This is a genomic window from Nocardioides marmorisolisilvae (assembly GCF_031656915.1).
Taxonomy (GTDB): Bacteria; Actinomycetota; Actinomycetes; order Propionibacteriales; family Nocardioidaceae; genus Marmoricola; species Marmoricola terrisoli.
In genome coordinates, this window is sequence record NZ_CP134227.1 from 3974425 (window position 1) to 4031607 (window position 57183).

A 57183-nucleotide genomic window follows, 5' to 3' on the forward strand; every position below is an offset into this window, starting at 1 on the left:
GGGCCGACGGCTCGGCTGGGACCCCCTGCCGCTGTCGGTCCGGGACGCGCGCCGTGCCGCCCGCCACTCCGCCGAGGCGGCGCAGCTTTGCAAGGAGAACCCGCCGAGGCGGCGTGAATGTGCAGCAGGGGACGGCGCACCGAGCGTGCTCGCCGCGCGTGGCGTGCGGGTGAGGTACGGCGCTCGGGTGGCGGTCGCGGGGGTGGACGTCGACCTGACCGGCGGGACCGTGACGGCGCTGATGGGCCGCAACGGATCCGGCAAGTCATCGTTGTTGTGGGCGCTCCAGGGCAGCGGACGGCGGGACGGCGGCCGTGTGTTGGTGCAGGGCCGCGACACCGCCAAGGTGTCCGCGGCGACCCGCAACGGCCTGGTCGGGCTGGTCCCGCAGACCGCGGCCGACCTGCTCTACCTGGAGTCGGTCGCGCAGGAGTGTGCCGCTGCCGACCGCTCCGCGGGGGCGCCCGGCGCGTCCCGCAGGCTGCTGGAACGGCTGGCCCCGGGAGTCGATCCTGCGTCGCATCCGCGTGACCTCTCCGAGGGGCAGCGGCTCGCGCTGGTCCTCGCGATCGTCCTGGTCGGCGAGCCTGCGGTCGTCGCGCTCGACGAGCCCACCCGCGGGCTGGACTATCCCGGAAAGCGTGCGCTGGCCGAGATCCTGCGCCAGCTCGCCGGCGACGGTCGTGCCGTCGTCCTGGCCACCCACGACGTCGAGTTCGTCGCCGAGGTCGCCGACCGGGTGGTCGTGCTGGCCGATGGCGAGGTGGTCTCCTCGGGCCCGACCGAGCGGGTCGTGGCCGAGTCGCCGGCCTTCGCACCGCAGGTGCACAAGATCCTCGGCGACGGATGGCTGACGGTCGACCAGGTCGCCGCCGCTCAGGCATCGGCAGGCAGGTCCGTCGATCCGGACCCGGCTGGCGAGGGCGCGCGGTGAACGCCGTACCCCTGCGACCACGGTCCGCAGCCGTGCTGGGCGTCGCATCGCTGGCCGGGCTGATGATGTTCTGCTGGCCGCTGCTGCTGCACGTGCAGCACCCGCACGACGAGGTCCAGCCGCCGTTCCTGTTCCTGGCGCTGCTCCCGGTGCTGATCGTGGTGGTGCTCGCGGAGTTCAGCGAGGGCGGCATGGACGCGAAGGTGCTCGCCCTGCTCGGCGTGCTCACCGCGATCAATGCGGTGCTGCGCGGACTCTCCGCCGGCACCGGCGGGATCGAGCTGGTGTTCTTCCTGCTGATCCTCGGGGGGCGGGTCTTCGGCGCTGGCTTCGGCTTCGCCCTGGGGTGTACGTCGTTGTTCGCGTCCGCCCTGCTCACCGGCGGCGTGGGTCCGTGGCTGCCCTACCAGATGCTCGCCTCGGCCTGGGTCGGGATGGCCGCTGGGCTGCTGCCGCGACGTGCCTCCGGCAGGGTGGAGATCGCGGTCCTGGTGCTGTACGGCGTGCTCGCTGCGTTCGCCTACGGGCTGCTGCTCAACCTGTCGAGCTGGCCGTTCACCCTCGGCATCGACGTCCCCGGACACACCGGCTCGCTCTCGTTCGTGCCGGGTGCGCCGTTGTGGGACAACCTCCACCGCTTCGTGGTCTACACGTTGCTGACCTCGACCGGGAGTTTCGACGCCGGTCGGGCGGTCACCAACGCCGTGGCGATCGTGCTGCTGGGCCCTGCCGTGCTCACCACGCTGCGTCGGGCCGCGCGGCGCGCCACCGTGACGGTTTCGCCGGCGCCGGCGCGGGGCTGAGGTCGGCGCCGGGGGCGGCGAACCGCAGTGCGGTTCAGGGCTGCACCAGCAGGATCCGGTCGTCGCCGGGGCGCGGCGCTCCGCGCCCGTCCCGGTTGGACGTGGTCACCCAGAGCTTCCCGTCCGGGGCGGTCACCACCGTGCGCATCCGGCCGTAGGAGCCGACGAAGTAGTCCTTCGGGTCGCCGATCCTTGTGCCGCGAACGGGCACTCGCCACAGCCGTTCGCCATGCAGCGCACCGAGCCACAGCGAGCCGGCGTCGTAGGCGAGTCCGGACGGTGAGGCCTGGTCGGTGTGCCACACCGCGACCGGATTGCGGAAGCGGCTGAGCGTGCTCCGCCCCTCGACGGTCGGCCAGCCGTAGTTCGCGCCCCTGACGATCAGGTTCAGCTCGTCCCAGGTCTGATCGCCGAACTCCGAGGCCCACAGGTGTCCTCCGGGGCTCCACGCGAGACCCTGCACGTTGCGATGCCCGAGCGTCCACACGGATGATCCCGGGTGTGGGTCACCCGGTGCGGGCCGACCCGACTGGGTGATCCGCAGGATCTTCCCGCCGAGCGAGTGCGGGTCCTGGGCCAGGGCGCGGTCACCGGTCTCGCCGGTAGACGCGTAGAGGTAGCCGTCCGGGCCGAACGCGAGCCGTCCGCCGTCGTGGATCACGCCCCGGGGGATCCCGGTGAGGATGGCACGCGGGGGGCCGAGCCGTCCGCCGTCGTACGTCGCCCGCAGGATGCGGTTGTCATGGTCGCTGCTGACATAGAAGAACACTCGGTGATCACGGGAGTACGACGGCGACACGGCAACTCCGAGCAGTCCCGCCTCCCCGCCCGGTTGGTCGGACTCACCGATGTGGCCGACGGTGGCGCTCCGCCACCGGCCGTGGCGTTCGTCCGAGTGCGGCGGGCTGAGGTGCAGCACCCGGCCGCTGTCGCGCTCGGTCACCAGGGCGGAGCCGTCGGGCAGGAACGCGATGCCCCACGGCACGACGAGGCCGGTCGCGATCGTGCCGATGATGCGAGGCGGCCCTGCCCGGTCGACCGCGGTGGAGGCCGTGGTCGGTGATGACTGCGTGGGTTGGGGACTGGCCGTCCGCGGCGGCTCGGTGGATCCGGGGTGGGTGCTGCCGCCGCACCCGGTCAGCCCGACCACCAGGAATGCGACGGCGAGGACGGTCGGCGCGGACCTCATCGGTCCAGCGTAGGCGAGGTGGTCAGCCGACGCGGTCCAGCAGGTCGAGCAGCAGGTCGTGGACCTCCGCCGGTCGCTCCATCGCCACGAAGTGGGTGCCCTTGAGCTCGACGTACACCGCGCCCTCGATCCGGTCGGCGGCGGTGCGCATGTCGGCGGAGGACGCGAGCACGTCGTACCTCCCCGCGACGAACGTCGTCGGCACGCGGACGTTGCGCAGCGAGACCCGCACGTGCTTGGCGGTGGCGAGCGCCAGATGCATGTACCAGTCGATCGGCGTGGTGAGGAACTCCTTGACCGCACGCCGGGTCATCGCGAGGTCGGGGGTGGGCAGCATGAACCCCGAGTGGGTGATGACCTCGCCCGTGACGGGGCCGACCGGCAGGTTGCGGGCCACCACCGACAAGGGCTTGCCGGCCAGCTTCATCGCACGCGCGGCGTTCACCGTGATCAGCGGGCGCAGGGGACGGGGAACGAACATCGGGGCCAGCATCGACGAGAACGTGCCGCCGGGCACTCCGGCGACCGCGAACAGCCCGGTCACGCGTTCGGGGTGGAGGTAGGCAAGCTCGAAGGCGGTGTTCACCCCCATCGACCAGCCCATCAACGGGCAGGCGTCGATCCCAGCGTCGTCCATCACGGCGAGGGCGTCCTCGACGAAGGCGTCGATGCCGCAGCGAGCGGGATCCGCGGGGCAGTCCGAGCCGCCGACACCTCGGTGGTTCCAGGAGATCACGCGCACGCCGCACTGCGGATCCAGCAGCGCCGGCCAGGTGTAGGGGCTGGTGCCGAGCCCGTTGCACAGCAGCACCGTGGGCGTGGTGGGGGAGGCCGCCCTGGTGCCGTCGAGGTCGTTCGTCCACGCGCGCAGCCGGGTGCCGTCGGCGCTGGTGACGTCGTAGAAGCGGACGAGGTCATCGGGCGCTGGATCGGGTACGACGCTCAGGGCGGCTCGGGGCATGGGCGTCAGTGTGCCCGAAACCCCAGTCCTTGCGCGGGATTCGTGGCCGATGTCACCGGCCCGGCTCAGCGCCCCTCGCGGAGCCGGCTGATCGTCTCCGCGGTGATCCGGGCCTCGCTCTCGTAGTGCGCCAGCCCCCAGTCGGCGACGAGGGCAGGGTTGCGGAACGGCTCCCCGGGAGCGTCCCGACCGCCCAGCGAGTCCCGCACCGCCTGCAGCTGGGTACGCCGCTCGGCCAGCGCTACGGCGTACTCCTCGAGCATGGCGATGGTCTCGTCGATGTCGACGACGTGGCCCATCAGCAGCCGGAGCGCGACGGGGTGCTTGAGCACCGGGAACCGGGCGGGGGAGGTGCGCATCCATGTCTCGAGCCTCCGTCGTCCGGCCGCGGTGATCCGGTACCGCGTGGGCTCGCTGGACGACGCGCGCACCAGCCGCAGATCGGCCAGCCGGCCGAGCTCGGAGTACACCTGGCTCATCGCGGGCGACCGCCAGTAGAAGCGCAGCGTCGAGTCGGCCCGCTGCTTGAGCTCATAGCCGGTCAGCTCGTCGCCGAACGTGAGCAGCCCGAGCAGCGCGTAGGAGGTGACTGGAAGCTCTTGACCCATAGCCCCTCCAGCGTACTATTCCTTTTAGGAACAACGACTGGGGAGACCACCGTGGACACCATCTTGCTCGTCGGCACTCGCAAGGGACTGTGGATCGGTCGCTCGACCGACCGGCGCGACTGGGCCTGGACCGGCCCGCACTTCGACATGATGGAGGTCTACTCCGTGATGGTCGACAAGCGAGCCGGCCGCAAGCGGCTCCTGGTCGGTGCCTCCTCGCCCTGGACCGGACCGCAGGTGATGCGCTCCGACGACCTCGGCGCGAGCTGGCAGGAGACCAAGGGCGTGCACTTCCCGGCATCGGTCGATGCCTCCGTCGAACGGGTCTGGCAGCTCGCCCCGGGCACCGAGGACAACGTGGTGTACGCCGGCACGCAGCCCGGCGCGATCTTCCGGTCCGACGACGAGGGCGAGACCTACAGCCTGCTCGAGGGACTGTGGAACCACCCGCACCGCGAGCAGTGGGGAGCCGGCTTCGGCGGCCAGGCCTTCCACACCGTGCTGGCGCACCCGACCGACCCGCAGTCCATGGTGGTGGCGATCTCCTCGGGTGGCGCGTACCGGACCACGGACGGCGGCCAGACCTGGACTCCCTCCAACGTCGGGGTGCAGGCGGAGTTCATGCCGGAGGGTCAGCAGTACCCCGAGTTCGGCCAATGCGTGCACAAGATCGCCCGACACCCGTCGGCGCCGGACCGGCTCTTCCTGCAGAACCACGGTGGGGTCTACCGGTCCGACGACCACGCCGCGTCGTGGCAGCCGATCGAGGCCGGGCTTCCCGCCAGGTTCGGCTTCGCGATGGTGGTGCACCCCCATGAGCCGGACACGATCTTCACCTTCCCTCTGCAGGGCAGCGGGCAGCGCTATCCGGTCGACGCCACCGCGTCGGTCTGGCGCTCGCGCGATGCCGGTGCCAGCTGGGAGGCGCTGGCCAAGGGACTCCCCGACAACTTCTACGTCGGGGTGATGCGCGACGCGATGTCGGTCGACGACAACGACGTGGCCGGCCTGTACTTCGGCGGACGCAACGGCTCGGTGTGGGCGTCGGCCGACACCGGCGAGAGCTGGTCCCAGGCGATCGCGAACCTCCCCGACGTGATGGTGGTCCGCGCCGCGGCGATCTGACCCGGGAGTGCTCAGCCCGCACGCGGGGTGGCGATCTCGGTGGCCGTGGACCGTCCGCGGACCACGACGGGCGCCAAGCCCTCCCAGTGCGCCGCCTCGTCGGGTGCGGCCTCGAGCATCGTGGCATTGGCGAGCACCATGGCCGGGACGTCCTTGGCCAGGTCGGTGAGGCGTGCGGCCTCGTTCACGGGGTCACCGATCACGGTGTACTCGTAGCGCCGGGCCGCGCCGACGTTGCCGGCGACCGCGTCACCGGCGGAGACACCGATGCCGGCCCGGAGCTCCGGCACCGCCTCCTGCAGGCGTACGCCGAGCTCCCGCGCGGTGCGCAGCACGGCTGTCTCCATGTCCTCGATCGGCACCGGCGCACCCCACACCGCCAGCGCCGCGTCGCCCTCGAACTTGTTGATCCAGCCGCCGTTCCGATGGACGACCTCGATCACCACGTCGAAGAACCGGTTCAGCAGCGCGACCACCTCGTCGGGGGGTCGGTTGCCCGCCAGGCTGGTGGAGCCGACGATGTCGACGAACAGCACGCCCACCCGACGTACCTCGCCACCGAGCTGGACGCCGCTGGCCAGCGCGGACCGGGCGACGTCGTCCCCGACGTGCCGGCCGAACAGGTCGCGGATCGTCTCGCGCTCGCGCAGCCCGCGCAGCATGTCGTTGAAGCCGGCCTGGAGCACGCCGAGCTCGGTGGCGTCGTAGATCGGCACGTCCGCGTCGAAGTTCCCATCATTGACCTGAGTGATCGCCGCGCGCAGCGAGCGGACCGGGTCCGAGCCCGCCTTGGTGGCCAGCAGGATCGGGAGGCCGCCGGCGAGGAAGCCGGTCCCACCGAGGACGACCATGGTCAGGGCGAGCCGGGTTGTGGTGACGTCCCGGATCGTCAGCGACGTCAGCCCGGCCAGGCAGATGCCCAGGCTGATGATGCCCGACCCCAGGGCCCACGAGAGCAGGGTCCGCACCCCCCAGCGGATGCCGACCCGGGGCGGAACGCCGGAGGCCAGTGCCAGCCGCGCATAGGGCCGGAGCGCCCGCTCGGCGACCAGGTAGGCGACCGCCGAGTTCGCGAGGCCGGCGAGCAGCACGATCACCACGACCAGCAGTCCCAGGCGCACGGAGACGCGTGCATTGAAGGCGCCGAAGCCGGCCGCCCCCACGCACCAGAGTGCGGCCTGCATCACCGCAAGGCGTCCGGGCGCGCGCAGCACCGCACGTCGGTCGGCGTCGACGGGAGCACGGTCGGCGCGGAGCCAGCCGGTGGCGGAGCTCGTGATCATCGCGCCCCGCACCACCCCGATCACGATCGCGACGAGGACGTAGACCCCCGCCAGCACGAGGTTCTCCACGCGCAGACCGTCCTGGTGTGCGATCGCCGGCATCGGGACGACGAGCGCCGCCAGGCAGAAGACGATCACCGAGCCGCTGAGGTTCACCAGGATCAGCAGCACGGCGAGCAGCCCGCGCACCCACCAGAGGCTCGGCAGCCGCGGCATGCGCAGCCCGGCCGCGACGGTCGACCGCGCCGAGGGTCGGCCGCTCAACCACTGGGTCACGGCGGAACGGTACCGCCGCAGCAACTAACCTTCTGGACATGAGCGAACGTCCTGACATCAAGCCTCGCAGCCGCGAGGTCACCGACGGCCTCGAGAAGGCCGCGTCCCGCGGGATGCTGCGCGCGGTGGGCATGGACGACGACGACTTCACCAAGCCGCAGATCGGTGTCGCGTCGAGCTGGAACGAGATCACCCCCTGCAACCTGTCGCTGGACCGGCTGGCCAAGGCGGTCAAGAACGGCGTGCACGCGGCCGGCGGCTACCCGCTGGAGTTCGGCACCATCTCGGTGTCCGACGGCATCTCGATGGGCCATGACGGGATGCACTTCTCGCTGGTCTCGCGCGAGGTCATCGCCGACTCGGTCGAGACCGTGATGATGGCCGAGCGCCTGGACGGCTCGGTTCTGCTCGCGGGCTGCGACAAGTCGCTGCCCGGCATGTTGATGGCAGCCGCCCGGCTCGACCTCGCCTCGGTGTTCCTGTACGCCGGCTCCACGATGCCCGGCCAGGTCGACGGCAAAGACGTGACCATCATCGATGCCTTCGAGGCGGTCGGGGCCTGCCTGGCCGGGAAGATCACCCGCGCCGAGGTGGACCGGGTCGAGCGGGCGATCTGTCCGGGCGAGGGCGCCTGCGGCGGGATGTACACCGCGAACACGATGGCGTCGGTGGGCGAGGCGCTCGGGATGAGCCTGCCGGGCTCGGCGGCGCCGCCGGCGGTGGACCGGCGCCGGGACGGCTTCGCGCACCGCTCGGGCGAGGCCGTCGTGGAGATGCTGCGCCAGGGCATCACCGCCCGACAGATCATGACGCTGGACGCGTTCGAGAACGCCATCGCGGTCGTGATGGCGCTCGGCGGCTCGACCAACGCCGTGCTGCACCTGCTCGCGATCGCCCGCGAGGCCGAGGTCGACCTGACCATCGACGACTTCAACCGGATCGGCGACAAGGTCCCGCACCTGGCCGACATGAAGCCCTTCGGCCGCTACGTGATGACCGACGTCGACCGGATCGGTGGCATCCCGGTGGTGATGAAGGCACTGCTGGACGCGGGCCTGATGCACGGCGACGCGCTGACCGTGACCGGCAGGACGCTCGCGGAGAACCTCGAGGAGCTCGCGCCGCGCGCTGCCGACGGCAGTGTGATCCACTCCCTGTCCGAGCCGATCCACCGCACCGGCGGCCTGACCATCCTCAAGGGCACGCTGGCGCCCGAGGGCTCGGTGATCAAGAGCGCCGGCTTCGACGCCGAGGTGGTCACCGCCACCGCGCGGGTCTACGACCGCGAACGGGCCGCCCTGGACGCACTGGCGGCCGGTGAGATCAAGGCCGGCGACGCAGTGATCATCCGCTATGAGGGCCCGGCAGGCGGACCCGGGATGCGAGAGATGCTGGCGATCACCGGCGCGATCAAGGGTGCCGGGCTGGGCAAGGACGTCCTGCTGATCACCGACGGCCGCTTCTCCGGCGGCACAACGGGGCCGTGCATCGGCCACGTGGCGCCCGAGGCGACCGTGGGCGGGCCGATCGCCTTCGTCCGCGACGGTGATCAGATCACGTTGGACATCCCCAACCGCACCCTCGAGCTGCACGTCGACGCCGACGAGCTGGACGCCCGCAGGCAGGGCTGGGTGCCGAACCCGCCCAAGTTCACCAGCGGCGTCCTGGGCAAGTACGCCAAGCTGGTGCAGTCGGCCTCCCACGGCGCCATCTGCGGCTGAGCACGCCATCCCTTCGTCGACCGGCCCGCGGGCGATCTGACCACGAGCCGCCGACCGCGGCGGGTCCGGCCGTCGTCGGAGCCGAGCGCCTGAGAGAATCCCACCATGGGCAAGGTGTACGGCGGCCTCGACGCACGCCTTCGTGAGTTCGTCGAGGCCCAGCGGGTCTTCTTCGTGGCCACCGCGCCGCTTGCCGGTGACGGGCACGTCAACCTCAGCCCCAAGGGCGTCGACGGGACGCTCGCCATCCTCGACGAGCACACCGTCGCCTACCTCGACCTCACCGCCAGCGGCGCCGAGACCATCGCCCACCTCCGCGAGAACGGTCGCATCACGCTGATGTTCTGCTCGTTCGACCGCACCCCCAAGGTGCTGCGGCTGCACGGCCACGGCCGGGTGGTGACGCCGTACGACGACGCCTGGAGCGAGGCATCGGCCCCGTTCCCGCACACGCCCGTGGCACGTGCGGTGATCGTCGTCGACGTCAGTCGGGTCAGCGACTCGTGCGGCTACGGCGTACCGCTTGCCGGCGACATCCGCGAGCGTGACCTGCTGATCGCCTCCATGGAGCGCAAGCCCAGCGTCATCGACTATCGGGTCGAGAAGAACCGCGTCAGCATCGACGGCCTGCCCGCGTTCGACCACGACCCGGTGACGCCGTGAGGCAGGGACGCTGGTCCGCGATCCTGGTGGTGTTCGCGGCGTGGTGCGTCGTGCTGCTCGTGATCGCCGGCGTCGACCTGGCCTCGGGAGGCGGCGCAGGCCCGAATCCGGCTGGCCCTACGCCGACCCCCGCCCCCACTCACGCCCCGGCGCGCGCCCCGAGCGGGTCACCGACGCCCGGCGCGGGCCACTCGGCATCCACCTCGAGCCCCCGCGCCACGCCGAGCGCCGGCAGCTCACGGACGCACTCTCCGGTCCCGTCACCGCGCCGGTCACCCAGCTCGCCGAGCGCGTCGCCGGTGCCTGAGCACGTCCACTCCGGCCTGGCGCACATGCCGGCCGCGGAGGCAGCACCGGCGCCGCACCTCGCGCTCCCCGGCGGGCGGAAGAGGGTGTTCGACGGCCACGTCCTCGTCGCCTACTACGGGACGGCGGGCACGGGTGCGCTCGGAGTCCTCGGCGACGCCCCGCCCGACGAGATCTGGCCCCGGCTGGTGCGCGCCGGTCGCCCGTTCGCCACGCCGGGCCACCGGTTGCAGCCGGTCTTCGAGCTGATCGTCGACGTGGCCACCGGCACGCCGGGTCCCGACGGCGACTTCAGCGCATCGATCCCGCGCGCCGCCGTGCGCGAGTACATCCGGGCCGCCCATCGTCACGGTGCGCTGGTCATCCTCGACATCCAGCCGGGACGCTCGGACTTCCTCAGCAAGGCGCGGCACTGGGCGTGGGCGCTGAAGGACCCCTGGGTCGGGCTGGCGCTCGACCCGGAGTGGCGGATGGGGCCGGGGCAGGTCCCGGCGACGGTGATCGGCCACGTCCGGGCCGCCGAGGTCAACCGGGTGAGCGCCTGGCTCTCCGCGCTCACGATCCGCGGGCACCTCCCGCAGAAGGTGTTCATGCTGCACCAGTTCCGCACCGACATGATTCGCGGCATCCAGCACGTCAGGCCGCGACCGGGACTGGCCCTGGTCCAGCACGTCGACGGCTTCGGCACCCCCGGACAGAAGCTGGCGACGTACCACGCCGTCATCAGGCCGCGGATCTTCCACGAGGGCTTCAAGCTGTTCTACCGCCAGGATGTCCGTCGAATGAGCGCCAAGCGGGTTCTCCACATCCGCCCACGGGTGAGCTTCGTCAGCTTCCAGTGACGCCGGACGCGCGATCGTCCTCGCCGTGCCGATCCAGGTCGCTGGGTAGAGTCCGGCGGGTGCCGCGCAACGAATTCGACCAGCCGATCGGGACAGCGTTGCCACGGTGGTCCCCGCGCCTCGCTCCCGAGCCGGCCCGACTCAGCGGTCGTTGGTGCTCCCTGGTCAGCCTGGACGGGGCCGACCTCGACCGGCTGTACGACGTGCTCGCCGTCGATGCGCCGCCGTCCCTGTGGACCTACCTCTCGGGTGGCCCCTTCTCCGACCGCGCGGGGTTCGACGACTACCTCGGACAGCTTCGGGAACTGGGCCACCCGATGGTGGTGCTGGCCCCCGACGAGGTGGGGATCGCGTGCTTCCTCAACACCGCGGTTCAACACGGCTCGACCGAGGTGGGGGCGGTGTCGTGGGCGCCCGCACTGCAGCGCACCACCGCCGCCACCGAGGCGGTTCTCCTGATGATGCGGCACGCGTTCGACGACCTCGGCTACCGGCGCTTCGAGTGGAAGTGCGACAGCCTGAACGAGCCCTCGTGCCGGGCAGCAGTCCGGCTGGGGTTCACTGCCGAGGGCACGTTCCGCAACGCCGTCGTCTACAAGGGGCGCAGCCGGGACACCGCGTGGTTCTCGATCACCGACGCCGAGTGGCAACAGCTGCGCCCGGCGTACGACGCCTGGCTCGACCCCGACAACTTCGACGACTCGGGGCGCCAGCGTCGCAGCCTGGCGCAGCTGCGCGCGGTCAGTCCGCCAGCTGCTCGTCGGTGACGGCGGCCTCCTTCTCGGTCTCGGCGATGTGCCGGGCGGCCTGCTCCGGGCTGAGCCGGAACCGGTGCGCGAGCACGTAGACGACGACCGAGAGCACGAGCATGATCCCGGCCGAGGTCCCGAAGCCCAGCTCCATCCGGTTGCCGGCCGCCGGCTCCGGGAAGCTGCCGAGCCAGGAGATCAGGGTGACCCCGCCGAGCCACGGAACGATCCAGGCCGCGCCGGAGGGGAGCTCGAGGTCAGGGAGGCGCACCTGGCCCGACAGCATGAAGGCCCCCAGCAGCAGGAACCCGAGCAGCACCGCGACCATCAGCTTCCACACCACGTCCCAGCCGGACCAGTAGACGATCATGTTCGACGCCCAGAACGCGAGCACCGGGATGATGTGACCCCCGGGCAACCGGAAGGGGCGCTCCTGGTCGGGCTGCTGCTTGCGCAGTGCGGACAGCACGAGCGGCCCGGACGCGAACGACATCACCGTCGCGGAGGTGATGAACCCGACCAGTTGCTGCCAGCTGGGGAACGGCAGGAAGACCACCAGCCCGACGACGAAGGTCACGACGAGGCTGACCAGCGGCACGCCGCGGTCGGTGGTCCGCTGCAGCGCTCGTGGCGCGTTGCCGTTGCGGGCCATCGCGTAGGAGATCCGGGAGGTGATCGTGGTGTAGATCAGGCCGGTGTCGCCGGGGGAGATGATCGCGTCGATGTAGAGCAGGACCGCCAGCCAGCCCAGCCCCAGCAGGGTGGCGAGGGAGGCGAGCGGGCCGAAGTCGCCGCCGTACGACAGGCTGCCCCATGCCCCCGCCTTGGTGAGGATGCTCGGGTCGAGCGCCGCGATGAAGGCGACCTGCAGCAGCACGTAGAGCACGCCGGTGATCAGGACCGAGCCGATCACCGCCAGCGGTACGTTGCGCCGCGGGTTGTCGGTCTCCCCGGCGAGCTCGATGCCCTGTCGGAAGCCGAGGTAGGAGAAGACGATGCCGCCCGTGGCGATCGCACTGAACACGCCGTGCCAGCCATAGGGGCGGTACCCGAGCTGGGTGAAGTTGTGAGCGTGGAACGCGGTCGCCAGGAACGCGATCACGACCAGGGTGATCATGAACAGCTTCCAGCCGACCAGGACGTTGTTGATCCGCGCGAACCAGCGGATCCCGAAGTAGTTCACCACCACGAACACGGCCATCAGGACCACCGCGGTCACGTAGCCCAACGCGGTCAGGGTGTGCACGTCGACCGGCTGCTTGGTGCCGCACGCGGCGACGCAGTGGGTATGGGTGAACGGGGCGTACTTGGTCGCGTACTGGAGCGCGCCCTCGACCTCGATCGGCGCGGTAGTGGCCACCGCCACCCAGGTGATCCAGCCGGTGGTGTAGCTGGCGAAGGACCCGAAGGACATGTGGGGGTAGCGCACCACTCCGCCGGAGAGCGGGAACATCGTGCCCAGCTCGGCGTACACCAGGGCGATCAGCAGGATCATCACCCCGCCGAGCGCCCAGGAGATCATCGCTGCCGGGCCGGCCTGCTTCGCCGAGTTGAGCGCTCCGAAGAGCCATCCCGAGCCGATGATCGACCCGACGCTGGCGAACAGCAGGCCGGTGACGCCGATGTGCCGCCGTAGTCGCGGCTCGTCCGCCGCCTCTGTCGTCCTTGTCGTCATGGGCAACCAACCTGTCACAGTCCCCGCCCCCGGGGTCAAGCCCGCGTTTCGGCGTCGACAACCGTTGACAGCGCCGCGGGATCGTGCCTGTAATGCCGGGGGCGACCAGCCCGACCACTCCTCTTCTCGGGGGACACCATGAGGAAGATCCGTGTCGTCGCGACCGTCGGCGCACTTGCCTGCACCGCGTCGATGCTCCAGACAGCCGCCTACGGCACGGTCGTGGCCGACAGCCCGGCGTGCCGGCCGACGATCCCGTCGACGACGTCCGTGCGGGCGCAGCCCGACCACGTCGTCGTGGCACGCCGCGGCCACCGGGTGCCGGGCGCCTACGTGCGCGTGCGCCTGGTCCCCTACGGGAGCTCGTCGAGCACGCATCCGCCGGTCATCGCCGAGGGCTTCACCGACGCCCGCGGTGTCTTCGGCTTCGACCTCGCCGACCACGTCAAGGCCCGACGGATGGCGCGCCGCGCAGCCGGCCACGCGGTCAACCTGCAGCTCAGTGCGTTGACCGCACGGGGCGCCCGAGTCGGAGCCGGCAACGAAGTGTGGTCGCTGCACGGTCGACACCGGGCCCGGCTGCCGCTGCGGTACGCCGTACCGGCCGCTCGTCGAACCGCCCCGGACTCCTCAGCGCGGCTGGCGATGACGAGCACCGCGGTCGACCGCGACCTCGCCGGCGTGCCCGCCGATGCCCGGTCGATGGTGCCGGGCAACTACACCAAGCACACCGCGAGCACCACGCGGATGGTGAAGATGGCGATCCTGCACAGCTCGCGCGGCACCAACGTGAAGTTCACGATGGCCAAGGGTCGCGACACCAGGGTGCAGATCGCCTTCAGCTACGACGGCGGCGCGTGGAAGGTGAACGGCTGGGCCGAGGAGTCCACCGCTCGCGAGTCGACGCACTCGCGCACCTTCGACGGCGTCTTCAACCGCGTGATGCTGGCCAAGTACGTCTTCCACAAGTACCACCACTACGAGCTCGACTGCATCCCGTGCGGGTCCTGCTCGCAGTGGACCTCCGACTACTGGAAGCCCTACTCATGGACCGGTGGGCTCACCTACGGCTCGACGCGGCAGTCCCAGCCGTCGTCGATCCCCTCGACCCACATCGGACTTGCGCGTCGCAACGACACCTTCTCCACCTCGACGGCGAAGAACCACGAGTTCGGTGCCGGAGTCGAGCTCGCCGGGTTGGCTCTGAACGCTCAGACCGGCTACTCCTCACGCACCAGCATCGAGTGGTCGGCCAATGGGCACTGCGGACGCAACTACCTCGCCGGCAGCGGCGGAAAGTACCCGGTCAGCGCCCGAGTCATCTACGCGTACAGTCGCCGCTGCTGACAGACGAGAGCGACGGATCGTGGGACGGACGGCTCACATGGTGAGACCCGTGCAACACTGAGTTGAGCCCCGGCGGGAGCGAGGGGCATGCTGTGCGCATGCGTCTGGACATTCTCGTACGCACGCGACGCGCACGCTGACGGCCACACTGCCGTTGCACACGCGTCGACCCCTCGCCCGCCATCCGGCTCGAGGGGTTTTTTGTTGGGATCTTCTGGTGGTGAGGCGCTGCCGCACCACCGCGGGGCACGACCAGAGGTGGGACGAATGAGCGAGCAGGCCGATCCGTCGGCGGACGTGGGCCAGGGCACCGTCAGCGGTGCACAGAGCCTGATCAGGTCGCTGGAGCACGCGGGGGTCGAGCACATCTTCGGCATCCCCGGAGGGGCCATCCTGCCGGCGTACGACCCGCTCTACGACTCGCCGATCCGGCACATCCTGGTGCGCCACGAGCAGGGGGCGGGGCACGCCGCCCAGGGGTACGCCGTCGCGGGTCGTCGCGTCGGGGTCTGCATGGCGACCTCGGGGCCGGGTGCGACCAACCTGGTCACGCCGCTGGCCGACGCCTACATGGACTCGGTCCCGATGGTCGCGATCACCGGGCAGGTCGGCGCCGCGATGATCGGGACCGACGCCTTCCAGGAGGCGGACATCCGCGGCATCACGATGCCCGTCACCAAGCACAACTTCCTGGTCACCGACCCCGCCGAGATCCCGCGGACCATCGCCGAGGCCTTCTACCTCGCCTCCACCGGACGTCCCGGTCCGGTCCTCGTCGACGTGGCGAAGTCGGCGATGCAGGCCGAGACCACCTTCGCCTGGCCGACCGAGCTGAGCCTGCCCGGCTACCGGCCGGTGACCCACCCGCACTCCAAGCAGATCCGGGAGGCGACCCGGCTCATCCGCGAGTCGCGGCGACCGGTGCTGTACGTCGGCGGCGGCGCGATCCGGGCGCAGGCCTCGCGCGAGCTGAAGGTGCTCGCCGAGATGACAGGGATCCCGGTCGTCACCACGCTGATGGCACGCGGTGCGTTCCCGGACAGCCACCCGCAGCACCTCGGGATGCCTGGCATGCACGGCACTGTGGCGGCGGTGGCCGGCTTGCAGAAGAGCGACCTGATCGTCGCTCTGGGTGCGCGATTCGACGACCGGGTGACCGGCAACCTCGACTCGTTCGCCCCGGGAGCCCGCGTCGTGCACGCGGACATCGACCCGGCCGAGATCGGCAAGAACCGCGAGGTAGACGTGCCGATCGTCGGCGACGTCCGGGAGGTGATCGCCGACCTCATCGTCGCGCTGCAGGCCGAGCAGGACGCGGGCAACACCGGGGACTACGAGGGCTGGGTGAAGTTCCTGGCCGGGGTGAAGTCGCGCTACCCGCTCGGTTACGACACTCCCGCCGACGGCCTGGCTCCGCAGTACGTCATCGAGCGCCTCGGCCGGATCAGTGGACCGGAGTCCATCTACGTCGCCGGTGTCGGCCAGCACCAGATGTGGGCCACCCACTTCGTGCAGTACGAGAACCCGAACACCTGGATCAACTCCGGTGGGCTGGGCACGATGGGCTTCTCGGTGCCGGCGGCGATGGGCGCCAAGGTCGCCTGTCCGGACACCACCGTCTGGTCGATCGACGGCGACGGCTGCTTCCAGATGACCAACCAGGAGCTGGCGACCTGCACGATCGAGGGGATCCCGATCAAGGTCGCGGTGATCAACAACGAGTCGCTCGGCATGGTCCGGCAGTGGCAGACCCTCTTCTACGGCGGCCGGTACTCCAGCACCGACCTGCAGAGCAAGCGTGTCCCGGACTTCGTCAAGCTCGCGGAGGCGTACGGCGCCGTCGGGCTCTCCTGCGACTCCGCCGCCGACGTCGACGCGACGATCAACAAGGCGATGGAGATCGACGACGTGCCGGTGGTCGTGGACTTCCGTGTCCACCGGGACGCGATGGTGTGGCCGATGGTCGCCGCGGGCACGTCCAACGACGACATCAAGTACGCCCGGGACCTGGCTCCCGACTTCGAGGAGGACGATCTCTGACATGAGCGTGCACACCCTGTCCGTCCTGGTCGAGAACAAGCCGGGCGTCCTCGCGCGGATCGCGGGCCTGTTCTCACGGCGCGGCTTCAACATCGACAGCCTCGCGGTGGGGCCGACCGAGCACCGGGACATATCGCGGATGACGATCGTGGTCAACGTCGAGTCCTCGCCGCTCGAGCAGGTCACCAAGCAGCTCAACAAGTTGGTCGAGGTGATCAAGATCGTCGAGCTGGAGGACCGAGAGTCCATCGAGCGCGAGCTCCTGCTGGTCAAGGTGAAGGCCGATGCCGACACCCGCGGCCAGGTGCTGGACGCCGTCCAGCTCTTCAAGGCGAAGGTCGTCGACGTGACGACCGACGCGATCACCGTCGAGGTGACCGGCAACGCCGACAAGCTGGCTGACTTCCTGCGGGTGCTCGAGCCCTTCGGGGTCCGCGAGCTCGTCCAGTCCGGCCTGGTCGCCATCGGCCGGGGCAGCCGGTCGATCACCGAGCGGACCCTGCGGCCCGTCCCCGTCCCGGTCCCGGTCCCCGCCCGCAGGGCCTGAGCCGGCTGACCAGCGGCCGGCCAACACTCCCGTCGAACTCCACCGAAATCCGAACACACAGAAGGAGCCACCCGTGGCTGAAATGTTCTACGACGACGACGCCGACCTGTCCCTGATCCAGGGCAAGCACGTGGCGGTGATCGGCTACGGCAGCCAGGGACATGCGCACGCGCTCTCGCTGCGGGACTCCGGGGTCGACGTCAGGATCGGCCTGCAGCCGGAGTCGAAGAGCCGCGCCAAGGCCGAGGCCGAGGGGCTGCGGGTGCTCACCCCGGCCGAGGCGGTCGAGGAGTCCGACGTCGTCGTGATCCTCGCCCCGGACCAGCACCAGCGCAAGCTCTACGCCGAGGAGATCGAGCCCAACCTGACCCCGGGCGACACCCTGGTCTTCGGGCACGGCTTCAACATCCGCTTCGGTTACATCAAGCCTCCTGAGGGCGTCGACGTCATCATGATCGCGCCCAAGGGCCCCGGTCACCTGGTTCGTCGTGAGTACGTCGACGGCCGCGGTGTGCCCGTGCTGGTCGCGGTCGAGAAGGACGCCTCGGGCAAGGCCTGGGACCTCGCGCTCTCCTACGCCAAGGGCATCGGCGGCCTGCGTGCCGGCGGCATCAAGACGACCTTCACCGAGGAGACCGAGACCGACCTGTTCGGCGAGCAGGCCGTGCTCTGCGGAGGTGCGTCGCAGCTGGTCCAGTATGGCTTCGAGGTGCTCACTGAGGCCGGCTACCAGCCCGAGGTCGCCTACTTCGAGTGCCTGCACGAGCTCAAGCTGATCGTCGACCTGATGTACGAGGGCGGCATCGCCAAGCAGCGCTGGAGCGTCTCCGACACCGCGGAGTACGGCGACTACGTCTCGGGCCCCCGGGTGATCACCCCGCAGGTGAAGGAGAACATGAAGGACGTCCTCGCCGACATCAAGAACGGCTCCTTCGCCGAGCGGTTCATCAAGGACCAGGACGCCGGCAGCCCCGAGTTCGAGGCGCTGCGCGCCAAGGGCGAGCAGCACCCGATCGAGGCCACCGGCCGTGAGCTCCGCAAGCTGATGGCCTGGGTGAAGTCGCACGACTCCGACTACACCGAGGGCACCGCCACGCGCTGAGTCCGCGGCGGACTTTCCCAGGTTCAGAACCGAAGGGTCACGTTCACACAGGAGAGTCGGTGTGTGAACGTGACCCTTCCTGGGTGAAGTCGGCGGGTGACGAGCGCTGTGCCACGTGGGGCGGTGGCAGGCGGGGCCGGGCGCTCAGGCGCGGCCGGCGTACTCCTCCGCGGTCAACCCGAACACCTGCGACGGACCGTCGTACCACTTCTCCCGCACACCGAGATCCCGCATCCCGATCCTGCGGCAGACCGCCTGGGACGGCATGTTGTCGGTATGGGTGAGCGCGAAGATCTCGGGCAGCCCGTGCGCGAACCCCCGGGCCAGGACGGCGGCGGCCGCCTCGGTCGCGTAACCGCGCCCCCACGAGTCGGGGTGCAGGTGCCAGCCGATCTCGACCTCGTCGTGCTCGGCGTTCGGCAGCGTCAGCAGGATCACCGATCCCGCGACCACTCCGGTCTCCCTGACCTCGATCGCCCAGAATCCGCGTGGCGGCAGGGCCGACCGCCGGTGGTACGACGTGATCCGCTCGCGTGCCTCCCCAAGGGTGCGCATCAGCTGAGGCGGGCCGTCGCCGAGCCACTTGACCACCTCGGGACGGCTCTGGATGTCGAGCACCCGGGCTGCCTCCTGAGTGCCCCAGGGCCGGATCCGCAGCCGATCGGTCTCCAGATCCATCGCCGGGGCCATGCGTTGGGTCATGTCGATGCAGTCTGGCACGGTGGTCCGATGGAACAACGACTCAATGTGGTGACGCTGGTCGTGACGGACCTCGACGACTCGCGCCGGTTCTACCGAGACGCGCTGGGCTGGCGGCCGCTGATCGACGTGCCGGGCGAGGTGCTGATGTTCGAGGTCGGCACCAAGCTCGTGCTGTCCCTGTGGGCGGAGGAGCGCGCGGTCGACGAGATCGGCCCGGTAGTCCGCGGTGGCACGGCCCCCGTCACGCTCGCGCACAACTGCGGCTCGCCCGAGGACGTCGATCGGGTCCTGGAGGACGCGCGAGCGGCGGGGGCGCAGGTGCAGCCCGGCGTACGTCGCGACTGGGGTGGATACTCCGGATACTTCGCGGACCCGGACGGGTTCCGCTGGGAGGTGGCACACGCGCCGGAGGGCGTGGGCGGCCTCACCTTCCCCTGACCGGCCCCTGACCAGCCGTCGCGGAACAACCCGGCCGTCCTGCGGGTTGCCACGGACATGGAGATCGAGATCTGGTCCGACGTCGTCTGCCCGTGGTGCTACATCGGGAAGCGCCGCCTGGAGAAGGCGTTGGCCGGCTTCGAGCACGCCGACGACGTCGAGATCGTCTACCGCTCATTCCAGCTGGATCCCTCGGCCCCCACCGTGCCGACCGAGACCGTGGCCGAGGCGCTGGGTCGCAAGTACGGCGGCGGCGCGGAGGCCGGCCGGCAGATGGTCGACCGCGTCGAGGCGGTGGCAGCCGAGGAGGGCCTCCTCTTCCGGCATCACCAGTCGCTACGGGTCAACACCGTCGACGCCCACCGGCTGCTGCACCTGGCGCGTGAGGAAGGACGCCAGGCGGACCTGAAGGAGGCGCTTCTGTCGGCGTACTTCGTGGAGACCGAGAACGTCGCCGACCACGAGACCCTGGCGCGGATCGCGGTCGGGGTCGGCCTTGACGAGGGCCGGATCCGTGCGGTGCTGGCAAGCGACGAGTACGCCGACGACGTCGAGGCGGACATCCGCGAGGCGGCGTCGCTGGGCGCCACGGGCGTGCCGTTCTTCGTGGTCGACCGCAAGTACGGCGTCTCCGGCGCCCAGCCCGCCGAGGTGTTCGGTCAGGTCCTCGAGCGGGCCTGGTCGGAGGCGCATCCGGTGCTGCAGATGACGAACGGTGCGGACGCCTGCGGCCCGGACGGCTGCGCGATCTGAGCAGACCGCGCAGGCCCGGGCCGCAGGGCAGGTCAGCCCAGTGACGTCACGAAGTCCGGGTGGGCCTTGAGCCACTCGTCGACCCCGGCAGCAGGGTCGCCCTTGTGCTTGACCAGGACGGACTGCTCGAGCGACCCCAGCTCCTTGTCACCCATGTGGAACTTCTTCACCATGGCGTCGACCGTCGGGAAGTCCTTCGCAAAGCTGCCGGTGCCCACGGCGTGGAGGCTGTCGGGCTTGCCCATCGCGCCCTTCGGGTCGGTGAGGTCCCTGATCGGGAACGCGTTGTAGGCCCAGTGCGGGCGCCACAGGGTCACGACCACGGGCTTCTTCGCGGCGATGTCCTTCTTCAACGTGGCCAGCATCGCCGGGGTCGAGGACGTCTTCAGGCTCCAGTCGCCCAACCCGTACTTCGGCATCATCGAGCCCTTGGTCACCCGGGTCAGCCCGGCTCCCGGCTCGATGCCGATGATGGTCTTGTCGAACTCCGCGCCGTGGGACCGCAGTTCCGCCATCGACTTCACGTCCACGTAGTTCGGCACTGCGATGGTCAACGGTGCGTGGTCGTACCAGGTGCTGATATCGGTGAGGTCGTGGCCGTACTTGTCCCAGTACGTCTTGTGCGTGGACGGCAGCCAAGCGTCGAAGAACAGGTCGAGGCTGCCCTTGTCCAGGCCGATGAACGTCGGCCCCGCATCGGAGACCTGCTGGATCTTGACGTCGTAGCCCTTGTCCTGGAGCACCTTCTGCCACAGGTGCGTGACGGCGATGTCCTCATCCCAGTTGATGTAGCCGATGGTGATCGCCTTGCCCGACTGGCCGCCGGAGCCCGACCTGCCGGTCTCGCTGTTGCCGCTAGCGCAGGCGCTGGTGGTCACCAGCATCGCCAGTACGGCGGCCACTGCTCCGGCCCACCTGACAGTTCTCGTCCTCATCCTGGTTGCCTCTCTCTGGGTTCGTGTTCACGTCGGGTTCGTATCTGTTCGTGGATCAGGCAGCTGCGTGCGCGGTCTCCTCCGATGCGGGGTCGGGTTGTGCCGTGTCGTGCGTGGGCCGCAACCGGCGGCCGACGTCCTCGCGCAGCCTGGTGAGGAACGATCGGTGGCCGCCGGCCAGCCCCGCGGTGATGCGGTCGAGGTAGATGGCCAGGATGACCACGGACACACCGGAGTCGACGCTGAGCTTGATGTCCAGGGTCTGCAGCGCCTCGACCACGGCGCCGCCGAGGCCGCCGGCTCCGACCAGTCCGGCGATCACGGTCATCGACAGCGACAGCATGATCACCTGGTTGACGCCCGCCATGATGGTCGGCATCGCCAGCGGGATCTGGATGCCGCGGAGCACCGTGCCGGAGCGTGCCCCGAACGCCTGGCCAGCCTCGACCATCTCGGGGTCGACCTGACGGATGCCGAGCTCGGCGAGGCGAACCCCCGGCGGGATCGCGAAGACGATGGTCGCCACGATCGCCGTGGTCGCGCCGATGCTGAAGAAGAACATCGCCGGCAGCAGGTAGACGAACGAGGGCAGCGTCTGCATGAAGTCCATCGCCGGCTTGGTCACCACCGACACGGTGCGCGACTTCGCCGCGATGATGCCCAAGGGGATGGACACGAGCACGGCCACGACGCTGGCGAAGACGACCAGGGCAAGGGTGTCCATCGCATTGGACCACTGGTCGAACGAGTCGATCAGCAGCAGGCCCGCAGCGGAGAGCACGGCGGCCAGCAGGCCGCGGGCGAGGAGGGCGATCACGGCCAGGACGATCACGACGGCCACGATCGGCAGTGACTGGAGCAGGTCCTGGATCCACGCCACGCTCTGGTTGATGCCGTTGGCGATGCCGCCGAAGAAGCCGCTCCAGTGGTGGGTGAGCCACTCGACGAGGCTGTTGATCCAGTCTCCGAGGCGGTTGCGGGGGACGAGGTTGAGCAGGGTGAAGATGTCAGACATGGGCGGTCTCCTCCGGCGTGGAGTCGGTCGGGGCGTCGTCCGCCCCCGTGCGATCCGAGGGCTCGGTCTGCTCGCCGAGGGCGGACAGCAGGGTCACTCGGGGGATCACCCCGAGCAGGCGCCTGTCGCCGTCGACGACCGGGAGCGGCAGCAGCGTCTCGGCCGACGGCGTGAACAGCTCGGAGAGCGGTGTGTCGGCCGGCACCGCCATGGTGATCGGCTCGGTCACGGGCTTGATCGTCTGGGCGTCGAGATCACCAGCCACCCTGTGCTCCATCACGTAGCCGATGAGCTCCCGGGAGCGGCTGGTGACATAGAGGCCGCGCTGCTGGTGCTCGCGCATCAGCCGGTGGGCGACCCGCGGCCCCTGCTCGCTTCCGAGGACAGCGACCGGTGGCTCCATCACCGAGGATGCCGTCAGGACCCGGGTGCGGTCGACATCGGCGACGAACCGAGCAACGTAGTCGTTGGCGGGGTCGGTGAGGATCTCCTCCGCGGTGCCGATCTGCACGATGCGGCCGTCGCGCATCATTGCGATCCGGTCGCCGAGCCGCATCGCCTCGTTCAGGTCGTGGGTGATGAAGAGGATGGTCTTGCCGAGCTCGTGCTGCAGCTCGATCAGCTGATCCTGCATCTCCCGCCGGATGAGCGGGTCGAGTGCGCTGAAGGCCTCGTCCATCAGCAGGACCGGGGTGTCCGCGGCCAGCGCCCGAGCCAGTCCGACGCGCTGGCGCATCCCGCCGGAGAGCTCGTCGGGTCGGTAGTCGTCCCAGCCCTTGAGCCCGCACATCTCCAACGCGCGGCTGGCGCGCTCGCGGCGCTCGTCCTTCGGCACGCCCTTGATCTCCAGCCCGTAGGCGGCGTTCTCGACAACGCTCCGGTGCGGGAGCAGGGCGAAGTGCTGGAAGACCATGCTGATCTTGTCGCGCCGGGCGGCCCGCAGCTGGGCGGGCTTCATCGCGGTGAGGTTGTCGCCGTACACCTCGACGTGGCCGGAGGTGGGCTCGTGCAGCCCGTTCACCATCCGGATCAGGGTGGACTTCCCCGAGCCGGACAGGCCCATCACGACGAAGATCTCACCCTCCTCGACGGTGAACGACGCGTCGATCACCGCGGCTGTGAGTCCGCTGCTGCGCAGGTCCTCGGTGCTGGCGCCGGCCTCGAGCCGGTCCACTCCGTCCCGTCCGCGGCGGCCGAAGATCTTGTAGAGATGACGCGCCTCGATGGCTGGCACAGGTGCCCCCTTGTCTTTGGTCTGCGTGGTTGTCCCGGGCGCGAGACGGACCAAGCGGACAGCGCCCCGAGACGCTCCAACCCATCACAGATGGGGGCGAGGAGACAAACTTCCGGTACGTCGCGTGCCGTAAGTCTCGTCATTTTGCATGATCATGCATAGTCCTGCATACTTCATCTCGTGTCCAAGGTCCTCACCTCTCTGCCCGTCGGCGAGCGCGTCGGCATCGCCTTCTCCGGAGGGCTCGACACCTCCGTCGCGGTCGCGTGGATGCGCGATAAGGGGGCCGTTCCCTGCACCTACACCGCCGACATCGGCCAGTACGACGAGCCCGACATCGCCGGCGTACCGTCGCGAGCCCGGCAGTACGGCGCGGAGATCGCCCGGCATGTCGACTGCAAGCCGCCGTTGGTCGAGGAGGGGCTGGCCGCGCTCGCCTGTGGTGCCTTCCACATCCGCAGTGCCGGCCGCGCTTACTTCAACACCACCCCGCTCGGCCGGGCCGTCACCGGGACCCTGCTCGTGCGGGCGATGCACGCCGACGGCGTCGACATCTGGGGCGACGGCTCCACCTTCAAGGGCAATGACATCGAGCGGTTCTACCGCTACGGGCTGCTCGCCAATCCCAACCTGCGGATCTACAAGCCCTGGCTGGACGCGGACTTCGTCACCGAGCTCGGTGGTCGCAAGGAGATGTCGGAGTGGCTGGTCGCGCATGACCTGCCGTACCGCGACAGCACGGAGAAGGCCTACTCCACCGATGCCAACATCTGGGGCGCCACCCACGAAGCGAAGACGCTGGAGCATCTCGACGTGTCGTTGGAGACGGTCGAGCCGATCATGGGAGTCAAGTTCTGGGACCCCTCGGTCCACATCGACGTCGAGGACGTCACGATCGGCTTCGAGCAGGGTCGACCGACCTCCGTCAACGGGGAGCGGTTCGGGTCCGGCGTGGACCTGGTGCTGGCGGCCAACGCGATCGGGGGCCGGCACGGGCTGGGGATGTCCGACCAGATCGAGAACCGGATCATCGAGGCGAAGTCACGCGGCATCTACGAGGCCCCCGGCATGGCTCTGCTGTGGATCGCCTACGAGCGACTGCTCAACGCGATCCACAACGAGGACACCATCGCGAACTACCACGCCGAGGGCCGGCGGCTCGGCCGGTTGCTCTACGAGGGCAGGTGGCTCGACCCGCAGGCGCTGATGCTGCGCGAGTCGATCCAGCGTTGGATCGCCTCCGTCGTCACCGGTGAGGTCACCCTGCGGCTGCGTCGCGGTGAGGACTACTCGGTACTGCGCACCGACGGGCCGGCGCTGTCCTACCACCCCGACAAGCTGTCGATGGAGCGGACCGAGTCCGCAGCCTTCGGGCCGACCGACCGGATCGGCCAGCTGACCATGCGCAACCTCGACATCGCCGACTCGCGTTCGCTGCTGGAGCAGTACGCCGGGCAGCCGGTCCACCAGGGCCAGGTGCTCGTCGAGAACGGGACCCTCTTCGGAGAGATCGAGCAGGGGGGCGGCGAGCAGATTGCCAGCAACCCCGCGGCCGCCGACGACCAGACCGTCGACGCCCTCGACTCCGCGGCCATGGAGCTCGGCACCGACTGACCTGCCCGTTCAGTTGTGCCTCGTGGTCCGGTGAGTCCGGGGTATGTGTCGGTGGCGGGACCGGCGTACGGTCCGATCCGGGATACATCCCCCAACTCAACGGTCGGTTTCCCCAAACTCGACGGTCGGTTTCCCCCAACTCAACGCAGTTGGATCCGCCGCTCGATGCCGACGTCGGCGAGGAACCGCTCGTCGTGCGATGCGACGAGGAGAGCGCCGCGGTAGGACGTGAGGGCGGAGACCAGCTGGGTGGTGCTGGCCAGGTCGAGTGAGTTGGTCGGCTCGTCGAGCAGCAGCAACTGGGGCGCGGGGTCGGCGAGCAGCAGCGCCGCCAGGGTCGCGCGGAAGCGCTCGCCGCCGGAGAGCGAGTGCACCGGTCGGTCGGCTGCTGCGGCGCGGATCAGGAACCGTGCGAGCCCGGCGTGCACCGTTCTCGGGGCGGCGTCCGGCGCGAACCGACGTAGGTTCTCGACCACGCTCAGATCGTCGTCGAGTATGTCGAGCCGCTGCGGGAGCAGCCTCACCGGGACCTTGACGTCGACGGTGCCGGACCGGGGCGCGATCGTCCCGGCGAGCGTGTGCAGCAGCGTGGACTTCCCGCTGCCGTTCGCGCCCACCACGGCCACCCGCTCGGGGCCGTCCAACCGCAGCGTCACCTGGAGTCCGTTGCGCAGCACAGCATCGGTGCGCAGCACCTCGCGCCGTCCGGGTACGGCGGTCTGCGGCAGATCCACCCGGATCTGGTCGTCGCGCACCCGCGACTCGGCCGCATCGAGTCGCTCGCGCGCGGCGCTCATCCGGGCATCGTGCACGTGCCGCGCGGACGCAGCCGACCGCTCGGAGCGGTTCCGCTGGAAGTTGATCTCCGCCCGACCGAGGCCTCCGGCGCGGGCGCTTCGGTCACCGACCCGACGGCGCTGGGCGATCGCACGCTCGGCGGCCCGACGCTCAGTACGCCGCCGGCGTAGCTCCTGGCGTGCCGACACGACGGCCTGCTCGGCAGCCGCCAGCTCCGCATCGCGCTGGGCGACGTACGACGAGAAGCCGCCCCCGAACCAACGCACCTCGCCGTTGTGCAGCTCGGCGATCCGGTCCATCCGCTCGAGCAGGTCACGGTCGTGGCTGACCACCAGCAGGGCGCCCGCCCAGCCCGAGACCACGTCGTACAGCCGCTCACGAGCCGCCCGGTCGAGATTGTTCGTGGGCTCGTCGAGGACCAGGATGTCGCAGCCGTCGAGCAGCAGCCGAGCGAGTCCGAGCTGGACCACCTCGCCGCCGGAGAGCTCGCCGAGACGACGGTCGATGACGCCGGCGGGAAGCCCGACGCGCGCCAGCTGTGCCTCGGCCCGCTGTTCGACGTCCCAGCGGTCGCCGATGGCGTCGTACACCGCCTCCGACGCATCACCCGCCTCGAGGGCGGCCAGCGCTCGGCGCACCCCGTCGATGCCGAGGTGTACGTCGACCCACTCGTCGGATCGTTGGGTGAGGTCCTGAGGGAGGTGGCCGAGCCGGCCGTGCGCCGCCACCGATCCGTGGTCGGGCAGCAGCGCACCCACCAGCAACCGGACGAGCGTCGACTTGCCGGAGCCGTTGCTGCCGACGAGGCCGGTCCGACCGGCTGGGATCTCCAGATCGAGGCGTTCGAACAGGGGCGTCCCGTCGGGCCAGGCGAAGTCGACCGCAGACAGCCGGACGGCAGGGGAGTGAAAGGTGGACAAGGAGTGCCTCGCAGGGGTGATGGGCGGGGACGGCGGCGGCACTCAGAGCTCCATGCCCTCATCGTCCGAGACGGCTCCCTGTTCTGCAACGCATTAACGGCTAGGGTCGGCTCACCGCCGAACCACTCGTGCTGTGTGACCGTCCGACCAGCGAGGAACCGCCCGTGACCGTGCCACCGGGAGTCGCCGCCCGCCGCCCTGTCGTGCTGCTCGCCGAGGAGCTGAGCCCTGCGACGGTCGCGGCCCTCGGTCCGGACTTCGAGATCCGGCAGTGCGACGGAAGCGACCGCGCCGCGCTGCTCGCCGCAGTGGCCGACGCGGACGCGATCCTGGTCCGGTCCGCCACCCAGGTCGACGCCGAGGTACTCGCCGCGGCACCGCGGCTGCGGGTGGTGGCCCGTGCCGGGGTGGGGCTCGACAACGTCGATGTCCGCAGCGCCACCCAGCACGGCGTCATGGTGGTCAACGCGCCGACGTCGAACATCGTGAGCGCCGCGGAGCTGGCGATCGGGCTGCTGCTCGCGGCCGCCCGGCACATCAGCCCGGCCCACGCCACGCTGCGTCACGGAGAGTGGAAGCGCTCGCAGTTCACCGGCACCGAGCTCCTCGACAAGACGCTCGGGATCGTGGGACTCGGTCGCATCGGGGTGCTGGTCGCGCAGCGGCTGGCCGCCTTCGGCATGGAGATCATCGCCTACGACCCCTATGTGCAGGCCGGGCGCGCCGCCCAGATGGGGGTGCGGATGGTCGGTCTGGACGAGCTGATGGCCGACTCCGACTTCTTGACCGTGCACCTGCCGAAGACCGCGGAGACAACGGGTCTGATCGGTGCCGAGCAGCTGGCCGTGGCCAAGCCGGGCCTCGTCCTGGTCAACGCGGCGCGCGGCGGGATCGTCGATGAGCACGCGCTGTACGACGCGCTCAAGGACGGGCGGATCACGGCAGCCGGCCTGGACGTCTACGCCACCGAGCCGTGCACGGACAGCCCGCTGTTCGAACTCGACAACGTGGTGGCGACACCGCACCTGGGCGCTTCGACCGTGGAGGCCCAGGAGAAGGCAGGCATCGCGGTCGCGAGGTCGGTGGTACTCGCGCTGGCCGGTGAGCTCGTCCCGGACGCCGTCAACGTGCAGGGCGGCGTGATCGCCGAGGACGTGCGTCCCGGCATCCCCCTCGCCGAGAAGCTCGGCCGGATCTTCACCGCGCTGGCCGGTGAGGTCGCCCAATCGATCGACGTCGAGGTACGCGGCGAGATCACGGCGTACGACGTCACCGTGCTCGAGCTGGCAGCGCTCAAGGGCGTGTTCACCGACGTCGTCGAGCACGACGTCTCCTACGTCAACGCGCCGCTGCTCGCCGCCGAGCGTGGCACCGAGGTGCGCCTGGTGACCGACCCGGAGAGCCCCGACCACCGCAACCTGATCACGATCCGCGGCACCCTTCCCGACGGGGTCCAGGTGTCGGTCTCCGGCACGCTCGTCGGGATCGGGCAGAAGGAGCGCCTGGTCGAGGTGAACGGCTTCGTCGTCGACCTCGAGCCCACCGAGCACCTCGCCTTCTTCCTCTATCAGGACCGTCCCGGGATGGTGGGCACCGTCGGCCAGATCCTCGGCGCGGCGGAGGTGAACATCGCGGGCATGCAGGTCTCCCGTGACGAGAGGGGCGGCCAGGCCTTGGTCGCGATGTCGGTCGATTCCGAGGTGCCTGTCGACGTCCTGGAGAAGATCCAGTCGGCGATGTCGGCGACCAGCGTCCGGGGGATCGACCTGACCGCCGGCCCATGAGGATCGGGTCCGTCCGACGGTGGGCGGTGGCGGGTGTGGTGCTCCTGCTTGCCGTGCTCGTTGTCGTCGTGGTCTCCAGGGATCACCGCGGTTCCCTCTCCTGTGGTCGTGAGGCACTCACCAAGCCCGATGGCAAGGCATGGACGTGCACGTTCGACGACGAGTTCGACGGCTCGAGCCTGCGGCGTTCGTCCTGGACCGTCACCACCACCTCGGCGACCGGCTTCCACGGTGGCCCCGAGTGCCTCGTCGATCGTCCCGGGAACGTGTCGGTGCGGGACGGGTCGCTGCTCCTGACGACGCGACGCACGAGCGCTCCGTTCACATGCGCGACGAACACCGGCAACTACCGCAGCGCGTACACCTCCGGCGCGGTCAGCACGCGGGGAATCTTCGAGCAGACCTACGGTCGCTTCGAGATCAGGGCGCGGTTCCCCGACGCTGGCGGTCCCGGTCTGTACGACGGGCTCTGGCTCTATCCCAGCAAGCTCAGCTACGGCCGTTGGCCCGCGTCTGGGGAGATCGACCTGGCCGAGCACTACAGCGTGTGGCCCACCGTGATCAACCATCAGCTGCACTACGACCGCGCCGTCGAAGACACGCGGACGCCGCGGCGGACCTGCAGGATCAGTGATCCTGCCAGCTTCCACACCTACGTCCTCCTCTGGACCCCGAGCCGGATCACGATGGCGTACGACGGCCAGTTGTGCTGGACCACGACGTGGCGTCCGGCGCCGCCGCTGCGCAGCCCGCAGCCCTTCGACAAGCCGTTCTATCTAGTGATCAACCAAGCGGTCGGCATCGGGGTGAACCGCCCCGATGGCCTCCGGCTGCCGGCCACGGCCGCCATCGACTACGTCCGGGTGTGGCGCTAGGTTGCATCGCGTTACGACATTTTGGGCAATCGGCTGCGCGACCTCCGCGTGGTCGGGTATCCATGGGGCTAGCCAGCGACGCGAGCGTCGGAACTTGGGAGGGTTCTGGGGCATGACTTCGCGTCCTGTGGGCAGGATCGGGACAACTTGGAGGAGGATCCGCCTTGCGTACACGTATGTCGTTGACGTCCCTGACAGGGGGTCTCGCGCTCGCCCTCGCGGCCACGGTCGGGCTCGCTGCCCCGTCGATCGCCGCGCACGGCAACGGCGCTACGGACAGCGGCCAGACGCCGGTGTCGTCGACGTGTCCCGACGTTCCCCGCGCGGGCGGAGGCGAGTGGACATGCACCTTCGACGACGAGTTCGATGGCACGTCGCTCGATCCGAGTCACTGGCAGGTTCTCACCACCGCCCAGGGTGGATTCCACGGTGGCCCGGAGTGTCTGGTGGACTCGCCGCAGACGATCCGCGTCCGCTCCGGTGAACTGCACTTGACCACGCAGTCGACCCGCAAGCCGGTGGTGTGCAACACCCCATGGGGCAGCTACACCACGTCGTACATCTCGGGTGCGGTCACCAGCAAGGGCGTGTTCTCCCAGGCCTATGGCAGGTTCGAGATCCGCGCCCGCTTTCCCGACCTCGCCACGGCCGGTCTGTACGACGGGCTCTGGCTCTATCCGGAGAGCCCGGCCTATGGGGCGTGGCCGGCCTCAGGCGAGATCGACCTCGCCGAGCACTACAGCGCCTGGCCGCGGTGGGTCAACTACAACCTGCACTACGCCGGTGAGGATCAGGACACCACGCGCACGCCTCGGCCGACGTGCCGGATCTCCAGCCCCGCCGACTTCCACGACTACGTGCTGGAGTGGTCCTCGGACCAGATCTCGATGATCTACGACGGCCAGACCTGCTGGTCGACAGCGTGGACACCGGCCGCGCCGCTGGTCAGCCCGCAGCCGTTCGACCAGCCCTTCTTCATGATCCTCAACCAGGCGGTCGGAACCGGCGCCAACGCACCCACCTCCGCCAGCGCGCTGCCCGCGACCATGGACGTCGACTACGTCCGCGTATGGAAATGAGGCTGCCGAGGACGAGTCACATGCGGTGAACTGTCCCGCATGAGTACGTCGTCGCTCCCTGCGCCCCGTCAGCTGGCCCGGCTGTCGCCCCTCGGTCAGCTGCGCGCGGGGCGACTGCTGCGCCGGCTCGTGCAGCTGTACGTGGGGCTGGTGGCCTACGGGCTGACCTTGGCCCTGCTGATCCGTGCACACTTGGGGAACGCGCCCTGGGACGTGCTGCACCAAGGGCTCGCCGACCATCTGCCGATCAGCATCGGCCAGGCCGTGATCGCGGTGAGCTTCCTGGTGCTGCTGCTGTGGATCCCGCTGCGCGAGGTGCCGGGATTGGGCACGCTCTCCAACGCGGTGGTGATCGGGCTCGCCGCCGACCTCGGTCTCTCGCTGATGCATGAGCCGCGGGCGATCCAGCTGCGGATCCTGATGACCCTGGCGGGAGTGATCGGCAACGCGGTGGCGACCGCCTGCTACATCGGCGCCCAGCTCGGGCCGGGCCCGCGTGACGGGTTGATGACCGGGCTGAACCGTCGGACCGGCGTGCCCATTGGGCCGGTCCGCACCGGCATCGAGGTCACCGTGGTGGTGGTCGGGTTCTTCCTCGGCGGCGTGCTCGGCTTCGGCACGCTGATCTACGCCGTGGCCATCGGCCCGCTGGTCCAGCGGCTGCTCCCGCTCTTCGTGGTCCCGCTAGCGGCGGGTGGCGACCAGGGCTGAGGCGTCCGCAGCCACCATCACCTCGGCGGCCGTGAACCGCTCGTCGGTCAGCCAGGACTCACGAAGCGTGTCCACTCGCCCGTAGGTGATCGGTGGCCAGACCGCACACGGCTCGAAGTCGTCCATCACCACCAGGCCGCCCGGCTCGACCAGGTCGGCGACCGAGTCCACCGAGGCATCCTCGGGGGAGGAGGCGTCGAGGAACAACAGCGAGTACGGGCCCTTGTTGCGCAGCGTGGACCAATCGGCCGCGAGCACCTCGACCTGGGGGTCGTCGGTGAAGATCTCCTGGGCGGCGACCGCGAGCTTCTCGTCGAGCTCGGCGCTCAGGATCGCTGCGCCGGGGCGGGCTCCCGAGCGCAGCCACGCCGTACCGACGCCGCAGCCGGTGCCGAACTCGGCCATCGTCCCCTGGCGGGTGGCGGCCAGCGCGGCCAGCAGCCGACCGGTCTCGTTGCGGCAGAAGGACACGTAGCCGGCCTTGCGGGAGACCTCGAAGGCGCGCGCGACGATCGGCGGCAGGTCCGGGGGAGCGCTCATGGGCCCAGTGTTCGTCAGGACCCGTGAGGACGCTCGCTGCGCGGACGTCCGTCTCGCATCATGGGACGCCTGGGCGAGACTCAGGACAGTTCGACGGCTTCGCCGTACTCTCGTCACATCATGCGGAGGATCTTCGTACTCATCGATCGCCGTGGCGAGGCCTGACAAGTAAGGCCACCTCGCCGCGGAGTTCGGCGTCCCCCGCCACCGGCCTTGCGCAGTGCCAGTTCGACTGGCCGCCGGTGAGCAGCGAAGAACCACCAGCTTCTTCCTCCGGATCCGCGACTCGCTCCCACGTGACCCGTGGCGCAGTCCGATCCGTCCGCACCCCGGCGACTGCGCAGGCCGGTGGCAGCCCTCATCACCGAAGGAAGAATGCGATGTACGACATGTACCCCGACTGGGGCCCGGCCAGGAACAACCCGGAGAGCCGGTTCAGCCACCAGGCCGTGCAGGAGGCTCTTGACCTGCGAGACAACGGCGGCGAGCGCCCGGACGACAACTAGCCTTCGCTGCATGGCTCCGCAGACGCAGCAGACAGCGCAGGACTCCTACCGCCTCGCGGTGATCCCCGGTGACGGGATCGGTGCGGAGGTGACGGCCGAGGCGCTGAAGGTACTGGAGGCCACCGAGACCGGCGCCAAGTTCGAGACGACCCGCTACGACCTCGGCGCCGAGCGCTATCTGGCCACCGGCGAGGTGCTGCCCGACTCCGTGCTGGACGAGATCCGCGGGCAGGACGCCATCCTGCTCGGTGCCGTGGGCGGCAGGCCGAACGATCCCAACCTGCCGCCGGGCATCCTCGAGCGCGGGCTCCTGCTCCGGCTGCGCTTCGAGCTGGACCACTACGTCAACCTGCGACCGTCCCGGATCTTCCCCGGCTCGGTGTCGCCCCTGGCCCAGGAGGTCCTCGCAACGGGCGAGGTCGACTTCGTGGTCGTGCGCGAGGGCACCGAGGGCCCTTACACCGGCAACGGCGGTGCCCTGCGGGTCGGTACGCCGGCCGAGGTGGCGACCGAGGTGTCGGTCAATACCGCCTACGGGGTCGAGCGGGTCGTGCGTGACGCCTTCGCCCGCGCCGAGCGTCGGGAGCGCAAGCACCTCACCCTGGTGCACAAGACCAACGTGCTGGTGCACGCGGGCTCGCTGTGGTGGCGACTCTTCGAGCAGGTCGCGACCGAGCATCCCGCGGTCAGCACCGACTACATGCATATCGACGCCGCGATGATCCACCTGACCACCAACCCCCAGCGGTTCGACGTCATCGTCACCGACAACCTCTTCGGCGACATCGTCACCGACCTGGCCGCAGCGATCACCGGCGGCATCGGGCTGGCCGCGTCCGGGAACATCAACCCGGACCGGACCACCCCGTCGATGTTCGAGCCGGTACACGGCTCGGCGCCGGACATTGCGGGCCAGCAGAAGGCCGACCCCACCGCCGCGATCCTCTCGGCCGCGCTGCTCCTGGACCACCTCGGTCTGGAGGGCGCGGCTCGCCGGGTGAGCGACGCCGTGGTGGCCGACCTCGCCGCCCGCGACCCGCAGCAGGCCCGTCGTACCGCCGAGATCGGCGACGCGATCGCCGCTCGCGTAGCGGGCTGAGGACTTTCCCAGGTTAAGTGCTCAAAGGTCCTCTTCACACACCGACTCTCCTGTGTGAACCAGTCCTCGGGGTTCTTAACCTGGGAAAGTCCGACCCCGACCAACGCCGACCCACGAGATAGCGTGCCGTCCATGACCCTCGACATCAGCATCACCCGGTCAGATCACCCTCGCAGCGACGCCGAGCTCGCCGAGATCTTGGCCAACCCCGGCTTCGGGATGCACTTCACCGACCACATGTTCACCGTCGAGTGGACCCCGGAGAAGGGCTGGCACGACGCCCGGATCACGCCGTACGCGCCGCTGACGCTGGATCCCGCGACCGCCGTCCTGCACTACGCGCAGGAGACCTTCGAGGGGATGAAGGCCTACCGGCACGCCGACGGCTCGGTCTGGACGTTCCGGCCCGAGCAGAACGCCCAGCGGATGGTGCGGTCCAGCCATCGACTGGCCTTCCCGGTGCTCGAGCCGGAGGACTTCGTGCAGGCGGTCGATGCGCTGGTCGAGGTCGACCAGCGGTGGGTCCCCGACAACTCCGGGACCGGGGGCGAGAAGAGCCTCTACGTCCGACCGTTCATGATCGCCTCGGAGGTCTTCTTGGGCGTGCGTCCGGCGCAGCACGTCACGTTCATGGTGATCGCCAGCCCGGCCGGCGCCTACTTCAAGGGCGGGATCAAGCCGCTGTCCCTGTGGCTCACCACCGAGTACACCCGTGCCGGCCGTGGCGGGATGGGAGCTGCCAAGACAGGCGGGAACTATGCCTCCTCCTTGGTGGCCCAGCAGGAGGCCATCGAGCACGGCTGTGACCAGGTCGTCTTCCTCGACGCGCAGGAGGGGCGCTACGTCGAGGAGCTCGGCGGGATGAACATGTACTTCGTCCATGCCGACGGCCGGGTGGTCACCCCCGAGACCGGCACCATCCTCGAGGGGATCACCCGCAGCGCCATCATCGAGCTCGCCCAGAAGGCCGGGCACACGGTGGAGGAGCGCAAGTTCTCCGTCGACGAGTGGCGCGGGGGCGTGGCCAGCGGCGAGATCACCGAGGTGTTCGCGTGCGGCACCGCGGCCGTCGTCACGCCCGTCGGCAAGCTGATGTGGCCCGACGGCGAGGTCGGCAGCAACCAGGGCGAGGGCGGCCCGCTGACCCTCCAGCTTCGCAAGCAGCTCGTCGACATCCAGTTCGGCCGGTCCGAGGACGTCTTCGGCTGGATGCACCGCGTCGTCTGAGCCTGCGCCCGCGGGCGATGGGTACATTCGACGGGTGACGGTCACGGACGAGACCGCCCCAGCGCGGGTCGGGGACTACGAGCTGCTCGCGCTGCTCGGCGAAGGCGGCATGGGCGTCGTCCACCTCGCCCGGCGGGCGGGGCGCCCCTCGGCTCCGGAGGTGGCGCTGAAGGTGCTCCGGCCGCACATCGTCGGTGACGAGGAGGCTCGCGACCGGCTCGCCCGCGAGGTCACCTCGCTGAGTCGGGTGACCAGCCCCCGCGTCGCCGAGGTGCTCGACGCGGACCCGTGGGGCGCGCAGCCGTACGTCGTGACCCGGCTCGTCAGAGGCCTACCGCTGCACCGGCACGTCCGCGAGCACGGTCCCCTCGACGAGCCCGCGCTGCTGCGCTTCGCCGCGGGTCTGGCCGAGGCCCTCGCGGCGGTGCACTCCGTGGGCGTGCTGCATCGCGACATCAAGCCGGGCAACGTGCTGGTCGAGGACGGCGAGCCGGTGCTGATCGACTTCGGGCTGGCCCGGATGGCCGAGGACCCGCACCTGACCGCGACCGGCTGGCTTCTCGGGACGCCCGGATACCTCGCCCCCGAGATCCTGTACGGCGACGAGGCGACCCCGGCCTCCGACGTGCACGCCTGGGCCGCGACGGTGGTGTTCGCAGCCACGGGTCGACCGCCAGCAGGGACCGGGCCCGCGATGGCCATCATGGACCGGGTTCGCCGCGGTGAGTTCGACCTCGCCGGCGTCCCCGCCTCGATCGTCGGGCTGCTGAGCCGCTGCCTCGCCGAGGAACCGTCCCATCGACCGGGTGTCGACCAGCTGCTGGGCGAGCTGGACGCAGGGGCGCCACCGCTGCCCGCCGCCGAGCCGACACTCGCCCTCGACCGCACCCGGCTCCTCGGTGACCCGGCCCGCGAGCGGGTCGAGCCCGACCAGCCTCCTTCGGAAACGGCGCCGATCGGCGCGGAGCCCTCGCCGCGCCGGGGTCGTCGGGTGGCCGGACTCCTCGGCCTCGGGCTGGTCGGGGTCGGGCTGGTCGCGTGGGCGCCGTACGTCGGAGCGGCGGTGCTCGCCGTGCTGGCGGGGATCCTTCGGTTCGGCTCGGTGACGTTCGAGCGGCATACGCTCCGCCGGCAGATGCGCGGCCGGCCGCGGTGGTACGACGTTCCTGCGTCGACCGTCTCCGCCCCCGCCTATCTGCTGTTCAGCCTCGTCGGCACCGCGGTGCTGTGGCTGAGTGCAGTCGTGCTCGTCGTCGTCACCGCCTTGGTGCTGCTGCTCGCGGGCGCGCCCCTCGATGTCGGCCTGGCGGTGACTGCGCTGGCCTACGTCCTCTGCCTCTGGTGGGGGCCGGGCTCGCGTCGGGTCCGTCAGGCCGGGCGCCGGCTGACCGGGCGGCTGGCGCGGCCGACCCGCACCGGGCCCGTGCTGCTGCTCATCGGTGCGCTGGCGTGCGTCGTACTCCTGGCGGTGATGTCCGACCTGGGGCCGCTGTGGATCCCGATGACCCATGCGCCGTGGGCCGACGGATGGCTCGCCCGGGTCCAGGCGTGGGGGCGATGACGGGGCTCCGACTCAGGCGTCGGCCCACGCGGCGCGCACATCGGCTGCGGCGGCGGCCCCCTGTCGCAGACCGGACCGTGCGGCGTCGGCTCGCCGCGCGGGGTCGAGCAGGTTCTTTCCGATCGCGGCCAGCGCCTCGCGGTCCGGGCTGAGCACCGCCGACTGGACATGGGCGCCGAGCCGGCCGAGCTGGGCAGGGATCGCGTGGTGACGGTCCACCGAGCGTGGCAGCGGTGCCAGCACCACGACCCGGTCCGCACCGGCGGCGAGGTCGGCGTTGGCCACCGAGCGCATCCCACCATCGATGTGCGGGGCACCGTCGATGGGCACCGGCGGCCACACCATCGGTACGGCGCAGCTCGCGCCCACGGCGGCGACCAGGTCGACCCCGGCGCTGCCCGTGAACGCGCGGAACTGACCCGTCGCGGCGTTGATCGCCGTGATCCGCAGGTCGCGGCCGGCCGGCCAGCTGGTGACCCCGATCCGGCTGCGGATCACCTCGAGCCGTTGCTCTGCGGACTCGGGATGGGCGCGCAGAGCCGCACGTCCGAGCCGGCGGAGTCTGGCTTCCGGCGAGCCGGGGAGCAGCATCGGCAGGGCGATCCGCAGCATCGTCGACATGGCCATGACGGATCCGATCTCGGCGTCGGGCGGCGCGAGCTGGTCGTCGTACAGGGTCGAGGTGGGCAGTCCGCCGGTCAGCTGGGTGCCGACGACCGACCCTGCCGAGGTGCCGATGACGATGTCGGCGTCGGCGAGGTGGACGCCGGCGCGGGCCAGACCCTCGAGGACGCCGATCTCCCAGCCGATCCCGGTCACGCCGCCGCCACCGAGCACTAGTGCAGTCGTCATGCGACCACGTTACGAGATGGCCTTCCACGTGGCGGACCGCTCTGGCAGACTCGAGGACGTGCAGCAGAGCATCATCATCGTCTAGCGCGTCGGGAAGTCCCGTCGCGCCAACCTCTCGTCCCTCGAGAGGTTTTTTTGTTGCCGGACCCGGCTGCGGGACCGGCGAGCGCACCAGTCGACAAGGAAGAGCAGATGGACAGCGGTACCGCCGGCGAGGCGTTCCAGGTCTACGACACGACCCTTCGTGACGGGGCCCAGCAGGAGGGGCTGAACCTCTCCGTCGCGGACAAGCTGGCGATTGCCCGGCAGATCGACGGTCTCGGGGTCGGCTACATCGAGGGCGGCTGGCCGGGCGCGAACCCCAAGGACACCGAGTTCTTCCGGCGGGCCGCCGAGGAGCTCACGCTGCGCAACGCGCAGCTGGCGGCCTTCGGGTCGACCCGCCGCGCCGGCACTCGGGCCGCCGACGACCCGCTCGTGGCGGCGCTCCGGGACTCAGGTGCTGGCGTGGTCACTCTGGTGGCCAAGTCCCACGACCGACATGTCGAGAAGGCACTGCGCACGACATTGGCGGAGAACCTCGCGATGGTGCGCGACACCGTCAGCCACCTGCGCGCCGAGGGGCAGCGGGTGTTCCTCGACGCCGAGCACTTCTTCGACGGCTACCGGGACAACCGGGACTACGCGTTGGAGGTGCTGCGCGTCGCGGCGGAGTCCGGCGCCGAGGTGATCGCGTTGTGCGACACCAACGGCGGGATGCTGCCGGGCTGGGTCTCGGACGTCGTCGACGACGTGCGCAGCTCGGTTGCAGGCGACGCCGTACACGTCGGGATCCACTGCCACAACGACACCGGCTGCGCGGTCGCCAACACGCTCGCGGCCGTTGACGCGGGCGCGACCCATGTGCAGGGCACCCTCAACGGGTACGGCGAGCGCACCGGCAACGCCGACCTGGTCTCGGTGGTGGCCAACTTGGAGCTGAAGCTCGGACGGACCGTGCTGCCCGCTGGACTGCTCCGTGAGGCGACCCGGATCGCCCATGCGGTCGCCGAGGTGACCAACGTGCCGCCGGCGTCGCGGCAGCCGTACGTCGGGGTGTCGGCCTTCGCCCATAAGGCGGGCCTGCATGCCAGCGCGATCAAGGTCGACCCGAACCTGTACCAGCACATGGACCCGGCAGGCGTCGGCAACGACATGCGGCTGCTCGTCTCCGACATGGCCGGCCGGGCGTCCATCGAGCTGAAGGGCAGGCAGCTCGGATTCGAGCTCGACGACGACCAGATCCGGAGCGTGACCGCTCGGGTCAAGGAGCTCGAGTCGAAGGGCTACACCTTCGAGGCAGCTGACGCCTCGTTCGAGCTGCTGCTGGTGGAGCAGGTCGAGGGGGCCCGTCCGTCGTACTTCGACGTTGAGTCCTGGCGGGTGATCACCGAGACCCGACCGGGCGATGAGGCCATCTCCGAGGCGACGGTGAAGCTGCTCGCCGGAGGCGCCCGGATCGTCGTCACCGGCGAGGGCAACGGGCCGGTGAACGCACTCGACCACGCGCTGCGACAGGCCATCGAGCAGCTCTATCCCGAAGTGGTGAAGTTCGAGCTGATCGACTACAAGGTCCGGATCCTCGACCAGGGCCACGGCACCGACGCAATCACCAGGGTGCTGATCGAGACCTCCGACGGCGAGTCCTCCTGGGTGACGGTCGGCGTCGGCCACAACGTCATCGAGGCCTCGTGGCGCTCCCTCCTCGACAGCCTCGCCTTCGGTCTGCGCCGCCACTCCGCCTGACCCCGCCCCCTTCTTCCGCGAGTGGTCCCAGATTGTGCGCGAGTGGTCGCAAATGACGCGCGAGTGGTCCCAGATTGCGTGCGAGTGGTCGCAAATGGTGGCCGGCCGATCGTGTCGCCGTACACCAGATCTGACCACTCGCGTGCAGGATGTGACCACTCGCGTGCAGCAAGGGACCACTCGGCGACCATTTGGGGCGTGTCGGCGGATACGGTGCCCAGATGGCAGAGTTGCACGAGCTGACGGCGCTGGAGCAGGGGGCGGCGATCCGGTCGGGTGAGGTGTCGAGCGCAGAGCTCGTCGAGCATTACCTGGCTCGGATCGCGCGGCTCTCCGAGGAGCTCGGTGCATTCGTGACGGTGACGGCCGAGCAGGCGCGGGCCCGCGCCACAGGGATGACCGGAGCAGGCCCGCTCGCCGGCGTCCCCACCGCGATCAAGGACCTCAACGCCACCGCAGGCGTCCGTACGGCGTTCGGGTCGGTGCTGATGCGTGACTTCGTGCCGGACTGGTCCGACGAGCTCGTGCTGCGCATCGAGGCCGCGGGGATGATCAGTCTCGGCAAGACCAACACCCCGGAGTTCGGCTCACCCTGCTACACCGAGCCGGACCCCTCCATCGCGCCGCCCGCGGTCACACCGTGGGACACCGGGCGGATGGCAGGGGGCTCGAGCGGCGGCGCGGCGGCGGCGGTAGCCGGCGGACTGGTCCCTCTCGCCCAGGGATCGGACGGCGGGGGGTCGATCCGGATCCCGGCCAGCTGCTGCGGACTGGTCGGCCTCAAACCGAGCCGGGGGCGCATCTCGGGAGCCCCTTCGTACGGCGAGGTGACCGGTCTGGCCACCGCCGGCCCGATCGCACGGACGGTCAGGGACGCCGCTGCCTTCCTCGACGTGATGGCAGGCCCCTCGCTCGGTGACCCAAGCTGGGCACCGGAGCCCGAGGTCAGCTTTCTCGAAGCCTGCGATCGTGCCCCCGCGCGGCTCCGCATCGCCCGGTTCATCACGCCGGTGCTGGCCGATACCGCCGTCGACCCGGAGTGCGTGCTGGCGTGGGAGAGCGCGAGCCGGCTGCTCGAGTCCCTGGGCCACGAGGTCGTGGACATCGAGGCGCCGATGCCGCGTGACGCGGTCCCGGTCTTCGAGACCTGCTGGGCCGTGCTCACCGCGCTGTCCACCGTCGGGCTCTCGACCGAGCAGAAGGAGCAGCTGCAGCCGATGACCCGTTGGCTCGGCGCCAAGGGCGAGGCGGTGAGCGGTCCCACCTTCGGCCTCGCCCTCGGTGAGATGCGTCGGGTGGCGGCGCGGACCCTGGCCGCAATCGCGCCGTACGACGCCGTGCTGACTCCGACCCTGGCCAGCCCGCCGCTGCCGGTCGGAGCGCTACGCGACGACGCCGATCCCGAGTCGGACTTCGTCGCGCAGACCCGGTTCACGCCGTGGACGTCGATGTGGAACGTCACCGGGAGCCCGGCGGTGTCCCTGCCGCTGCACTACACGGCCGACGGGCTGCCGGTCGGGGTGATGCTGGCCGGACGGCCCGCGGGGGAGCAGGAGCTGCTCGCGCTGTCTGCGCAGGTCGAGTCCGCCGCGCCGTGGGTGGACCGCCACCCCGGCTGCTGGTGATCCTCAGAGGGAGCCGATCAGCCGGGCAAGCTCGGCCGGCCGGGTGAACATCGGCCAATGCCCGGAGTCGAGGTCGACGAGCTCCACCTGTGCTGCGTGGGACAGCTCGGGAACGTCACCGGCGTCGATCCACTCCCGCGCCTGCCCGGGGCTGAACTCGGGGCAGACCACCGTGACCGGCACGTCGAAGCGACGTTCGTCGCTGAGCCGGACGATGCCTCGGGTCACCGACTCGGGCACCGGGATGGCTGCGGCTTCGAACCGCCGACGGGCCTGCTCGTCGAGGTCATCGGCGTCCGGTCCCTCGAACGGCTCCCACCCGGGGAACGGCACCAGGCCCTCGACCGGCTCGAGGAAGTCGGCGTACTTCTCCCCGTCGGCGCACGGGAACCCCCCGATGAGGACGACGCGGGCCACATCGTCCGGACGCGCGTCCGCGGCCATCCAGGCCAACGTGCAGGCAGCGGAGTGGCCCACCACCGTGGGCTCGACGGCGGCGTCCACGGCGGCGACGAGCGCCGCCACCTGGTCATCGAGGCCCGCAGTCGTCGAGCCGTCGCCCTGCCCGGGCAGCGTCACGACGACCGGCCGGTGCCCCAGTGACTCGAGCTCGGGTACGACGGCATCCCAGGCCGACCCGTCCAGCCAGAGGCCGGCGACCATCACGATGTCCATGGCAGGATCTCCTCTTCGAACAGCATCTCGGTGATGATCCACGCTAGGTGCGGGCACCGACATCCAGGCGTCAGCCCGTGACCGTCCCACCGGAGCGCCAGTAGACGTTGCCCTCGCGGGTCAGGAACTGCTCATCGACCAGGTAGCGGCGCAGCGCGGCGTAGTCGTCGTGGAAGCCGTGCAGCACGCGGTTCACGTCGTACTCCGCGTAGGTCCGGCCCGGCTCGAAGGCCTGCGCGATGTGATCGAGCACGATGAGACGCTTCGACCGCTTCGTGGGCATCACCACCAGCCGGCCGTCCTGGACGAACCTGCCGAGCACGTCGGTGTCCATGCCGAGCACGTTAGCGCCATCCTCGAGTCGGGGCCGGGGAGCGACGTCACCGGTGTGCCAGTGACCCTCTTGACCGGAGTGCTTGAGGCTCGCGACGAGACTAGGCTGGATGTCGTGACTGACGACCCGGATGACGACCGGCACTGGCTCGTCGGGACGATCTACTTCAACCCGAAGGATCCTCGGATCCTCGTGCCCAAGAGGCTCGGTTCCCGCCTTGGTCGGACGCTCAATCTGGCGCGTCCGACATCGTGGGCCGTCTTGGTGCTGATCCTGGTGGTTGTGTTCCTTGTGGCGCGCCATTAGCGAGCAGGCGTTCAGGCCTCGGTCGCGCTGAGGAGACGCTCGCATTCGTCGATGAGTCGCTGGCGGATCGGACCGCCGCGCTCGGAGTAGTGCCGTTGGCGGTCGGCGTACTCGCGCTTGCCCTCCGGCGTCTCGATCTTGACGGGAGTCCACTCCTCACCGCTCGGATCGAGGACGAGGCCCGACAGGTCGTACGGCGCAGCCCTCATGTCCATGATCCGGATGTCCCACGCGAGCTCGAACGCGTCCGCCACCAGCTCCGAGGCGATGAGCGGACTGAGCCGGAAGGCGTGCTTGTAGAGGTCCATCCCGGCATGCAGACAGCCCGGCTGCTCGAGCGCCTCCCTGTCGTCCCGGCTGGGATGCAGCGTGTTCAGTGGCCGGGCGGAGGGCGTGAAGAACCGGAAGGCGTCGAAGTGCGAGCAGGCGATCCGGTGTGACTCCACCACCGTGTCCGTGCCGGCTGGGCCGAGCCGGAGCGGCCAGTCGTGCCGGGTCGCGTCGGTGCGGTGCACCATGGCCCACTCGTGCAACCCGAAGCAGCCGAGCGTCGGCGACCGCGACGCGGTGGCGACCAGGAGCCGCCGGATCCGCTCGATCAGGGGCCGTCGCTGCGCCAGCAGTGTCACCGTGGCCGGGTTGCTCCCGCCGACCAGGTCGACGCCGTATCCGGGGTGCCAGCGCCGCAACGCGGAGGGCCGGTGCGAATAGTAGGTGAACAGGAAGTCGTGCACCGGGTGCTTCTCGCCCCGATGGCGGCGCTCGAGGTGCGGCTGGACCCACACGTCGACCCGATGCTGGTGGGCAGCCTCGCGGGCGCGCCAGGCTTCGAGGTCCACGATCACGGCGTCGAGGGTACGTCGACCCGGCCGACGACGACCATGGCGAATCGGCTCCGTAGACTCTGCGGGTGCGCATCGTGAGGTTCACCACCGGCGAGGACCCCCAGTATGGCGTCCTGACCGGTGACGTCGACGTCCATGGCATCCCCGACGAGGGCTGCGTCGTGGTGGCCCTCAACGGCGACCCGCTCTACGTCGGCGTCCACCTGTCTAGTAAGGAGTACGCGCTCGAGGACGTTCGGCTGCTGGCGCCGGTGCTGCCCCGCAGCAAGGTCGTCGGCATCGGGAAGAACTACGCGGCGCACGCCGCCGAGATGGGCGGCGAGGTACCCCCCGAGCCCCTGATGTTCCTCAAGCCGAACACCTCGGTGGTCGGCCCGAACGACCCGGTCTTCTACCCCGAGCAGAGCAATGAGGTCCACTACGAGGGCGAGCTCGCCGTCGTGATCGGCCGGATCTGTCGTGACGTGCCCAGGGAGAAGGTTGCCGACGTGGTGCACGGCTACACCGTCGGCAACGATGTGACGGCCCGCGACCTGCAGCGCGGCGACGTGCAGTTCACCAGGGCCAAGGGCTTCGACTCGTTCTGCCCCTTGGGCCCCTGGATCGAGACCGAGCTGGACGTCAGCAGCCTGCGGGTGCAGACCTGGCTCAACGGCGACCTGAAGCAGGACGGCTCGACGTCCGACATGATCTTCGACGTGCCGGCGCTGGTCGCGCATGTCACCTCGGTGATGACGCTGCTGCCCGGCGACGTCATTCTCACCGGCACCCCCGAGGGTGTCGGCCCGATGGAGCCGGGCGACGAGGTCGAGGTCTTCGTCGAAGGCATCGGCTCCCTGACCAACAAGGTGGTACGGCGTGACTGAGTCCTCAACCGGGACTGTGCGTGTCCGGATGGCCCCGTCTCCGACCGGGTCTCCCCACGTGGGACTGGCCCGTACGGCGCTCTACAACTGGGCCTTCGCGCGACACGCCGCGCTCCAGGGCGCCGACGCCACCTTCGTGTTCCGCATCGAGGACACCGACAAGGAGCGCAACACCCAGGAGTCCTACGACTCGCTGTTCGAGGTGATGGCGTGGCTCGGGCTGTCCTGGGACGAGGGGCCCGACGTGGGTGGGCCCTACGCGCCGTACCGGCAGAGCGAGCGCAGTGACATCTACAGCGACGTCCTCGCTCGGCTGCGTGAGGGCGGGTGGAGCTACGACTGCTACTGCACCACCGACGAGGTAGCCGCCCGCCGGCTGGAGAGCGGCTCGAAGACGATGGGGTACGACGGCTTCTGCCGCGAGCTCACCGACGCCCAGGTCGAGGCGTTCCGGGCTGAGGGACGTGCGCCCGTCGTACGCTTCCGGATGCCCGAGGGAGAGATCTCCTTCGACGACCTGGTGCGTGGCACGGTCACCTTCCACAGCGACCACGTCCCCGACTTCGCCCTGGCCCGTGCGAACGGCGACCCGCTCTACACCTTGGTGGCGCCGGTCGACGACGCGATGATGAAGATCACGCACGTGCTGCGCGGCGAGGACCTGCTGTCCAGCACGCCGCGCCAGATCGCGCTCTACGACGCGCTGAAGGCGATCGGGGTGGCCGAGACGACGCCCCGGTTCGGTCACCTTCCCTACGTGATGGGCGAGGGCAACAAGAAGCTGTCCAAGCGCGATCCCGAGGCACATCTGCTGGCCTACCGCGACGACGGCTTCCTGCCCGAGGGGCTGTTGAACTACCTGGCGCTGCTCGGCTGGTCGATCGCGGCGGACCGCGACGTGTTCTCCCTCGACGAGATGGTGGCGGCGTTCGAGATCGCCGACGTCAACCCCAACCCGGCACGCTTCGACCTGAAGAAGGCCGAGGCGATCAACGCCGCGCACATGCGGCTGCTCTCATCCGAGGAGATGACCGAGCGGGTCACGCCGTACCTCCAGCGTGCTGGGATCCTGTCCGACCCGGTGACCGCCGAGCAGGCCGACCTGTTGGTCAGGGCCATGCCGCTGGTCGGTGAGCGGATCAACAAGCTCACCGAGGCCGTGGACATGCTTGGCTTCCTCTTCCACGACGAGGTCGGCTACGACGAGGCCGACGTCGCGAAGATCCTCGACCCGACCGGCGTCGAGGTGGTCGATGCAGCGCGCGCCGCGCTCGAGGGTGTGAGCACCTGGGGACACGAGGAGATCGAGTCGGCGCTGCGGGAGGCGCTCATCGACGGGCTGGGCCTCAAGCCGCGGGTCGCCTTCGGCCCGGTGCGGGTCGCCGTGACCGGGCGGCGGATCTCACCGCCGCTGTTCGAGTCGCTGGAGCTCCTCGGGCGGGAGAAGTCGCTGGCCCGCCTCGGATCCGTCCCCCGGTGAGCACGCCGCCAGTGGTGCCCGAGCCGGTGGCGATGCACCCTCATCGTCAGCCGACGTCGTACCCGTTGATGCTGCGGACCTGGACCTATGCGCCGTGGCGTCCCCTCGTCGGGCTGCTGCTGCTTCTGGTCGGAGCGCTGGCGTTCCTACCGCTGGTGCTCGTGCCGGTTCTTGCGATCGGCATCAAGATCCAGGGCGGCGACTTCAGCACAGAGCTCACCAAGGCACTCGACCAGACGAAGCTGACGCCGGCGTCGATGCTCTACCTGAACCTGACCCTGGCCGGAATGGTGCTGGTGACCTGGGCGCTGATGCGCTGGGTGCACCGGATGCGCCCGCGGTGGCTCATGTCGGTGCGCCCCGGCATCCGCTGGAGGTTCTTCGGCATCTGCCTGGGCCTTTCAGTGGTGGCGATCATCGCGCAGCTCATCGTCGGGAGCCTCCTGCCCGCCGACGCCAACGACCTGACCGGGCACCTGCACCACCCCACCTGGCAGACGCTCGCCTTCGCGATCGTGATCCTCCTGACCACGCCGCTGCAGGCGATGGGGGAGGAGTACGCCTTCCGTGGCTACGCGATGCAGGCGTTCGGGTCCCTGACAAGGTCGCCCTGGTTCGCGATCCTGCTCTCGGCCGTGCTGTTCACTGCCGCGCACGGCAAGCAGAACTTCCCGTTGTACGCCGACCGCTTCGCCTTCGGCCTGCTCGCCGGCTATCTGGTGCTGCGCACCGGCGGGCTCGAGGCGGGCATCGCGCTCCACGTCTGGAACAACCTCGTCGCCTTCGGGTTCGGTCTCGCCTTCGGCGATATCCAGCAGCAGTTGACGGCGACCTCGGCGTCGTGGTGGAACCTCCCGCTCACCGTGACCCAGAACGGCGTCTACCTGATCCTGGTCCTGTTGGTGGCCAAGCGCATGGGCCTGGACAACCGCACCAGGCCGCCCGTTTTGGTGGAGCAATCGACGCCCGTGTAAAGTTTCGCTTCGGCCCGACGGGCTCCGCTGCAGGATCCACGGAGCCGCTGAGCCATTGGGATATGGTGTAATTGGCAGCACGACTGGTTCTGGTCCAGTTAGTCAAGGTTCGAGTCCTTGTATCCCAGCGAGAGCCGACTCACAGCCGTCCGATTGGACGGCTGATCTGCGGAAACGCTAAGGTTTCGGCGCTCCATGCAGCATCCTTGCCCCCGTTGTGTAGTGGCCTAGCACGCCGCCCTCTCAAGGCGGTAGCGCCGGTTCGAATCCGGTCGGGGGTACCAGTCGGAAAAGCGGTCCTGACCAGCGGAAACGCGGGGAGGGGCTGCTTCAGCGTTTGGGTGTGTTGAGGGCTGGGGCAACACTGGGGCAACAGCAGGATGAGCGCGTTGTGTTGCCCGGCGTTCTTGGGCGGCCTTCCGTGCGGCGTCCATGGCGTTGCCGACCTCGTCGAGGCGGTCCTCGAAGAGGTGGCCGTAGGTGTCGAGCGTCATGGTTGCCGAGGCGTGGCCGAGCATCTGTTGGACGACCTTGACGTCGGCGCCGCTGGCGATGGCCAGGCTGGCGGCGGTGTGCCGGAGTTGGTGCGGGTGCAGACCGGGGAGCCCGATGGCAGCGGCGGCGGTGCCGAACGGTGTGCGGAAGGTGCTGACCCGCAGCGGTTGGCCGTTGCGGATGCCGGCGAAGACCAGGTCGTCGGGGTCCTTGCCTTGGAGGAACTCGGCGAACTCGGCGCTGAGGAATGCAGGGATCGGCACCTCGCGGCGCTTGTGCGATTTCGGTGTTCCCCAGACGAGGCCTTGGCCCTGCACCGGGGTCACCGACGCGGCGATGGTTGCCCGGTGTCGTTGGAGGTCGAGGCGACCTACGCGCAGTGCGGCCATCTCGCCGAACCGGACGCCGGTGTAGGCGAGGAACAGCACCACGAGCCGGTAGGTCTCGTTGGTGCGGGTGTCGTAGCTGCTGTGCTTGTTGGCATTGGCTGGGTAGCCGGTCGCTTGGGCGAGGTCATCGACCTGGTCGTGGGTGAGGTAGCGGTGTTCGTGCTTGGTGGTGCGTGGCAGGTTGACGCCGGTGGCGACGTTGCGAGCCAGCCTGCCGTCCTTGACGGCCATGTCGAGGATCAGCGAGAGCACTCGGTGGATCTTTTGGACGGTGGCGGGGGAGTGGGCCTTGGACAGGAGGGTGACCCAGGCCTGTACGTCGGCGTGGGAGAGGTTGCCGAGCTTGACCTTGCCCCATCTCGGTCCGATGTGCTTGCGCAGGATCCCTGCGTACCGTTCTTGTGTCGAGGGCTTCAAATGGGCCTGTCCGGCGAGCCAGCGGTCGGCCCAGTCACCGATCGTCATCTTGGACAGTGCCGGGTCGACGTAGGAGCCAGTGACCTTCGAGTTCTCGACGCTGGCGAGGAACCGCTCGGCGTCGATCTTGCGGGTGAAGGTCTTGTTGCGCTGGGTGCCCGCGGGGGTGCGGTAGTGGGCGCGCCAGGTCTTCTGCCCGTTGCGAGTCCGCTTCTCGATGCTGGCCATGTCTCATCTTCCTTCTCCTCACCGACACCGGCGAGGCTCAGCGGTGCGGTTGTGGGTTGTTGGACTGGGTTTCGAGCCATTCGAGGACGTCGTTGTGCCAGTACCGCACGGAGCGGCCGATGCGGAAGCTGTGGGGTCCGGTGTTGAGGTGGCGCCAGTAGCGCAGGGTGGCTTCGGGGACGCGGACGATGGCGGCGACTTCTTTGATGGTGAGTAGTTCGTCGTGTTCGTGTGGGGTCTCGGTGCGGTAGCTGGTGGTGCTCATCGTTGGGTCTCCTTCTTGTTGTCGGTGCGTGCGCCCCGGCCTGCCCGGGGGGCGGTCTTACCCCCATAGGGCAGGCGTTGGGTGTTTGGTGTTCACTTCCCACAGGCGCTTGTTGGTGCTGTTGGTGGACAGCAGCGCCCGAACGCTGCCACTGGCCGTGGAGAGGCAACGGCCACTTGCTGTGGTCGGACGGCCCGGGCCGGGGGTTGTGCCACCGGTCTTCCTCGGTGTCGGTGCCGGTGCCCAGGCCAAGGGGTTGTCAGCGTCCGATGCCGGGGCCGCGACGGTCGTGGCTGGGTCCGGGTGCACCCATCTCGACGGGGTGGTGGAGCCTGGCGGTGGACCGTTCGATGGCGGCCGCGGCTGCTGTTTGGGCTCGGTGGCGGCGGTCTTGGTTTCGGTGGGTGTGCCAGGTGTCGTGCTCGGTGGCCAGGCGCCCGATCGGCAGCGCCCGGATGGCGGGCTCGGCGCTCAGGGCGTTGATGCGCCGGGTTGCGGTGGTCAGGTCTTGTTCCAGGCCGGCCAGGGCGGTCTCGGCCTCGTCGAGCGCGGTGTCGAGGTCGGTGTGTCGGTGGAGGTGTTCGTAGGGGTGCAGCTGCTTGAAGTACGCGTGGGTGTGGGCTTCTTGGGCCTGCTCGGCGTCGAGGTAGGGCTGCCAGGTGTTCTGGGCCTCGGTGTGGATCTGGTCGGCGTCGGGGTGGGCGGCGGCGAGGACGGCGGTGATGTCGGTCTCGATGGCCTCCTCGAGGCGGTCCCTGCGGATCCCCCGGCCGAGGTCGGCGGCGACCTGGTTGGGGTCGGTGGCCAGGTCGGGCAGGATCGGGCGCCACTTGTCGGCCCAGGCGGTCAGGTCGGCCTTGGCTTGGCGGACCTGGCTGCGGTGTTGGCCGAGTCTGCCGGTGCCACCTCGGATGGTGGCGGCCGCTCGGTGGGCTCGGGGTTGGTCGGCGTGCCAGGCCCCCCAGGTGGACGCCTGGAGCTGTTTGCGTTCGGCGGTGAGGGTGGTCTCGAGGTCCTCGGCCCGCGTCCGTGCGGTCAGCCACCGGTCTCGTGCCGATTCCTCGAGGTTGGCCAGGCGGGTCAGTGCTGGTTGGTAGCGGGCCCGGACCGCCGCGGCGTGCCGGTAGCCGTCCCGGGCCCAGGCCAGGCTCCGGTGCTGTTCGGCGAGGTCGGCGTGCTGGGTCCAGGCCGCACGCAGGTCGGCCAGGACCCGGCCCAACGGCCGGGCCGGAGCGTAGTGGGCGGCCTCGGCGGCGGCGAGCTGGGCGGCGTGGCCGGGGCCGAGGTCGGCCCGATCCCGGGCGAACGCCCCGATCCACTGGTTGCGGGCGTCGTCGAGGTCTTCGGCGACCAGGTGGGCGGTGTTGGCTCCGCGGCCCCGGGTCATCGCCACATACGCGGCGCCGCCGCCGGTGTGCTCCCCGAGGACCAGATGCGCGGCCTCGACGGTCTCGCCCTGGGCGCCGTAGCCGGTGCTGGCATAGGCCAGCTCCACCCACCGGTCGACGTACGCGGCCGGCACGCACACCGCACCACCCGGCTCACCACCGCGCTCACCAACCCGCTCACCACCCGGCTCACCACCGGGCCCGCCACAGCGCGGGCGCACCCGCCGGTTGCCCGCCGGGGCCAGGGTGAGGCCGCCGTCGAGACGAACGTCGGTGACGGTCCAGGTCTCCCGGTTCGCCACTCCCAGGGCCGGGTCGTTGCGCCGCGTCGCGACCCGGTCACCGACCCCGATCCGCTCCCCGGCCGCGGTGGTCACCGCCGCCGCGTCGTCCACACGCCCCGCAGCCACCAGCCGGTCGCGGATCGCGGCGTTCAACACGCCGACCTGCTCGCGGGTGTCGGCGACCACCAGCACCCGACCATCGCGGGGGCTTGGCTCACCGTCGCGACCACCACTGTTGCCGACCGCGGTTTCGGCGAGGGCCTGGGTGCGTTCGGCCTGGCTGGGGTGGATGCGGATCTGGCCGCGGGCCAGCAGGGTGTCGAACACCTGCCCGGGGTCCTGGCCGGTGCGCATCGCCAGGCTCAACGCGGCGTAGTCGGGGTCGGTGAACCGGTGCACGGTGTCCAACGCCAGGTGGGCTTCGGGGTCGGCCCAGCGGGCGGCCAGGTCCAGCACCCCGCCGCGGCCCACCGCGGGCAGCTGGTGCCGGTCCCCGACCAACCCGACCCGGGCACCGGTCCGGTCGGCGATCCTGAGTAGGGCGCGGGCGGTGTCCTGGTCCAACATTCCGGCCTCATCGATCACCAGCAGGTCACCGGGCCGCAGCACCGCCTCCGGGCCAGGTGTTGCGGCCTGGTGGTGCCAGTGGCCGTTTTCGTCCCAGCGCCACCCGTGCTGGGCGGCCAGCCAGGCCGCGGAGAACGCCCGGGTGCCGATCTGCTGGGCCGCGACACCGGCGGCCTTCAGGGTCGGGGTCACCACCACCAACCGGTGCCGCTGGGCCTCCACCGCTGCCCGGGTGGCGGCCAGGGTGGTGGTCTTGCCCGCCCCGGCCGCGCCCTCGACCACCACCAGCCGCCGTGGCCCGGCCAGCCCGGCCACCACCTCCCGCTGCGCCACGTCCAGCCCTACCAGCCCGTCGACGCCGCCGGTCGTGGCGGGAACCGGCCCGGCCGGCGTCCGGGTGGTCTGGGTGCGGGCGATCAGCCGGCTGGTCAACTCGGCCTCGACCGCGAGCACCTCGGGTGAACTCAGCGCCCGGATGTGCTCCGGCACCCTGTGCTGCACCGGCTGGTCCAGCAACGGCACACAGGCCGTGAGGGTGCGGGCGGTCAGGTCCTCGGCCAGCTCGACCCGCACCCGAGCATCGGCGATCAGGCCGGTGCGGGCGATCAGCTGCTCGACCTCACCACGCACATCGGCGGCGTTCCACCCCGACCGCCGCGCCCCCAAACGGGCCAGCACCGTGTCCACCGCCCCGGCCCGGTCCAGCCCACCGACCCGCACCATCGGCACAGCAGCAGTAGGCCGCGCCGCGGGCCGCTGGGATGTCCCCGGTGTCGGGCAGCCGAGGTCGTGCAGCTCCTGGACCCACCGCGCCGCCAGCTCGGCGCCATCGGTGGGCACGACCTTGTCGGGACGGGCATCGGCCCACGCCCGCGCATCCCAGGAGCGGCGCAGCCGCGGCCCCGGCTCCTGCCCGGGGTTCGCGGTGCGCCACTCGGCCTCGTAGCGGTCGAGGTTGCGGCCGATCTGCGCGGCCCGGGCACTGAACGCCCCCACGTACGGCGCGAGCTCGGCCACCTCCCCGGTCTCGGGGTCGAGGCTGTAGCCGCAGGCGGCCAGCGCCGCCCGGAACCCCGGATCACATGCCACCGCGGCATGGCCGATCCCATTGAGCGCGTCCAGACTGTCCCGGACCCCGACGGTGTGCAGCCCCCGCCAGCCGCCCTCGGCGAACACCCTGGCGTTGACCTGCACGTGCAGATGACGGTGCGGATCCCCGGCCCGTGAGGTGTGGTGCCGGATCACCGCAGCCTCGATCTCCTGCACCGGGACCTGCACCTGACGGCCCCGCGGGCCCACCCGGGTAGTGGCATGGGCGGCCAACCAGCCGATGATCTGCACCGCCGCCCGCTCCTGCGCCGCGTCGTAGGCGGCGGCGATCTCCGGGGACAGCGCCGCGGCCAACGACCAGGTCTTCGGACCGTTGACCACCACCTCGACGAACCGCACCCCCCGCGCATCGGCCCGCAACCGCCCCTTCGACGCCCCGGTCTCGTCGTAGCCGGCCACCCAGGACTCATAGGCCTCCCCGTCCAACGTTCCCCCACACCGGACCCCGTGACCTGCGGGGTCCCCGGCACGTTCCCCCGCGCGTTCCCCGGCACGTTCCCCCGCGTGTCCTGCCAGCGGGCTGGCCGGTGGTGAGGCGACATAACGCTGCGCCAGCCCGGTGCCCTCGGCCAGGTAGTAGTCATCAGCACGCGACCGATCAGCCTCCACATACGCCCGCGCCGCACCGGGGCTGCCGCGGTAGACCTTCATCCCGCCATGCATTTTCCATCAACCGCCAATAACAACAAACAATGCCCATTAAATGCGTGATGGCCCGCCCTGAAGGGCGAGCCGATATACGTCAATACCGTAGCATGCGTGCCGCAGATTGGAAGGAGAGAAAGGCTCTTATGGGGAATGAGATGGCGAAGGAAAGGTGATGGGGGGATGGGAATGGTTGGTAGTGATGGGTGGTGAAAAAAGGGATGGAAGGAAAGGGAGTCAGGGACCGGTGCGTACTGCAGCGACGGGTCGATGCCAGTCTCATCGCAGCCACCGCTGCGACGCTGCAGAACCTCGAAGCGTCCGGATCTTGCCGATCTCCGGGCGCCTGAGAAAGTTCCACCTGGACGGGTGCGGACGCCGATGCCGACCTCGCCGATGCCGTCGTAGTCGCGTCGAGGCCCCGGCCGTCAAGTCGATCTCGACGACCGTGTCGGGATGGTGATCATGCGGCACGGTCAACACGTTGTCCAATCGTCGTCAGCGCTGAATTTGCGGTGCCTCTTGTCAACGGCTGGGACGGCCCGAATTGGCGTGATGCCGCGCCCGAGTCGCGTGCGCGGACCGTCGACGACGCTTGAAGGCGAGGCCATAGCGTCGGATCGGTCTCATATTCGAGCGTTGCCGGCAAACGCGGACCTGGTGCCTCCTGAAGCCGTGGTCGTGCCAGGCGTTGAGTCGCTTTGATTACCCGCCATCGACGGTCGACTTGGAGCGGGAATCCTTGCGATGATGGCGCCGCAGTCGAGTTCGTCGAGCAGTTCGCGAGCCTTGGCCGAGTCGGGGTGGTCGGTGCCAAGGTGGCGATGGCGGCTCGGCCCCTGCTCGCGGGCTGGGTGATCTGGTTGCTTCCGGCATCCGTGCGAGGTCCTTCCGATTTGGGTGTGATGTCGGCTACGGTCGCCTCGGAGGGCTCGGCCTCCGAGCGCCCTCCTCGTCACTGAACCTATGGTGATGCTGGCTCGAGGAATGGAGCATGCGGTGTCGAAGAGGACCCGAAGCGCGTCCATGAGGAGCTGCCGCGGGCGCGTCGGCCTGCTGACCGCGGTGGCGGTGGGCCTTGCGTTAGCGGCTGCGCCACCCATGTCGGCGGCGCTCCAAAACTGGTCGATTCCGGCGCCTGAAAAGTGAACGGTTTGGGTGAGTCTAGGACTCGTCTTCTGCTGTGGTGGTGCGGATGCTGGGGAGGCTGTCGATGCCGCGTCCGCGGAGCCTGTAGCTGGCGCCCTTCAATGTGAGGACGTCGGCGTGGTGGACGATGCGGTCGATCATGGCCGCGGCGACGGCTTGGTCTCCGAACACGCCACCCCAGCTGGAGAACGGCAGATTCGAGGTGAGCACGAGCGAGGCGTGTTCGTAGCGGGATGAGACCAGCTGGAAGAAGAGGTTCGCGGCGTCTTGTTCGAAGGGCAGGTAGCCGACCTCGTCGACCACAATCAGCCCGTAACGGCGTAGCCGGGCGAGCTCTTGGGGCAGTCGTCCCTGCCGGTGGGCCTCGGTGAGTCGGGTGACCCAGTCGGTGGCGGTCGCGAACAGGACCCGATGCCCGGTCTGGGCGGCGGTGACGCCCAGGGCGGTGGCCAGGTGGGTCTTCCCGGTGCCGGGCGGTCCCAGCAGAACAACGTTGCGGGCCTCGGCCAGAAAGCCGCCTGAGGCCAGTGCTGCGATCTGTTGCCGGATGCCGGGTTGGGCGTCGAAGTCGAAGTCCTCGATGGTCTTGACGGTCCCGAACCCGGCAGCCCGGATCCGCAGGTGGGCTCCGGAAGCGTTCCTGGCTGCGACTTCGCGTTCCAGGACGGCGGCGAGGTAGTCCTCATGGGTCCAGCCGGCGTCACGGGCTTGGTCGGCAAGCCGTCCTGCTGCTTCGGTGATCCTGGGTGCCTTTAACGCCGAAGCCAGGTAGGTGATCTGCTTGAGTGCTTCGGTGCTCGCGGCAGCCTTGGTGTTCTTCGCGGTGGCCATCAGCTCATCGCTCCCTCGTCGTTGCCGAGCAGACCGAAGGCGCGGTCGTAGTCACTCAGATCGCGCAGAAGGTCATCGCCAGTTGTCGCTGCACTGACTGGGCGTGGTTGCTGGAACCGTTTGCGCAGCCAGGCAGCGGTCTCGACATGGGCGGGGTCGGTGACGGTAGCGCCCCTGGCCCAGATTCGGGTGTGCTCGGTGACCAGCCGTCCCTCGGCGTGGACCCGGACGTGCTCCAGGTCGGCGGACACGTCGACGAGGCGGCCGATCAGGGTCGGGTCCACGGAGTAGTCGTTGGTGTCCAGACGCACGTAGTAGTCGCGGCCCAGTCGGATCCGGTTGCGCCAACCCAGATGCAACGGGATTGGTGGCAGCGGCAGCATCGCGGCCCGGTCGGCCTCGACCAGATCAACCGGGGATGCCTTGATGGTGCGCACCGTCCGCGCGTTCGCCTTCAGCAGCCAGTCGCCGAACTGGTCGTTGAAGTCGACCGGGGAGCCGAAGGTGCGTCCGGGCATGAAGGAGGTCTCGAACCAGCCATTGCGGCGTTCCACCAATCCCTTGGATTCCGGATCCCTGGGCGGCAGCAAGACCAGCTTGGTGGCCAAGGTGCCCATGAACTGCTCGACGCCTTCGGCGCGGCGGTGTCCGCGGCCGATGCCAGGCTCGTTGTCCCAGATCAGGCGTCGTGGCACCCGTCCCAGTTGCTGGATCAACTCCCACGAACCCAGCAGCAGGTCCTCAGTCTTGCGGGTAGGGATCATCTTCGCGGTGATGAACCTCGAGTGCGCGGCGGTGATCACCAGCACCGGCAACAGCTTGGTGGTGCCGTCCTCCAGCGGGATCCGCCTCGGCGGGAACCACAGATCACACTGCGCCGCATCACCCGGCGCCCAGACGAGCCGATCCGCCGGATCCACCGGCCGATGCTCGGGACGCAGCCGCTTCACGTTCTCGGAGAACCAGCGGATCGATCCCGTCCAGCCGACCCGCTCGGCCAACACCGTGGCAGGCATATCCGGCGTCACCTCGAGCAACTCCCGCACCCGCGGCTCGAACACCGCGAACGACGACGCCTTCGGCGTCCGCTCATAGCGGGGCGGCGCCTCAGAGTTCACCGCCTTGATGACCGTGGTCCGCGAGATCCCCAACCGTGCCGCGATCCGTGCCTTCGGCACCCCCTCAGCAGCCAGCCTCCTGATCAGCGCCCAGTCCTCCAAAGTGATCACACTCCAATCGTTGAGTGTTCACTTTTCACCGCCGAAACTGTTCAATTTTCGGGCCCTCCTGACTGATCTGTGGGTTAGTTGCGGCCCGGGAGGGCGGGTCGGTGCCCGCCGAGGGTGAGCATCGCCAGCGCGATCAATGCCTCGGCGGAGTGGAACCCGAACGCCATCCTGGTCAGCAGCCGGATCTTGGTGTTGGTCGACTCGATCAGCCCGTTGGACAGGTTGTGCTCGATCGCGGCGAGGATCCGGGAACGGTGCTTGACGATGCTCTTCTGCAGTTTCACGAACGCCGGGATCCGGCAGCGTCGCGCCCAGCTGATCCACCGGTCCAGGGCCTCGGCGGCTGCCGCGTGGGGTAGTCGGAAGACCAGCCGCAGGCCTTCTTTGAGCAGATAGGCGCGATACAACCGCGGATCGGTGGCCGCGATCCAAGCCAGCTTGGTCTGCTGGTTCTCGGTGAGATCTTCGGGGTTCTTCCACAACGAGTAGCGGGCTCCCTTCAACGACTTGGCCCGTTCGCTGCCCGGTCGCGGCGGTGCGTCGGCGCGAGGACGTCCACGCGGCCGCTTGGGTTCGGTTCTGGCCTGCTTGCGGGCGTCGTTCCACGCCTCACGCCGGACCTCATCGAGCGCCTCGGTCGCCCATTTGACGATGTGGAACGGATCGGCCACCCGGACCGCGTTCGGGCACCGCCCGGCGACGATGGTGTCGATGAAGTCGGCCCCATCAGCCGAGACGTGGGTGATCAGCTTGCAGCGTTCTTCGCCGAGGAGATCGAAGAACTCAGCGACGGTGGCGCTGTTGCGTCCCGGTGCGGCCCAGACCAGTCGCCGCTGGTCGTGGTCGACGACGACCATCAAGTACTTGTGCCCGCGCTTGTAGCTGATCTCGTCGATCCCGATGCGCCGCAGCCCGGCGAAGCGGTCGTGCTGGGTCTCGATGTCGGCCCAGACCCGGGAGATGATCGAACCCACGGTGCGCCAGGCGATCCGCATCAGCTCGACCACGCATGACTTCGAGGCCTGGGTGGCCAGCCATGCCACCTGATCATCGAAGCTCAGCGTGTGGCCGGCGTCGTGGCGGGCCCAGGGCACGTGGGCGACCACCACGCCATGGGCCCGGCAGGTCACCCGCGGCGCGTCAGCCTCGACCATCGCGACCATCGTGCCCAGGTCCAGCGCCCGCCAACGCCTCCTGCCCGCACCGGCGTCATAACCCGGACAGCGTCGCCGACAACGCCCGCAGCGGCCACGCTGCCGCTTGGTCGGCCGCACGTAGGCGACCAGCACCTGGTCGTCCTCGTCGAACTCGACCCGCTCGATCACCGTCTTCTCGACCCCGAACACGCCCCGCCATAGGCTGACATCACGCACGCCGCTCTCCTGTGCACCTGGTTCCTGTTCCTAGACAGCTCAGAAACCTAGACAGGAAGCGGCGTGTGGCTCGTTCAGGCGCGCTCAGGCACCCACAGGTACGTCAGGAGAGCCAATTTTCGAGCGCCGCCGACAACCCAGCTATGCATCCGTCGCCGCACGATCGGGCCGTTCTTCGCACGCGCGCCGGCGCAGCCACATTGCTCGGCTGGTGTCGCCTCGCGTGCGTGCGCCGAAGCAGACGGGCCCGCGCCATGGCCGGTCCAGTGCGAGGCCGGCGCCACCGAAGAGGGTCCGGGAGCTGGTTCGAGATCGGACTGCGACCTCTTCTACGTGGCGTGACGCAGACGGATCTCTGACCGTCGAGAAGTATCTCGCTCCGCGCTATTACAAGGCCAGCGATGGGCGCTGGCGGCCGATCGACACCAAGTTGTCCCGTGTTGCGGGCAAGGACGGGACCTGGACCGCTGATGGGAACAGTTGGCGCGCCACCTTCGCGTCGACGGGCGATGGGGATGGCGCGGAGCAGATCGACCAGGATGGCGTTCATTTCAGCTTCACGCCGGTGGGAGCAACGGCGGGTGTGCAGCCGTCCGTGACAGGATCGACCGCGCAGTATGCGGGGGCGTGGCCGGGCACGGAGGTGGCCGACGAGGTCACCGCAACTGGTATCAAGGAGAGCATCGTTCTTACCGGGCCCTCAGCGCCGTCGAGCTATACCTTCGATCTGACCGGTGCGGTGGCGCGGCCCGATGGAAGCGGCGGCGCGAAAATCGTTTCGGGCGGGAAGGCCCTCGGCTCGGTTCCTGCTCCGAGCGTCACGGCTGCTGGCTCATCGGATGCGACCGAGCGGTCCAGTGTCACCCTGTCTGCTGCGAACGGATCGCTGCAGATCTCGATCGATTCTGGCTGGCTGGCGTCGTTGCCACGGTCGGCCTTTCCAGTGAGCATCGATCCCACCTACCAGCCCTACGGTTTCGCACCGGCGTCCTCGAGCGTTCACGCCTACGCCAAGGACGGCACGTTGGCCACCGGCTCGGTGAGACTCGGGGCCAACGCTGAGGGGCCGTGGGACTCCGCGATCAAGGTTCCGCTGCCTGCGCCGCCGG

50 protein-coding genes, 2 tRNA genes and 1 pseudogene (2 of these 53 cut by a window edge) are annotated in these 57183 nt (G+C 69.8%); 32 read left to right on the top strand and 21 right to left on the bottom strand.

Going from position 1 to position 57183, the window contains the following annotated elements:
- Positions 1-934, top strand: the 3' portion of a protein-coding gene (locus Q9R13_RS19015) for an ABC transporter ATP-binding protein (RefSeq protein ID WP_310962744.1). The gene continues 728 nt to the left of window position 1, outside the view; the window shows 934 of its 1662 coding nt (coding positions 729-1662); its start codon lies beyond the left edge, outside the window; its stop codon occupies positions 932-934.
- Positions 931-1737 carry an ECF transporter S component gene (locus tag Q9R13_RS19020; RefSeq protein WP_310962745.1) on the top strand — a complete coding sequence of 269 codons (807 nt, stop codon included), beginning with the start codon at positions 931-933 and terminating at the stop codon, positions 1735-1737. The genes Q9R13_RS19015 and Q9R13_RS19020 overlap by 4 nt, the downstream gene beginning before the upstream one ends.
- Before the next feature lie 34 nt (positions 1738-1771).
- Here Q9R13_RS19020 and Q9R13_RS19025 read toward each other — a convergent pair whose 3' ends face one another.
- From Q9R13_RS19025 to Q9R13_RS19035, 3 genes are all read right to left on the bottom strand, one after another.
- Entirely contained in the window at positions 1772-2926 is a 1155-nt protein-coding gene (locus Q9R13_RS19025) for a PQQ-dependent sugar dehydrogenase (protein ID WP_310962746.1), read from the bottom strand.
- A gap of 22 nt (positions 2927-2948) precedes the next feature.
- Positions 2949-3887 carry an alpha/beta fold hydrolase gene (locus Q9R13_RS19030; RefSeq protein ID WP_310962747.1) on the bottom strand — a complete coding sequence of 313 codons (939 nt, stop codon included), beginning with the start codon at positions 3885-3887 and terminating at the stop codon, positions 2949-2951.
- 65 nt (positions 3888-3952) lie between these two features.
- Positions 3953-4495 (bottom strand): PadR family transcriptional regulator, encoded by a 543-nt coding sequence (locus Q9R13_RS19035; protein ID WP_310962748.1) that lies wholly within the window; start codon positions 4493-4495, stop codon positions 3953-3955.
- A gap of 51 nt (positions 4496-4546) precedes the next feature.
- On the opposite strand from Q9R13_RS19035, the gene Q9R13_RS19040 reads away from it, so the two are divergent.
- A complete protein-coding gene (locus tag Q9R13_RS19040; RefSeq protein WP_310962749.1) occupies positions 4547-5620 on the top strand; it encodes a WD40/YVTN/BNR-like repeat-containing protein in 1074 nt (357 codons plus the stop codon).
- Positions 5621-5631: 11 nt separating this feature from the next.
- Here the strand turns inward: Q9R13_RS19040 and Q9R13_RS19045 are convergent, their stop codons facing one another.
- Positions 5632-7179, bottom strand: coding sequence for an adenylate/guanylate cyclase domain-containing protein (locus Q9R13_RS19045; RefSeq protein ID WP_310962750.1), 1548 nt, complete (start codon positions 7177-7179; stop codon positions 5632-5634).
- Between the two features lie 38 nt (positions 7180-7217).
- Between Q9R13_RS19045 and ilvD the strand changes: the two genes are divergently transcribed.
- From ilvD to Q9R13_RS19070, 5 genes are all read left to right on the top strand, one after another.
- Positions 7218-8900, top strand: a complete 1683-nt coding sequence (gene ilvD / locus Q9R13_RS19050) for a dihydroxy-acid dehydratase (protein ID WP_310962751.1) — start codon at positions 7218-7220, stop codon at positions 8898-8900.
- A gap of 105 nt (positions 8901-9005) precedes the next feature.
- Positions 9006-9563 (top strand): pyridoxamine 5'-phosphate oxidase family protein, encoded by a 558-nt coding sequence (locus Q9R13_RS19055; protein ID WP_310962752.1) that lies wholly within the window; start codon positions 9006-9008, stop codon positions 9561-9563.
- A gap of 40 nt (positions 9564-9603) precedes the next feature.
- Positions 9604-9870, top strand: a complete 267-nt coding sequence (locus Q9R13_RS19060) for a hypothetical protein (protein WP_310962753.1) — start codon at positions 9604-9606, stop codon at positions 9868-9870.
- On the top strand, positions 9863-10711 hold the full coding sequence (locus Q9R13_RS19065; RefSeq protein WP_310962754.1) for a hypothetical protein: 849 nt from the start codon (positions 9863-9865) through the stop codon (positions 10709-10711). The genes Q9R13_RS19060 and Q9R13_RS19065 overlap by 8 nt, the downstream gene beginning before the upstream one ends.
- A 59-nt stretch (positions 10712-10770) precedes the next feature.
- Positions 10771-11478 (top strand): GNAT family N-acetyltransferase, encoded by a 708-nt coding sequence (locus tag Q9R13_RS19070; protein ID WP_310962755.1) that lies wholly within the window; start codon positions 10771-10773, stop codon positions 11476-11478.
- On the opposite strand, the gene Q9R13_RS19075 is transcribed toward Q9R13_RS19070, so the two are convergent.
- The gene (locus Q9R13_RS19075; protein WP_310962756.1) at positions 11453-13135 is read right to left on the bottom strand and encodes an APC family permease; all 1683 of its coding nucleotides are present in this window, start codon (positions 13133-13135) and stop codon (positions 11453-11455) included. The genes Q9R13_RS19070 and Q9R13_RS19075 overlap by 26 nt on opposite strands.
- A gap of 138 nt (positions 13136-13273) precedes the next feature.
- Here Q9R13_RS19075 and Q9R13_RS19080 point away from each other — a divergent pair, with 138 nt between their 5' ends.
- From Q9R13_RS19080 to ilvC, 4 genes are all read left to right on the top strand, one after another.
- The gene (locus Q9R13_RS19080; RefSeq protein ID WP_310962757.1) at positions 13274-14482 is read left to right on the top strand and encodes a hypothetical protein; all 1209 of its coding nucleotides are present in this window, start codon (positions 13274-13276) and stop codon (positions 14480-14482) included.
- A 267-nt stretch (positions 14483-14749) separates the two neighbouring features.
- Positions 14750-16522 carry an acetolactate synthase large subunit gene (locus Q9R13_RS19085; protein ID WP_310962758.1) on the top strand — a complete coding sequence of 591 codons (1773 nt, stop codon included), beginning with the start codon at positions 14750-14752 and terminating at the stop codon, positions 16520-16522.
- A 1-nt stretch (position 16523) separates the two neighbouring features.
- Positions 16524-17069 carry an acetolactate synthase small subunit gene (gene ilvN / locus Q9R13_RS19090; protein WP_310962759.1) on the top strand — a complete coding sequence of 182 codons (546 nt, stop codon included), beginning with the start codon at positions 16524-16526 and terminating at the stop codon, positions 17067-17069.
- A gap of 73 nt (positions 17070-17142) precedes the next feature.
- Positions 17143-18171 (top strand): ketol-acid reductoisomerase, encoded by a 1029-nt coding sequence (gene ilvC / locus Q9R13_RS19095; RefSeq protein WP_310962760.1) that lies wholly within the window; start codon positions 17143-17145, stop codon positions 18169-18171.
- A gap of 144 nt (positions 18172-18315) precedes the next feature.
- Here the strand turns inward: ilvC and Q9R13_RS19100 are convergent, their stop codons facing one another.
- Positions 18316-18873, bottom strand: coding sequence for a GNAT family N-acetyltransferase (locus Q9R13_RS19100; protein WP_310962761.1), 558 nt, complete (start codon positions 18871-18873; stop codon positions 18316-18318).
- Between the two features lie 27 nt (positions 18874-18900).
- Between Q9R13_RS19100 and Q9R13_RS19105 the strand changes: the two genes are divergently transcribed.
- Both Q9R13_RS19105 and Q9R13_RS19110 read left to right on the top strand, forming a co-directional pair.
- Positions 18901-19311 carry a VOC family protein gene (locus Q9R13_RS19105; protein WP_310962762.1) on the top strand — a complete coding sequence of 137 codons (411 nt, stop codon included), beginning with the start codon at positions 18901-18903 and terminating at the stop codon, positions 19309-19311.
- Between the two features lie 57 nt (positions 19312-19368).
- Positions 19369-20064, top strand: coding sequence for a DsbA family oxidoreductase (locus Q9R13_RS19110; RefSeq protein WP_310962763.1), 696 nt, complete (start codon positions 19369-19371; stop codon positions 20062-20064).
- 32 nt (positions 20065-20096) lie between these two features.
- Here the strand turns inward: Q9R13_RS19110 and Q9R13_RS19115 are convergent, their stop codons facing one another.
- The 3 genes from Q9R13_RS19115 to Q9R13_RS19125 are packed head-to-tail and all read right to left on the bottom strand — an operon-like array spanning position 20097 to position 23248.
- Positions 20097-20999: a glycine betaine ABC transporter substrate-binding protein gene (locus Q9R13_RS19115; protein WP_310962764.1), complete on the bottom strand. Its 903-nt coding sequence runs from the start codon at positions 20997-20999 to the stop codon at positions 20097-20099.
- A 55-nt stretch (positions 21000-21054) separates the two neighbouring features.
- Complete coding sequence (locus Q9R13_RS19120; RefSeq protein WP_310962765.1) at positions 21055-22014, bottom strand: ABC transporter permease; 960 nt, start codon at positions 22012-22014, stop codon at positions 21055-21057.
- Complete coding sequence (locus tag Q9R13_RS19125; RefSeq protein ID WP_310962766.1) at positions 22007-23248, bottom strand: quaternary amine ABC transporter ATP-binding protein; 1242 nt, start codon at positions 23246-23248, stop codon at positions 22007-22009. The genes Q9R13_RS19120 and Q9R13_RS19125 overlap by 8 nt, the downstream gene beginning before the upstream one ends.
- A gap of 180 nt (positions 23249-23428) precedes the next feature.
- On the opposite strand from Q9R13_RS19125, the gene argG reads away from it, so the two are divergent.
- Entirely contained in the window at positions 23429-24862 is a 1434-nt protein-coding gene (gene argG, locus Q9R13_RS19130) for an argininosuccinate synthase (RefSeq protein ID WP_310962767.1), read from the top strand.
- A 140-nt stretch (positions 24863-25002) separates the two neighbouring features.
- Here argG and Q9R13_RS19135 read toward each other — a convergent pair whose 3' ends face one another.
- Positions 25003-26580, bottom strand: coding sequence for an ABC-F family ATP-binding cassette domain-containing protein (locus Q9R13_RS19135; protein WP_310962768.1), 1578 nt, complete (start codon positions 26578-26580; stop codon positions 25003-25005).
- 164 nt (positions 26581-26744) lie between these two features.
- Here Q9R13_RS19135 and serA point away from each other — a divergent pair, with 164 nt between their 5' ends.
- The 4 genes from serA to yczE all read left to right on the top strand — a co-directional run bounded on the left by serA (position 26745) and on the right by yczE (position 31029).
- On the top strand, positions 26745-28364 hold the full coding sequence (gene serA, locus Q9R13_RS19140) for a phosphoglycerate dehydrogenase (RefSeq protein ID WP_310962769.1): 1620 nt from the start codon (positions 26745-26747) through the stop codon (positions 28362-28364).
- Positions 28361-29239, top strand: coding sequence for a glycoside hydrolase family 16 protein (locus tag Q9R13_RS19145; RefSeq protein WP_310962770.1), 879 nt, complete (start codon positions 28361-28363; stop codon positions 29237-29239). Before serA ends, Q9R13_RS19145 begins: the two co-directional genes overlap by 4 nt.
- 182 nt (positions 29240-29421) lie before the next feature.
- Entirely contained in the window at positions 29422-30318 is an 897-nt protein-coding gene (locus Q9R13_RS19150; protein WP_310962771.1) for a glycoside hydrolase family 16 protein, read from the top strand.
- A 39-nt stretch (positions 30319-30357) separates the two neighbouring features.
- Positions 30358-31029, top strand: a complete 672-nt coding sequence (gene yczE / locus Q9R13_RS19155) for a membrane protein YczE (RefSeq protein WP_310962772.1) — start codon at positions 30358-30360, stop codon at positions 31027-31029.
- On the opposite strand, the gene Q9R13_RS19160 is transcribed toward yczE, so the two are convergent.
- A complete protein-coding gene (locus tag Q9R13_RS19160) occupies positions 31003-31569 on the bottom strand; it encodes an O-methyltransferase (RefSeq protein WP_310962773.1) in 567 nt (188 codons plus the stop codon). The two genes, yczE and Q9R13_RS19160, sit on opposite strands and share 27 nt — an antisense overlap.
- Positions 31570-31949: 380 nt before the next feature.
- Here Q9R13_RS19160 and Q9R13_RS19165 point away from each other — a divergent pair, with 380 nt between their 5' ends.
- The 4 genes from Q9R13_RS19165 (at position 31950) to Q9R13_RS19180 (ending at position 35962) form a co-directional block, all read left to right on the top strand.
- Complete coding sequence (locus Q9R13_RS19165) at positions 31950-32075, top strand: hypothetical protein (RefSeq protein ID WP_310962774.1); 126 nt, start codon at positions 31950-31952, stop codon at positions 32073-32075.
- Between the two features lie 10 nt (positions 32076-32085).
- Complete coding sequence (locus Q9R13_RS19170; RefSeq protein WP_310962775.1) at positions 32086-33174, top strand: 3-isopropylmalate dehydrogenase; 1089 nt, start codon at positions 32086-32088, stop codon at positions 33172-33174.
- A gap of 132 nt (positions 33175-33306) precedes the next feature.
- Positions 33307-34401 carry a branched-chain amino acid aminotransferase gene (locus Q9R13_RS19175; RefSeq protein ID WP_310962776.1) on the top strand — a complete coding sequence of 365 codons (1095 nt, stop codon included), beginning with the start codon at positions 33307-33309 and terminating at the stop codon, positions 34399-34401.
- Positions 34402-34435: 34 nt separating this feature from the next.
- Positions 34436-35962, top strand: coding sequence for a serine/threonine-protein kinase (locus Q9R13_RS19180; protein ID WP_310962777.1), 1527 nt, complete (start codon positions 34436-34438; stop codon positions 35960-35962).
- Between the two features lie 12 nt (positions 35963-35974).
- Here the strand turns inward: Q9R13_RS19180 and Q9R13_RS19185 are convergent, their stop codons facing one another.
- Positions 35975-36814, bottom strand: coding sequence for a patatin-like phospholipase family protein (locus tag Q9R13_RS19185; RefSeq protein WP_310962778.1), 840 nt, complete (start codon positions 36812-36814; stop codon positions 35975-35977).
- Between the two features lie 192 nt (positions 36815-37006).
- Here Q9R13_RS19185 and cimA point away from each other — a divergent pair, with 192 nt between their 5' ends.
- Both cimA and Q9R13_RS19195 read left to right on the top strand, forming a co-directional pair.
- Positions 37007-38599, top strand: a complete 1593-nt coding sequence (gene cimA / locus Q9R13_RS19190) for a citramalate synthase (protein WP_310962779.1) — start codon at positions 37007-37009, stop codon at positions 38597-38599.
- Positions 38600-38820: 221 nt separating this feature from the next.
- A complete protein-coding gene (locus Q9R13_RS19195) occupies positions 38821-40224 on the top strand; it encodes an amidase (RefSeq protein ID WP_310962780.1) in 1404 nt (467 codons plus the stop codon).
- Between the two features lie 3 nt (positions 40225-40227).
- On the opposite strand, the gene Q9R13_RS19200 is transcribed toward Q9R13_RS19195, so the two are convergent.
- Together Q9R13_RS19200 and Q9R13_RS19205 are read right to left on the bottom strand one after the other, a co-directional pair.
- Positions 40228-40899, bottom strand: coding sequence for an alpha/beta fold hydrolase (locus tag Q9R13_RS19200; protein ID WP_310962781.1), 672 nt, complete (start codon positions 40897-40899; stop codon positions 40228-40230).
- Between the two features lie 70 nt (positions 40900-40969).
- Positions 40970-41233 carry a DUF2087 domain-containing protein gene (locus Q9R13_RS19205; RefSeq protein WP_310962782.1) on the bottom strand — a complete coding sequence of 88 codons (264 nt, stop codon included), beginning with the start codon at positions 41231-41233 and terminating at the stop codon, positions 40970-40972.
- Positions 41234-41347: 114 nt separating this feature from the next.
- Here Q9R13_RS19205 and Q9R13_RS19210 point away from each other — a divergent pair, with 114 nt between their 5' ends.
- Complete coding sequence (locus Q9R13_RS19210) at positions 41348-41539, top strand: DUF5808 domain-containing protein (protein WP_310962783.1); 192 nt, start codon at positions 41348-41350, stop codon at positions 41537-41539.
- Positions 41540-41550: 11 nt separating this feature from the next.
- On the opposite strand, the gene Q9R13_RS19215 is transcribed toward Q9R13_RS19210, so the two are convergent.
- Positions 41551-42384 (bottom strand): 3-methyladenine DNA glycosylase, encoded by an 834-nt coding sequence (locus Q9R13_RS19215; protein WP_310962784.1) that lies wholly within the window; start codon positions 42382-42384, stop codon positions 41551-41553.
- A 65-nt stretch (positions 42385-42449) separates the two neighbouring features.
- Here Q9R13_RS19215 and Q9R13_RS19220 point away from each other — a divergent pair, with 65 nt between their 5' ends.
- From Q9R13_RS19220 to Q9R13_RS19240, 5 genes are all read left to right on the top strand, one after another.
- Entirely contained in the window at positions 42450-43250 is an 801-nt protein-coding gene (locus tag Q9R13_RS19220) for a fumarylacetoacetate hydrolase family protein (protein WP_310962785.1), read from the top strand.
- Entirely contained in the window at positions 43243-44730 is a 1488-nt protein-coding gene (gltX, locus tag Q9R13_RS19225; protein ID WP_310962787.1) for a glutamate--tRNA ligase, read from the top strand. The genes Q9R13_RS19220 and gltX overlap by 8 nt, the downstream gene beginning before the upstream one ends.
- On the top strand, positions 44727-45704 hold the full coding sequence (locus Q9R13_RS19230; RefSeq protein ID WP_310962788.1) for a CPBP family intramembrane glutamic endopeptidase: 978 nt from the start codon (positions 44727-44729) through the stop codon (positions 45702-45704). The genes gltX and Q9R13_RS19230 overlap by 4 nt, the downstream gene beginning before the upstream one ends.
- A gap of 56 nt (positions 45705-45760) precedes the next feature.
- Positions 45761-45832: transfer RNA gene (locus tag Q9R13_RS19235), tRNA-Gln, on the top strand.
- A gap of 80 nt (positions 45833-45912) precedes the next feature.
- A tRNA-Glu gene (locus Q9R13_RS19240) sits at positions 45913-45988 on the top strand.
- Positions 45989-46180: 192 nt separating this feature from the next.
- Here the strand turns inward: Q9R13_RS19240 and Q9R13_RS20330 are convergent.
- The 6 genes and pseudogenes from Q9R13_RS20330 to Q9R13_RS19265 form a co-directional block, all read right to left on the bottom strand.
- Positions 46181-47233, bottom strand: a pseudogene (locus tag Q9R13_RS20330) (tyrosine-type recombinase/integrase); the annotation flags it as partial.
- A gap of 37 nt (positions 47234-47270) precedes the next feature.
- Positions 47271-47498 carry a helix-turn-helix transcriptional regulator gene (locus tag Q9R13_RS19245; protein ID WP_310962789.1) on the bottom strand — a complete coding sequence of 76 codons (228 nt, stop codon included), beginning with the start codon at positions 47496-47498 and terminating at the stop codon, positions 47271-47273.
- A 259-nt stretch (positions 47499-47757) separates the two neighbouring features.
- Positions 47758-51498: a MobF family relaxase gene (gene mobF, locus Q9R13_RS19250; protein ID WP_310962790.1), complete on the bottom strand. Its 3741-nt coding sequence runs from the start codon at positions 51496-51498 to the stop codon at positions 47758-47760.
- Between the two features lie 1158 nt (positions 51499-52656).
- Positions 52657-53472: an IS21-like element helper ATPase IstB gene (istB, locus tag Q9R13_RS19255; RefSeq protein WP_310961737.1), complete on the bottom strand. Its 816-nt coding sequence runs from the start codon at positions 53470-53472 to the stop codon at positions 52657-52659.
- Complete coding sequence (istA, locus tag Q9R13_RS19260) at positions 53472-54701, bottom strand: IS21 family transposase (protein ID WP_310962791.1); 1230 nt, start codon at positions 54699-54701, stop codon at positions 53472-53474. The genes istB and istA overlap by 1 nt, the downstream gene beginning before the upstream one ends.
- A 74-nt stretch (positions 54702-54775) precedes the next feature.
- Entirely contained in the window at positions 54776-56074 is a 1299-nt protein-coding gene (locus Q9R13_RS19265; RefSeq protein ID WP_310961331.1) for an ISL3 family transposase, read from the bottom strand.
- A gap of 430 nt (positions 56075-56504) precedes the next feature.
- Between Q9R13_RS19265 and Q9R13_RS19270 the strand changes: the two genes are divergently transcribed.
- On the top strand, positions 56505-57183 hold the start of the coding sequence (locus Q9R13_RS19270) for an RHS repeat-associated core domain-containing protein (RefSeq protein WP_310962792.1). It continues 7283 nt past the right edge of the window; 679 of the gene's 7962 nt are visible here — the first part of the coding sequence; the start codon lies at positions 56505-56507; its stop codon lies off the right edge, out of view.

Excerpts from the sequence above, each read along its gene's own strand:
- Q9R13_RS19025 (WP_310962746.1), bottom strand. The coding sequence starts at position 2,926 with ATGAGGTCCGCGCCGACCGTCCTCGCCGTCGCATTCCTGGTGGTCGGG.
- Q9R13_RS19030 (WP_310962747.1), bottom strand. The coding sequence starts at position 3,887 with ATGCCCCGAGCCGCCCTGAGCGTCGTACCCGATCCAGCGCCCGATGAC.
- Q9R13_RS19035 (WP_310962748.1), bottom strand. The coding sequence starts at position 4,495 with ATGGGTCAAGAGCTTCCAGTCACCTCCTACGCGCTGCTCGGGCTGCTC.
- ilvD (WP_310962751.1), top strand. The coding sequence starts at position 7,218 with ATGAGCGAACGTCCTGACATCAAGCCTCGCAGCCGCGAGGTCACCGAC.
- Q9R13_RS19055 (WP_310962752.1), top strand. The coding sequence starts at position 9,006 with ATGGGCAAGGTGTACGGCGGCCTCGACGCACGCCTTCGTGAGTTCGTC.
- Q9R13_RS19075 (WP_310962756.1), bottom strand. The coding sequence starts at position 13,135 with ATGACGACAAGGACGACAGAGGCGGCGGACGAGCCGCGACTACGGCGG.
- Q9R13_RS19080 (WP_310962757.1), top strand. The coding sequence starts at position 13,274 with ATGAGGAAGATCCGTGTCGTCGCGACCGTCGGCGCACTTGCCTGCACC.
- Q9R13_RS19085 (WP_310962758.1), top strand. The coding sequence starts at position 14,750 with ATGAGCGAGCAGGCCGATCCGTCGGCGGACGTGGGCCAGGGCACCGTC.
- ilvN (WP_310962759.1), top strand. The coding sequence starts at position 16,524 with ATGAGCGTGCACACCCTGTCCGTCCTGGTCGAGAACAAGCCGGGCGTC.
- Q9R13_RS19100 (WP_310962761.1), bottom strand. The coding sequence starts at position 18,873 with ATGACCCAACGCATGGCCCCGGCGATGGATCTGGAGACCGATCGGCTG.
- Q9R13_RS19105 (WP_310962762.1), top strand. The coding sequence starts at position 18,901 with ATGGAACAACGACTCAATGTGGTGACGCTGGTCGTGACGGACCTCGAC.
- Q9R13_RS19110 (WP_310962763.1), top strand. The coding sequence starts at position 19,369 with ATGGAGATCGAGATCTGGTCCGACGTCGTCTGCCCGTGGTGCTACATC.
- Q9R13_RS19115 (WP_310962764.1), bottom strand. The coding sequence starts at position 20,999 with ATGAGGACGAGAACTGTCAGGTGGGCCGGAGCAGTGGCCGCCGTACTG.
- Q9R13_RS19120 (WP_310962765.1), bottom strand. The coding sequence starts at position 22,014 with ATGTCTGACATCTTCACCCTGCTCAACCTCGTCCCCCGCAACCGCCTC.
- Q9R13_RS19145 (WP_310962770.1), top strand. The coding sequence starts at position 28,361 with ATGAGGATCGGGTCCGTCCGACGGTGGGCGGTGGCGGGTGTGGTGCTC.
- yczE (WP_310962772.1), top strand. The coding sequence starts at position 30,358 with ATGAGTACGTCGTCGCTCCCTGCGCCCCGTCAGCTGGCCCGGCTGTCG.
- Q9R13_RS19160 (WP_310962773.1), bottom strand. The coding sequence starts at position 31,569 with ATGAGCGCTCCCCCGGACCTGCCGCCGATCGTCGCGCGCGCCTTCGAG.
- Q9R13_RS19165 (WP_310962774.1), top strand. The coding sequence starts at position 31,950 with ATGTACGACATGTACCCCGACTGGGGCCCGGCCAGGAACAACCCGGAG.
- Q9R13_RS19170 (WP_310962775.1), top strand. The coding sequence starts at position 32,086 with ATGGCTCCGCAGACGCAGCAGACAGCGCAGGACTCCTACCGCCTCGCG.
- Q9R13_RS19175 (WP_310962776.1), top strand. The coding sequence starts at position 33,307 with ATGACCCTCGACATCAGCATCACCCGGTCAGATCACCCTCGCAGCGAC.
- Q9R13_RS19185 (WP_310962778.1), bottom strand. The coding sequence starts at position 36,814 with ATGACGACTGCACTAGTGCTCGGTGGCGGCGGCGTGACCGGGATCGGC.
- cimA (WP_310962779.1), top strand. The coding sequence starts at position 37,007 with ATGGACAGCGGTACCGCCGGCGAGGCGTTCCAGGTCTACGACACGACC.
- Q9R13_RS19195 (WP_310962780.1), top strand. The coding sequence starts at position 38,821 with ATGGCAGAGTTGCACGAGCTGACGGCGCTGGAGCAGGGGGCGGCGATC.
- Q9R13_RS19200 (WP_310962781.1), bottom strand. The coding sequence starts at position 40,899 with ATGGACATCGTGATGGTCGCCGGCCTCTGGCTGGACGGGTCGGCCTGG.
- Q9R13_RS19205 (WP_310962782.1), bottom strand. The coding sequence starts at position 41,233 with ATGGACACCGACGTGCTCGGCAGGTTCGTCCAGGACGGCCGGCTGGTG.
- Q9R13_RS19245 (WP_310962789.1), bottom strand. The coding sequence starts at position 47,498 with ATGAGCACCACCAGCTACCGCACCGAGACCCCACACGAACACGACGAA.
- mobF (WP_310962790.1), bottom strand. The coding sequence starts at position 51,498 with ATGAAGGTCTACCGCGGCAGCCCCGGTGCGGCGCGGGCGTATGTGGAG.
- istB (WP_310961737.1), bottom strand. The coding sequence starts at position 53,472 with ATGGCCACCGCGAAGAACACCAAGGCTGCCGCGAGCACCGAAGCACTC.